The organism is Erwinia typographi (assembly GCF_000773975.1).
Taxonomy (GTDB): domain Bacteria; phylum Pseudomonadota; class Gammaproteobacteria; order Enterobacterales; family Enterobacteriaceae; genus Erwinia; species Erwinia typographi.
On the sequence record NZ_JRUQ01000019.1, the window covers coordinates 115,344 to 173,014 of the forward strand.

Consider the following 57,671-nt stretch of genomic DNA (forward strand, 5'->3'; position numbering starts at 1 on the left):
AGGTGTTTTCTGAACGTAATTATTCAAATTTAGCTCGCTTAACAGCGATGTAGCGCTATTTGAAGTCGGCATAAGGGCTAAGCGGAACGGGCGGCATGTCCAAATCGCCTTCCCAACCGGCCATGGAATAACGGGCGAAGATCAGGGCGTGGCTGGGGGTATAGTCCTTAGCCTGCTGAATATCCAGACCTGCGCCCAGCGTCCAGTGCGCCGTTAACCGACGCTCCACCACCGCCCGCAGGGTATAGCCGAATCCGCTGCTGCGGCTGTCGCTGCTTAGAGGGTTATCGCTGGTCAGCGAGCCGAAATCCAGCGGATAGCGCGGCTGCGCGCGGGTTTTCGCCCTGGACCAGGCAACGGAGGCGCCCAAATCGTAAGACCAGTTATCGCTGCGCTGGCGCCAGCTCACGGGGATCGACAGTGAGCCGTAGCTTTGCGGGCTGTAGTAGCCCCCCTGCCCAAGTGAGTAATCACTCAGGTCTTTGGCGTAGTGCCAGAGCATACCGTTCAGGCCAACTGTCGCCCGCCGGTTATCCTCATTGATTAGCTTGTAGTAATAGCCAGCCATCAGCCGTTGCCGGGAGTTATCCGCCACGTTTTCCCCGGTGATTTGATGCGCGCTGAGATCGGCCCAGACGCCGTTGGCGTTGCCCTGGTCATAGCTAATGCCTAGCGCGCCGCCGGTGGCGACTACGCCACCCCAGGTTTTGCCGCTGGCGAGGTTGGGGTCCCGCGTCCCTGCCCAGGAAAGTAGCGAACTGGAAATGGGTCGCCTTGAGGCGGTAAGCGACAGCCCCAGATCCCGCCAATCGGTATGCCAGGTGACGCCGCCAACCCAGTTGGTCACCGCAAATCCCAGCGGCGTGGTGCCGATGTCCGCTGACCACCGGTCGCTGCGGTAGCCCAGCCCAATGCTGGTGCCATTCTGGTGCTGGCGGAAATCCCGATTGCAGACGGCATCGTTATTTGCACAAGTTCCGAAGTTTTCCTCAATAGTGCCGCTGCTGCTGCGCGAGAAGCGCCCGGCTGAAACATCGACGTTATCCAGCCGCAGGAAGCCTTTACCCTGGGCGAACGGCGTCGCAGCCTCCATCATCGTGGTATGGGCGGTGAAGTCCGACACGCCGCCGGTGCCTTTATTACGGGAATAGTCCTCTTCCAGCGTCAGCGTGCTGTCCTGCTGACGGGTGAGTTCGGCGGCATCGCGATACAGCCACTTGCTGCTTTGCGACGCCCCTTCTCTGGCCGCCAGCGGTTTTAGCGCGGCGTACAGCGCGGCGGCCTTTTGCGGCTCGCCCACCGCCAGCCAGGCGTTGGCTACGCGTCGTCCGCTGTTCACGCTTTGAGTGACGGCCTCAGGAGGCAGCGAACTGAGCCGCTGCCTGGCCGCCACCAGCTGATTCAGCGCCACCAGCGCCTCAATTTCGCCCAGGCTCGCATCGGGATGTTGAGGCTCACGTTTTTTTACCTGACGGTAGCGTCGCAGCGCTTCCTCGCTGTCGCCTCTCGCCAATGCCCAGTCGGCCAGCAATAGCGTCCGGCGGGAAGAGTCAGGCAGCGTGCCCAGCAGAACGATGGCCTGCGCTTCACCTCCCTGAGCCCGCAGCGCCTCCGCCCGCTCGATTGTCCGATCGGTTTCCAGCCGGGTATTGAGATCCCTGATGCTTTGATCCCATTTTGCCGCAGGCAGCGCATACAGGCGCGCCAGCGCTTCCTCCGGCCGACCGCTGCCCGAAAGATAGAGCGCGTTAGCATAAACCTGGGACGCCACTTCCGGCTGCTGGCGAGCCATCGCCAGCATCTGATTGTCGGCCACCTGTGGCTGACCAGCCTGTCGCAGCGCCCGCGCCAGACGGTAATTCAGCCAGACGTCCTGCGGGGAAAGGTGCAGAGCCTGGCGGTATTTCTCTGCCGCCTGCTGCCCGTTTCCGGCATCGGCCAGCCTGTCGCCCTCATCACTGAGCTCGCGGCTATGCAGGCCGGAGAGCGTCTCACCCAGCGCACGTTGCTGCGCCGCCGACAAACCGTTGATAAAGGCTATCGCTTTCTGCGCCGACTGCTGCTGGTAAAGCGCCGCCAGCCGACGGGAAGCGGTGGTATTGCTGGGGTCCACCCGCAGCGCACCTCTGAACAACGCTTCCGCCGTCGCCGGTTTGTTTTGCGCCAGCGCAACGTCCCCCAGCCCAATCAGGGCATAGCCGTCACGACTGTCCAGGCGGCGCGCCAACTGATAATAACGGCTTGCCTGGACGGTATCGCCTGTGGCCAGCGCCTTATCACCCTGAGCTATCGCCAGCCAGTACTGGTTGGAATGCAAAAGGCTACGCCATTTGCCAATATCCGTCCCCTGCGCATCAGCCACGATGGCTCGCTGGAAATAGCCGTTGGCCGCTTGCCGATTGTTAGCCCTGGACAGCGCCAGCCCCATTGCGCCCAGCAGATCGGGATCGTCCGGCGTAGCCTTAAGCGCGGCGCGAAGTGACGGAATAGCCGAGGCGCTTTGCCCTCTGTCTGTCAACATCAACCCGCGAAGCCGCTGCTGATAAGCGGGTTCAGCCAGCAGCTTTTGCTGGCGCGCCAGCTCTGCCAGTCCGTCGGCCTGCGGTTTATCACTGGTAAACGTCTTCAGATAGACGTTCAGCTGGGCCACGCTTTGCGGCGTAACCGGCTGTGATTTAATGCTGCTCAACCAAAGCTCTGCGGCCTGAACCCGGCCCGCCGGATCGGCGGCCACGGCCTGAAGCTGCTTCAGCGCCGCCGCCGGGTTATTGCGGCTCATTTCCATCCGGGCAATTGCCATGCGCAGGTTGATACTGCCCGGCGCAGCGCTTTCCAGCGCGGAGAGCGCAGCCAGCGCCTGCGTCTGCTGGCCCGGCAGCCTCGCCACTAACCGCCAGTACTCCAGCGCAATCTCGCCGGAGGGAAAAACGCCGTTGAACTGTTTGTCGTACGCGGCGCGCGCCTCAGCCAGGTGGCCGGACGTGGCGAGCAGCCTGGCCTGCTGCAACTGCTGCCGTCCGGCCTCAGAGAGTAAGCGAATACTCGCTTCTGCCTGACGGGTTGCCAGCGAATCGGGCGAACGCTGTTGCAGCGTCGCCAGCAGTTGGCGGGCCTTGTCCCGATCTCCCTGATACAGCGCCAGGCGAATCTGCGCTGCCAGCACCTGCGGGTTATCCGGCGCAATTTTTTCCAGCCGATACAGCGACTGGCTGACCAGGTCATATTTATTGCTGGCTTCGCCGATCCTGACCTGCTGTAGCAGCCAGTCGACAGGCTCAACCTGCCCCGCAGCCGGAACCGTGCGGCTCAAGGGCAGCAGCAATACCGGCAGAACAAGGCTGAGCAGCGAACGTTTCACTACTCGTCATCCTCATCACCCAGACGATGGCGGCTGATGCGGCGCATCAGTCGCCAGGCCAGCAGGGCAAACAGGATCACCACCGCGGTGGCAAAGAACGCCATCAGCACAGGATGAGAAGCCAGCGCATTCCAGACGCGTTCCCACCACGGCAGATGGCCGACCCAGTAAGTGTCGCCCACCCGCAGGCTGCGCACGCCGGATTCACGGATCGCCGATGCCGAACCAAAGATAGCGGCACGCTTGTCGTTGTCGATCAGCGCGCCGTTCAACAACGCCCAGGCGCGTGGGCTGTCGGCCAGCAGGGCTACCACGCTGCGCTGGGGATCGAACGGCGACTGGAAGCCAACCAGCGCCGCCATCGGCCCCGCAGAACTGACGGTGGTCAGACTCTCCGCACGCCGATCGTCAGGGGAAGAAGTGTCGCTTGAGAACATCGTCTGCCGGTTAGGCTTGTTGATCGAGCTTTTGGCCGCCTCAACCAGCAGGTTCATTTTATCGTCGTCCCTGAGCTGCTGGGGCAATGCGCCGATCATCAGCAGGTCGGCATCGCTTTGCTTCGCCTGGTTCCAGTCATCGGCGAGGCGTATTTTCAGCGCCGGATAGCCCGTCTGGGCGGAAATATTGCCCAACACGTTGAGCAGCGCGCTGACTTTGCCCGGCTCTGGCCTGTCGCTGACCAGTACCAGGGTTTGCGCCAGATCGGCGCTGCGGCTGAACGGGAATCCCGCGTTGGCGAACGCGCCCAGCGCAGGCATTTCGATATAGTGACGATAGCCGGAGAAATCGATTGTTGAGTTGCCACCTATAACTACATGGTTGGTCACCGGCACGATGGTTTCGCAGCGGCCTTCGCTGGTGTTGTTATTAAAGGTGCCGCCGATAAAGGTGCTGGCGTAGTCAAAATCAAAGCGCAATTGATTAACGACGCCAGGGCGCAGTGCCGGAATGGTCAGCTGAGTCCCGCCGTCCAGCAGCCCCTGCACCAGCGGAATGCGCAGCAGCTGCTTGCCTTCGTCACGCTTATTGGTTAGCGGGTAGTCCTGCACGAACCGATCGTTAAGGTTCACCGCCAGCCGCGAACCGTCATCCTGCACCGGCGAGGTATAGCGATAGTTGATATCCATATCGATCCCGCGCGCGCGGACCAGGAACAGATCCGGCGGCAGCTTCAACGTCAGTGAAATCGGCCCAGGCTGCATCCCGTCAGCCTGAAGCTGCCCCTGAAACTGCTGGAGCTCAGCAAAGGTGGTAGGACGATCGGTGCGCACCCAGTTTGGCGCATCGTAAGGCTGGCGAGGCGCCAGATCTTTCACGCCGTCAATGGTTGCAGCCTGGCCCCGCAGCAGCAGCTCGCCTTGCGCAATTCCCTGGACCGCCGTCAGCAGGTCGCCGTCATCGCGGCCAAGGATCAGCAACAATTTCTGGTACGGCTCTCCCGGACGACCGATCATTTCCACCGTCGGTTTATCAACCGGCGGCAGCAGTTTCAGGAAATCGGGACGGCTGTCGTTGGTGGCGAACACCACGGCGTGCTGCTGGTCAGGCAGCTGGTTATAGAGCACCGGAAAACTCTGGCCGCGCCAGTCGGCCTGAGTGCCGAACCAGGAAGCCAGCACCGCGGCGGCACGCTGCTGGCCGAGGCCGGGTGCGCTGGCAAAAATCATCGGCAGCGTCAGCGGGCGGCTGTCGCGCGCGTCAAAGAATGGCTCCGGGAAATGGGACAGATCGTCCTTCACCAGCAGCTTTTGCAGCGATAAATCCAGCGTGCTCTCCTTGCCGATATCCAGCCAGATGGCGCTGTTGGCCGGGTTTTCGCAGATATTGCCGTAGTGTCCGACCAGCTCCAGGCGGATACGGTTGAAGTCGCCGATAAAACGCGGATCGATCGGGACCTGAACCTGATTATTTTTCCCCAGTTGTTCCGCCGTCAGAGGCACCAGCCCCACCAGCTCGTCATTCAGATACACTTTGAGATGCGACAGCGAGGGGAGCAGCGACGGCGAAGGGCGGAAATGCAGATTCAGCAGCGCTTTAGTTACCACCTCGTCGCTGCGTACGCCAAACTCGATTTGTCCCTGGTTACGGGTGCCCAGCAGGTTAAAATTACCCGGCGGCGGCGCAATCTGCGCAAATGATCGCACGGACTCGCGCACCGGCGCGGCAGGATCGATACCCGGCTGGGCCTGCGGTATTTCCGTACCGGCCATCGGCTGAGTATAAGTGTCCGGAGCCGCCTGCGCCCCAGGCAGCGCGCCCAACAGTAATGCAGTGAACCAGGCTAATTTTTTCGTCATCTTGTCTTCATCATAGGGAATCAGGGTAGCGCGGAGCCTGTTCTTCTCACGCGTTTAGGGAAGAAGGTGAACAGCCATAAAGTCGTTCGCGTCAGCCACAAAAACAGCCTGCGCAGCGGCGCGGGACCATATTCAGCCAGGCGCAAATATCCCTTAAAGCCCAGCAGCACAATATCGGCCAGGCTTTGCACCGGTTTATCTTCCGGGAAACTGTCCTGCCACAGGGCCCAGGTGTCAGCGCGGGCAAAGGTACACTGGATAAACGCCACATGCTGCTCGGTGGTCAGTTGATGCAGCCGGATACCGACCCGGCGGCCAAAAACGCGCTGTACGCGGCAGGGAAAACTGAACTCCTGCTGACCACGACGTAGCAGCAGGAAGACTTTGGCGTTCTCGCTGAGCAGATTCTCCTGGCGCAGCTCCACGCCCACGCCGCCGTCGGAGTAATCACGCAGCGTGCAGGGCAGCATATGCCCATCTCCCCGCGCCAGCGCCGCAGGCATAGCGATCTCCACCCTGTGCGCCTCGCGAATTTGCCGTGCCTCCACCGACACGGCTACCGCTCCGCCAAGAATAATCATGTTGTAGAGCACCCATACCAGACTGACGATCACCGTCAGCACCTCATGCGGCGGCCCGTAGTACAGACGCCAGAAGGCAGCGAACAGCCCCGCCAGATTGACCAGCACCAGGCACATATAGGGCCTGGTGATCACCCAGTCGAGGTGGCGCTCCTCCACCAGCCCGCCTTTGGCCGTGACGTTGAACCTGCCCTTGTGCGGACTGAACAGCGCCACGGTGGTAGGCCGGGCGATATACCAGGCAAGCACGGTTTCGTATACCTCGCTCCAGAATGAGTGCCGCCAGCGCCCCTGGATTCTGGAGTTGGTCAGGCTGGTATGCACCATATGGGGCAGGACGAAGATGGCGATAGTCAGCGCCGGGGCAAAGATAATAAAGGCGTGGAACAGCAGGAAGGCCAGCGGCGCCAGCAGGAAAATCAGCCGGGGAATACCGGCCAGGAAGTGCAGCATAGCGTTGGCATAGCAGAGGCGCTGAACCAGCTTCAGCCCCTTTCCCATCAGCGGGTTATCAAGGCGAAAAATCTGCACCATGCCCCTGGCCCAGCGAATACGCTGGCCGATATGGGCCGACAGACTTTCCGTCGCCAGCCCGGCTGCCTGCGGGATGCGGATATAGGCCGAGGTATAGCCCTTGCGATGCAGGCGCAGCGAGGTGTGGGCATCTTCGGTGACCGTTTCAACGGCAACGCCGCCAATCTCATCCAGCGCGGAGCGTCGGATAACGGCACAGGAGCCGCAGAAAAAGGCCGCATTCCAGACATCGTTCCCGTCCTGCACCAGCCCGTAAAACAGCGTGCCCTCGTTCGGCGTGCGGCGAAAACGGCCAAGGTTACGTTCAAAAGGATCGGGCGAGAAAAAATGGTGCGGCGTCTGCAGCATCGCCAGCTTAGGATCTTTCAGAAACCAGCCGAGCGAAACCTGAAGGAAAGAACGCGTTGGTACGTGGTCACAGTCAAAAATCGCCACGTATTCACCCCGGCATTCGGTACGCAGCGCATAGTTGATGTTGCCCGCCTTTGCAAAGTCATGGCTGGGGCGGGCAATGTACTTCACGCCGATTTCGGCGGCAAACTGCCGAAACTCTGTCCTGTCGCCATCATCCAGCACGTAGATAGTCAGCTTATCCTTCGGCCAGTCGATGCCCAGCGCGGCGTACAGCGTGGGTTTCACCACGCTCAGCGGCTCATTGTAAGTGGGTACTAACAAATCTATAGTGGGCCAGCTGGCGGGGTCTTCCGGCATCTGCACCGGCTGACGATGCAATGGCCACAGCGTCTGGAAGTAGCCCAGCACCAGCACTACCCATGAATAGGTTTCCGCCGCGATCAGCAGCAGGCCAAACGTCAGGCTAACCGGATCGTCCCAGTTCAGCGTCGAGGTATAGCGCCACCAGAGATAGCGACAGGAGATGGTCAGCGACAGAACAATCAGCATCATAGTCGGTAGCCGTCCAGGGATTCGCCGCACCACCATCGCCACGCACCACAGCAGCACCACAAAAATCAGCTGGGTGAAAAAGTCGAAAGGCTGTGAGATACAGAGCAGCGCCAGCGCGCTCGCCGCAACGATCACCAGGCCAAACAGTCCCTTGCGCAGCGGCGGCGGCAGGCGACTGAAACGCCTGTCCGCCCGGTGCGCCATATCCCGATCTTTTGCACGCTGCGCCAGCGCTTCCAGCCAGAGATACCGTCGCTGCCGCCAGCGCTTTCCGATAAAATCGTGTGAGCGCTCACTACCACCTTGTTCCTTTGCTGGCAGCATAAGCAGTAGCCAGACGGACTGAAAAAAGTAGCGGAGTAAATCGGCCGGACGCGGCCTTTCCGGAGAAATATGCGGATACAGTCGTCGACGCTCTGCCAGAATCTTCTGCCAGCCAGGCGCTTCAAACCGCAACAGCGACCAGCCCAGCACCAGCCAAAAACAGTGCAGTGCCGAAGTCAGCGCGGGCGTACCCTGCCGTCTGAAGCTATCGTAGCGATGATGCAGTGCCTGCCAGGCCGGGGGAATAAGCAGCCAGCGCAGAGGCGTCATTGCACGTTCTCACGCAGGTTGATCAGCGCCCAACTGGCAAAGGTCAGGATCTCTTCTGCCGCCAGGCTCTGCGGGCGATATTCAGCAAAAGGCTGCTTGCGCAGCAGCGCTTCGGCTACCGCTTCATCACGGTGAATATGGAGTGGGATCAGGTTGTTCAGGCTACTCAGCCACAGCTGATGGAGATCCTGCTGAGCGTGGCTGTTGGTAGAAAACTGATTGATTAAAAACAGGTTATCACGGGTAAAACGCTGCTGGTTCAGGCGGATATGGCAGTTAGCATCGGGCACCACCACGCTGACTGACCGATCTGCCAGCGCTACCATCGCCCGTGCCCAGGGTGTCTCGCCCGCAGGCACATCCAGTAAGACCCAGCGATAGGTCTGCTTCAGTTCCGTCAGCCGGGACGCCCAGGCATCGACATAGCCCAGCGGCTGACTGAGAAACATCATCAGTTCCCGATCGCTCAACTGCCCGAAAGGAATGAAATCGAGATCCGGCGCATAGCGTAACGCGCTGTGCTGCCAGGGTTGTTGATCCAGAGCGGTACGAAGCCAGCCACGAGGATGGTCAATCGCCGTATTGAAATGCAGGCGCAGCTGATTGTCCGGCGACAGATCGATGACGAGGACCGATTCACCCAGCACATGCAGAGCCCAGGCAAACGACGCCAGCAGCGAGGTTGCGCCCGCTCCTCCCCGCAGTCCCTGAAGTGCAACAACCGGCATTACTGCTCCTTTATTCCGGCCTGACTGACCAGCTCTTCCAGCAGCGGCCAGCGAGCGATAATCGTCGACAGTCTTTCCTGGCGGGCAATGTCAACATAGGACCAGCCCGGCAAAGAGAAAGCGTCGGCTAAAGCCAGGATGTCATCCTGTGATTCGCTGCCCACAGAAAAAACCGGATGTGGCGTCTCACTCATCGTTATAACCTTTTAGCGTATCTGCAACAGGCCAACATTGATATTGGCTTAAGATTTGTCTTAGCAAGAGTCTAAATCGGTTTGATGTAAGTTGTAATGTATATTTAGCGGATTACAATAAAGACAATCTAAATTTGTCTGGTCTACACTTCACCCTTTATAACAGGACGTGTTGCGAAAAAACGTATGGCACCTTCATTCACTTTAGGTTTTGAGCAGGTCAGGGATGAATTAATGCTTATGCAGCCGTCAGGGTGTTATTGGATCACGGCAAATCGGGAAGAAGACGCCCGGTTGCTGACACGCCAGTGCATCAGCGCGCAGCGTGCGGTCGCGTTGATTACCTGTGGCTGTCAGCCCCTGTCTCTACTGACGCCAGCCCCGCAGGGCGGCCCCGATGCCATCCCACTTTTTTCGCTGCCGGAAACCCGCCAGGCCTTACTGAGTCTGACTGACGATCTCGCCCGCGTACTGTCGGAAAAGCCGCGGCTGGTGATATTTTTTACTTCATCACTGCTCTGGGAAAAAATAGCGGCTGAAGAAGTGAGCCCGTGGCTAAAAAAATTACAAAAATGGCTCAGCGGGAAACAAATTTCCCTGGTGATCGTTACCTCTGGCTCGGGAATAAATAACCTGCGTAACCATCTGCAAACATTTTATCGCCATCTCGATGGACTTTCTCAACTCGACTGGCAGCAGGACAGCTGGAATTACCGCATTAACTGGTGGGCTCACGGCGACGGTATGCTTGCCGATCGCGCGATGCATCTCTCCGCCAGTGAGCACGGCTTTGCCCTGCTCAACCTGGAAGAACAAAACACGCCGCTCACCCTGAATGATGAGCAGCTTTATCTCGCGGAACAGTCCGTGCTGGAAGGGGCGCCCCCGCTGTCCAGGCAGTGGAGCTTGTTTGCCGATAACGCTGCCCTCTACGCCCGCGCTATCCAGGCGAATGCCGCAACGGTAGTGTTTACGCTGCAACACAGCGAAGCTATTGCCGAGCTGGCGGCGCAGATCCACAGCCTGCGCCGCACGCGCGGCAGCGGCCTTAAAATCGTGGTGCGGGAGATGCAGACAACCCTGCGCTATAGCGATGAGCGCCTGCTGCTGGCCTGCGGCGTTAGCGCTATCGTACCGCTAAACGCGCCGATGTCGCGCTTTCTCACCACCCTCGAAGGCATTCAGGGTCACTCCTACAATCGCCACGTTCCCGCCGATCTGAACGTCCTGCTGAAATCGATGCAGCCGTTGCAGGAGCGGGGCTTTTTGCCTCTTGCGTCATTCTGTCAGTCGGTAGCATTACTGGTGAACAATACGCTGCTGCCAGAAAACGGGAAAGGGCTGCTGGTTGCGCTGCGCCCGGTGCCGGAGCTGAAGCCGGAGCAGGCGCTGGCGCTTTGTAAACCTAGGCGCTACGGCGATCTGGTGACGTTGGCGGACAACCGACTCTGGCTGTTTCTCTCTTCCTGCCGCTTTACCGATCTGGATACAGCGGTGAAGTTCATTTTCCGCCTGCCCCATGACGAGATCTTCACCAACCGTCTGGTGTGGCATGAAGATTTACAGATTCTGTCAGAGGTCAGGCAGATGGCCAGCAGGGTAAAAACGTCCCGCCGTTCTGCGCCGACCGTGCAGGCTCCGGCCGCCGTCGCCGCCGATCCGGCTGTACCGCCGCCAGAGCGCCGCCAGCCGCAGGACATCACTCTCGGTAAACAGCCTCCGGAAGACGCAGAATGAACCTGACGGATAGCGTGCAAATCCTGATCCTCGTGGTTTTGTTGCTGCTACTGCTGAAGCCTTTTTATGCCCGCTGGCTACCGGAAAAGTGGCGCGGGCTGATCCTGCGCATAACTCCGCCTCGTGCATTGAAGTACGAAGGGACCTGGCGACGTAAATCTTCCACATCGGACAAGAAATGAATCAAAGCGATACCACTGTGCCGCCTGCGCACTCTCCCTGGCGCGGCCTGGGCGGCTGGAACGTCTATTTCCTGATTAAATTCGCCCTGCTGTGGGGTGGCTATCTTAACTTTCACGCCCTGGCCAATCTGGTGTTCCTTGCCTGGCTGCTGCTGCCGATCCGTTCACAGGGCCTGCATCAGCTGCGCAACTGGCTATCCATTCCGATCGGCATCGGCCTGTTCTGGCACGACACCTGGCTGCCGGGACCGGAAAGCATTATGAGCCAGGGAAGCCAGCTTACCGCCTTCTCCCGCGTCTATCTGCTGGATCTGGCTAACCGCTTTATCAACTGGCAGATGGTCGGCACCGCCTTTGTGATACTGGTGCTGTATCTGTTTATTGCCCAGTGGGTCAGGGTTACGGTGCTGGTGTCGCTGCTGCTGCTGGGGATTAACGTGGTGAATATCGCTGGCCCTTCTTTTGCCTTACTGCCCGGTAAAGAAGCCGAGCCGGTGGCCACCTTACATACCGCGCAGCAGCCCACCGCCGCCAGAAGCGGACTCGACCAGTCGGCTGCGCCAACCAGCGCCAACCTGACGGCTTATCTGAATAAATTCTACGAGAGTCAGAAGCAGCAGATCACCCATTTTCCTGACGCGCTACCGGCAGGCGCAGCGCCGTTCGATATCCTCGTGATTAACATCTGCTCGCTGGCCTGGTCCGATCTGGATGCCACCCAGCTACGCTATCACCCGCTGTGGCAGCACTTCGATATCCTGCTGACGGACTACAATTCAGCAACGGGCTACAGCGGCCCGGCAGGGATACGTCTGCTGCGAGCCAGCTGCGGCCAGAGCGCCCACAGCGATCTGTATAAGCCAGCCGACCAGCGTTGCTATCTGTTCGACAATCTGGCGAAGCTCGGCTTTAAGCAGCAGCTGATGATGGACCACACGGGCGTATTCGGTAACTACCTACAGGAGCTGCGCGAGGAGGGTAATCTGCACGTCCCGCTGATGTCGCAGGCAGGGATCAAACCGGAACTGACCTCCTTTGACAGCTCGCCGGTTTTAAACGACGGCGCAGTGATGCAGCGCTGGCTGGATGACCGGCAAAAGAGCGCCGAGCCCCGCAGCGCCACCTTCTACAATTTGATTCCCCTGCATGACGGCACCCGCGAGTTGGGCAGCAGCAGCAGCGCAGCCTGGCAACCGCGCGCGAAGCAGCTTTTCGACCAGTTGGATACTTTCCTGACAAATCTGGATGAGTCTGGCCGCAGGGTGATGGTCATTGTGGTGCCGGAGCACGGTGCAGCGCTGGAAGGCGATAAATTGCAGATGTCCGGCCTGCGCGATATTCCCAGCCCGGCCATCACTCACGTACCGGTCGGCATTAAGTTTGTGGGGATGCAGACTCCGCATGGGGGCCAGCCGCTGAACGTCACGACGCCAACCAGTCTGCAAGCCCTTTCGGAACTGGTTTCACGCGTGGTGGACGGCCAGGTCTTTACCGCCGCCAATGTGAATCTGTCCACGCTGACGGACCATCTGCCGCAAACGCCGGTAGTGTCGGAAAACGATAACGCGGTGGTGATGATGTATCAGGGGAAACCGTGGATTCGGCTGAACGGCGGGGATTGGGTAGCCTATCCTCAGTAAGAGAAAGGGCGGAAAGTGATTTCGCCCTTTCCCTGACGTTTCGCGGCCAGGCGCCTGAAAAGAGGTTAACGATCCTTCAGCGCCAGCCACGTCAGCAGATGCAGGCTTGAAGAGTAGTAATCTTCGTTGTCGTCCAGCCGATCGCTGAGATAGCCGCTCTGATTTAGCGTCAGATCCCGCACCGCCAGCAACCCTCCAGCCATATTGTAAGGCGCTTTGTTGTTGCTCATTACGTCGATCCAGGCGGGAGTTTGTAGCCGTGAAAAATTCATCCAGTAGCGTTGAAACGGCACCAGCTGGAGGCTTTGCGCGTCATACCAGTACAGGTAAAGCGGCACGCGGATGGCGTCATAGCTGAAGCGTGGCGGCCAGGCGGTGGCGGGAGCCACGCTGCCATCGGTGTTGAGAGCCACCCAGTCAACCGGCAGCCCGGCATCGCCAAAGCGCATTTTTGCCAGCAGATCCATACCGCTGTCGATCAGGTCCGTCCAGACTCGCAGATGGCTGCTTGCCGCAAAGTCGCGCCAGGCCGGAAACAGGAAATACGACGGGTTCAGCACCACGTAGCTGGTCTTGTTAAAACCCTGGCTGCCGGGGAGCATCACGGTGTGACCATTGAAGGTGATGACATCGCGATCGACAATGGCTTTCTGAATGTTTTGGGAAGCCTGCAAATATGCCGGGTTCTGCCACTTCTGCCCGGCCTTCAGCAGCGCCCAGGCAATCAGCACGTCACCGTCTGAAGCATTGTTTTTGTCGGCAACAGGATTAGCCGCCGCCGGATTGTATTTCCAGTAGAACAGGCCGTTTTGCGGATTTTTCAGATGCTGCTGGGTCCAGCCCCACAGGCTGTCAAAACTGCTGCGGTCGTTGTACCAGACCGCCATCAGCATGGCATAGCCTTGCCCTTCGGTATGACTGACGTTGTTGTTGCCGGTATCCTGAATGCGGCCGTCGCTGGTCATAAAGCGGCTTTTAAAACTGCTCCAGCCGTCCGACGAAGCCGCCTGCGCGCAGCCTACCATCATTGCAAGCACCATGACGCTCACCCTGAGCAGAGACATCTTCATCTTCCTCATGTCTGATAGCGGAAATTCAGCGTTGCTTCGCTGTCGGTCTCTTCGCACACCAGCGGCACGGACGGGTTACCGCCCTGATCGCGTAGCCAGCGGGCGTAAAGTCCCAGCAGAACCGCGCCGAGCGCCTGTCGCCACTGATGAGCATCAATCAGCCCGTCGCCCGGCGGCAGCGCCATATGGGAGATGATCATCGAGGTCTCATGGGGCTGTACGTCAACAAAGCCCCAGTTAAACTGCGCCAGCACCGCGTTGATCTGATTCTCCAGATCCGCCACGGTTTGCGACGCGCCCAGCGGATAACGGGTCGCCAGCGTGTCACCCATCTGTTGCAGGAAAGCGTGGCTCTCACGCGCCCCCGCATTACGCAGCATACCGTTAATCATCACGCTCAGCAGATCAAACCAGCCCGGCTGATACTGCTGCTGACGATAATAGCTTAGCGTACGGCTCTGAAGTTCACTCATGCTTATTTGTCCCCGAGCATATAGCGGAAATAAAGTTTCGCGGTGCTCTCGTTGTAGTCACCGAAGGTGTCGTAGCCAAGCTGGCCGCCGATGGTAACGTCTTTGTTCACCTTATAATCCGCGCCGGCATGAAGATTATAGCCAATGCCGTTTTTGCTGCCGCCTTCATAGTAAGCCTCGGTGGCGTAGCCCGCATTATAGTAGCTCTCAAGCTGCGCCTGCTTGTCCGGGTCGGTCGGGAAGTAAGCGCTGCGGTCCTGGGAGTAGGACTGATAGCCCACCGAACCGCCCACCTTTACCTTCATATCGTCGTAGTTCTTGCTCCAGTCAACCGGGAAAGAGACGGCGACAAAGTTCTGCGGGCTGAAGTAGCCGCCCTGACCATAAGTGTAGTAACTGAGGTTTTTCGAGAAGTCCATCCAGCTCATGCTGATGCCGGTTTTCAGCTCACTGCTGTCGTCGTGGAACGGACGAACATAAGCGCCAGCCTGGCCCATGATGCTCTGATTGCTTTCGACGTTCTCACCCAGATAGCTGTAGCCGCCCGCGCCAAAGTAGAACCCGGCATCGCCGTTATCGTAGCTTAACAGCGCGTCGCCGCCATTTTTGGTGACCCGGCCCCAGCGTTTCCCGCTCAGCTTGTCTTCCACGCCGACATACGAGAGCAGGCTGTCGGTGACCGAGCGGCGTTCGCCGGTCAGGATCAGCGTCAGGTAATCGGTCAGCTTAGGCGACCACTGGATACCGCCTACCAGCGTACTGAGATCCTGGCCCAGCGGCGTAGAGCCGAGATCTATTTTAAAGTTGTCGTTGGTCAGACCCAGATTCACTTCCACGCCGGAAGCGTTCTGCGAGCCTGGCGAATTCAGCTTTACCTCAGACGGCAGCACGTCGCTCGCCTGCGCGCTGCGGCCCTGCTCCAGCGCCTGCGTGCCGAAGCGCGGCGTCGCTGAGCTGGAGGCGCTGCCCGCGCTCAGGGTGACCGGCGTCAGGGTAAAGTCGAAACGCGTATCGCCATAGGGAACGGTTGACCAGGTCAGCGGCGCCTTCGCTTCCGTCAGCTTGCTAAGGCCCGACTCGCCATCGCGGCCTCTGACCTGGACGCCGCCCTGCGCCCAGGTGCCAGTGCGCTCCTGCAGATTGTCCATCATGGTGTCGATCTGATGCAGGGTCTGACTCTGCTGGGTTGGCACCTCCACCCCGGCAGTTTGCAGCGCCGAATCGCTTCCCGCCGGAGCCGTCTGCCACGGCATAACGGCACCGTATGCAGAGGGTGAGCGCCGCTGGGAAGGCGTGGAACGGTTGATAAAGGGATTGTCCGCCAGCGCCAGCCCGCCGATCGACGGGTTGCTGCCGGTGGAAGCCCCCTCCAGACCGATCATCCGGCCGCGAGCTGTGCGAAGATAAGCCAGCGCCTGCTGATGATCGCCATCCGCTTCCGCCACCCGCGCCATTAACAGCAGCCGCTCTGGCGTTTGCTCGCCGCGCAGCCCCGCCACCAGACTTTTCGCCTTCGGCAGATCGTGGTTAGCCAGCGCCACGTCGATAGCGCCCACGCGCGCATCCTGAGTTGGCGTGTCACGGGTCATCAGGTAGTCATAAACCACCCCGGCTTCTTTATTCATTTTGCCGGACTGATAGAGGCGTCCCATGGCAAACATCAGATCGGTGTTCTGCGGATCGTGTTGCAGCGCGCCGATCAGCTTGTCGTAAGCGGCAGCATATTGCCCCTGCGTGCGCAGGCGGTCAGCTTCGTTGATCGTGTAGCCATTATTGATACCAGCCAGCTGCGTTGGCGTACTGCGAGACTGTAGCTCAGGATTGCTCAGGAAGCTTTGCGCTTCACCACCCAGCCCGGCCTGGTTCAGCACGGCGATCTGTGCCGCATAGTCGCCCGCGTTGCCCTGCACGCCGCGCTGCATATTGTTCCGCACCACGGAAACGGCGGTAGTCAGGTCGCCAGCACCGGCAAGGCCTTTTGCCAGGTTGCCGGCATCGGCCGGATTCTCCGGTGGGTTCACCGCCAGCGCCTTAAAGGTATTCGCCGCAGCGGCAGTGGAGCCCTGCGCCAGATACTGCTGGGCCACGGCCATTTGCAGATTAAAGTTCGCCCTGCGCGACAGCTCGCGCATCTCGCTGTTCTGATTACGGGCAGGAATGCGCGCGATCAGCGTCTGGGCCTGCTGCCAGGCGCCGTTTTCACTGGAGAACAGCGCGGCGGCGTAGATTTCGTTGCTGCTGGCGCCGCTGCGGAACGCGGGCTGCATGACGCCCGCCGCCAGCGAGGTGTTGCCCTGCTGTTGGTAGAGGCGCGCCAGATCGAGACGCAGCCAGGGATCGGTGGGAAAGCGTTGGATACCCTGTTGGAGGATAGCAACGGCCTGCTGAGTATTGCCTGCGGCCAGCGCCTGCTTCGCCTGACGACGAACCGGATCGCTGGTGACCGCTGGGCGCGGCGTCACGCTGGCGCGCACGCTGTCCGGCAGGGAAGCCAGCAGCGTGTTGGCCTCGGCCCCGCGGTTCTGCTGACGGAGCACGTAGAACAGCCCTTCTTTCGCCGGGCGGTTGTCGGGGTCGCTTTGCAGCACCGATCGGTAAGTTTGCTCAGCCGCCTCCAGCTGATTGCTGCGGCGCTGAACGTCGGCGCGGAACAGCTTAGCCGACACGCCTTTCTCGCCATCCGCCTGAGTCAACGGCTCGCTAAGGCTGAGCGCCTGCGCGGTGTTGCCCGCCTTCATCGCCTGCTGCGCCGTGGCCAGCTGCGCGTAGAAACGCGCGTCCGCCGCCTGCTGCTGCCGCTGCTGGCTGTTATCACCACCCAGTTTCGCCGCGCGATCCAGATAATCTGCCGCTGCCGCATAGTTACCGTTGCGCTGCGCCACATACCCCAGGCCAGCTAAAGCATCGGCATCTTGCGGGTTAGCCTGCAAAACCTGGTTAAACGCGGACTGCGCGCCGCTGACGTCGCCGCTGTTCAGCGCGGTAAAGCCCTGACCTTTCTCCGCGCCGCCTGCATTCTTGCGGTAATACTCCATGACCGTGCGGTCCTGAGGATGACGCTGCTGGTAATTTTGGTACAGCGGCGCGTCGCCCGGCTGCGGGCCTAACCACATCAGCCCCTGACGCAGCGAGCTGTCGGCATCCGGGTTGCCGTCGGCCATGCTTTCCAGCATCTGCAACCCTTCACGGCGGGTTGACTCCTGATAGGTCAGCGCTCTGCCCAGCGCCAGCTTCGCGGCGGTATCCTGAGGATTCTGTGCGGAGAACTGGCGAAGGTTATCAATAGCCTGCGGCAACAGTGTACGATCGCCCGCCATCGTCAGGTAATATTCTGCCGCCACGCTGGCCGGCGGCTCGTTGCCGCTGAAGGTATTGCGCCAGGTTTGCAGCGAGGCGGAGATATTGCCGCTGCGCGCCTGCTGACGAGCCAGGTTGAGCTGCGCAGTGGGAATGGACTGTAGTTGGCGGGCCTTGTCCAGCTCCACCAGCCGCGAATCGTCCGGGGAAACCTGATTGAGCCGCGCGCGCCATTTGCCAGCCGTGGCGCTATCGCCGCTCTGCTGCGCCCACAGCGCCATCAGATACAGGGCCTGAGTGTTGTTGCCATCCACCATCAGCACTTTGTTCAGCGCATCGCGGGCCAGGTCGTCATGGGCTTTCTGATGCCAGTAGTTAGCCTGATCGAACAGCGCCTGAATCGCCGGGTTGTCGTCCGCCGCCAGCGCCGGAAAGACCAGCGCGGAGGCCGCCAGGGTCATACCGGGCACCCAATGCTGACGTAGTCTGGCGGTGAGCATTTTTATTTTCATCATGGTCATCACTTCTTCTCACCAGGGGACGAGTCATGTTGCGGGTTCAGTCGCTTCCAGGCGTGACGCTTCAGCAGCACAACGGTGCTCAGCCCCACTAATACCGAGAACAGCAGCGCCAGCAGCGCCAACACCACCGCATGCTGGTTGGCATACCACACCACCATCATGTACCAGGGCATCTGTCCGCTGGGGAACTGAGCGCCGACGCGGAAACTGCGGATGCCGTTCTCATCGGTGATGATCGCGGTATCGCCGCGTATCCCGGCATTAATGCGTTGCAGCGTCAAATCCTGATGCAGGCGGGACAGCTGATCGTCATCGGTCGCCACGGTCATCACCACCACGCGCGAATCGTTCCACGGCGAGCCGTAGCTGATAAATCCGCGCCAGTCTTCGTTGGATGAGAAGTAGCGATCGGCGTCCACCGCCTGACGATACCAGTCGCCGGTGAGCCAGCCGCGCAGGTTATCCAGCAGCGTTGGTTCCCTGACGCCCAGCGTATGTCCGCTCACATCGTACGGTGAGCCTCGTAGCATCGACTGATTAAAAGCCGTTTGCTTCAGCGTGGAAACGGCCAGAACGTCGCTGTGTTGCAGCCGTCCCAGCGCGGTCCCGCCAGCCGGGATGCCGAACATCACGCTGTTATGGCTCAGCGCCACGCCGGTAGCATTGCCTGAACGCCCGGCCATATCCAGCAGCGTGCCGATCTCTGCATTACTTGGGGAGGAAGGCAGCATCAGCACGGTCTGCGAGTAGTCAGCCAGACGGGTGAACGGGAACGAAGCGCCAACAAAATAGGCGAGGTTCGGCAGCAGCGTAAAGTGACGCGTATGGCTCAGGTCAATAAACGAATTGTCTTCAATACGGCTTTTGATGTTGTTGTTGGTCAGCACGCTGCAAGGCGCATTCTCCTTGGGCTTGATATTAAAGTAGAGCTGTAGCTGGTTATCACCGTAGATCAGGTACGGGTCAAGCTTCAGAGTGTAGCTTTCCTGACGCGCGTCGCCGCCAAGCCGGTGCCAGATACTCTCCAGCAGCCCCACTTTGTTGACCGTCAGGTTACGCAGGAAAGTGCCGTTCAGACCGACGTTGAGGTACGATTCATTCTCATCAATCCAGTTTTCCGACGGGAAGCGGTAGTCAAGCTGCACTGGCAGGGTCTCGCCATCCCACAGAAACAGATCGGGCGCCGCACGGAAGTTCACGCGCAGCGCGTCGTGCCAGATCCCGGTGGTGGTCATGCTTTGATCTTTACGCAGCAGATCGCTGAGTCGAACCGGGCGATCGGTATTAATCCAGCGCGGCGCGTCGTACGGTTTGCGCAGCGGGATGCTCTGACCGGCCACCGCCAGCGAAGAGGCATCGACGCTCAGCGGCTGAGTCAGACGCCAGGCAGCCTGCCGCAGCTCGTCGTCGTCCTTACCTATCACCAGCATCAGCTTGTAAACCGGGTTCACCGGATTATCGATAATTTGCACGGTTGGGCCATTGACCTTAGGGATCGCCACGCCAGCAACCATTTCACCAGGGTGGGCGAAGACGATGCCGTTCTTTTCAGGCAGATCGTTACGCAGCACCGGGAAACTGATCCCGCGGTAATCGGTTTGAATGCCCAGCCACGATGAGAGGATCGCCGCCGCGCTGACTTCACCAGGCGACACCGACGTACCGAAGACCATCGGCACCACGGAAGGCGTCATGCGCAGCGGATCGATAAACGGTCGCGGGAAGTTGCGCAGCATGTTGCCCATATTCAGCTGCTGCCCTTCAAGCGACAGCGTGGTTTTCGGCAGAATGGTCACCTGATACTGGCTGGCGCTATCGCGTTCGCACAGCAGCTGATCCGCATCGTTAATTTTAAAGCTCAGATTGTTGCTGGAGACCACCATCGCCGCGGGAATATCCAGCTGGTAATCTTCGCTGGCGCTGTCCGAGGCGCCAAGCGGCAGGGTTCCCAGCGGCTGGCCGTTCAGCATCAGCTGCAACGAGGTATTGCGGGCCGCCAGCGCCTGCGACACTTTAAGCGACAGATTGAGACGCGCGTTAGTGATCACTTCGTCCGTTGGTAGCGTGAAAACAATGCCTGACTGTAACTGGCCGCCGGTCAGCACAATGCCGCGGGTCTGGCCCATCTGCGCAACGGAGACGGTGCTGGTCAGCGGCTGGTTCAGCATCACGCTGCTGGTCGCTTGCGGAGAAACGGGTGCAGGCAGCGGCGGCAGCCCCTCAGGCTGGCCGGTCGGGGCCTCCGCCGCAGGCTGCGCTGGCGAGCTTTGCTCAGCCTGAACCGCCGGATCGCCGTTTTGCCCGCTCGTCGCCGCCGAAGCAGCGGAGGCGTTGCTGGTCGCCTGATTCATGGATGCTGAATAGTCCTGCGGCGCTTCCCCGCCGGTTGACGCCGCCGCCGGCTGGCCTACGTCCGCCGGAGGAGGAATTTGTGACAGCGCGCGGCTGTCCTGAGTCACGCTTTCAGGCGCGGCCCAGACGCTGCTTAAGGTCAGTACGCCGGTAAAACAGAGTGCAGATAATATCAGTCGCTTCATGCCACGCTATCCTCTTCAGCCTTCGCGGCCTGATGCTTAGCGCGACGATCTTTCCAGGTCAGCCAGAACAATTCAAAGACGGTACGGATGATGGTGATCAGGGAGCGGAAAGGCTTGTCTTTCGGCCCTTCGGGTTTAATCCACGCATCGGCGCGCGACAGGACCACACGCACCAGTTCTCGACGGCGAGACAGCGGCATTTCGTCAAATTTCAGGCGGATAACGCCATCCTCAAAACCAATCGTACTGACCGGAATAGAGATAGTGCCGGACTGAAGCATCAAATCGATGGCCTCAATTTCGTCAGTTTCATGACGGTTGTCCGGCGCGGTGACCTGGGCGCCGCCCATCGACAGATCCACGGTTGTGGTCCGCGAGGAGATGCCGCTGGCGTAATGCAACACCATCGGAATACTGACCTCAATACGGATGGTTTTACGCGTCTGTTTGGTTTCCCGCGCAACGGCAATCGCCGCCATCAGAATGATCAGGCTGAACAGTGCCCAGCCGACGTTCAGCGCAATAACGTAAGGGTCCACGCCGAAATAGTCGTGTGCCACGGCGCGAATCACCCCGCTTACCACGCCAATCAGCAGCAGCGCGGCACAGATGACGTGAGGACGCACGATGTTGAAGTCGAAGAAGCCTACGTCCAGCAGGCCGCCTTTATCCGTCACGTTAAACTTGCCGTGCTTTGGCGAAAGCATCGTCAGAATGGTCGGGATGACGAGGTGGAAAGCCATCACCGTTTCGTAAATCTCCCCCCAGAAGGTGGCGCGGAAGCGGCCGTTCATGCGGGAGTTCACATACAGCGACATCACCAGGTGCGGCAGCACATAGGCGAAGATCAGGCTGGCCGACGAGTGGATAATATTCAGATTAAACAGCAGGTAAGCCAGCGGCGCGGTCAGGAACACCACCCTTGGCAGGCCAAACTGGAAATGCAGCATGGCATTCAGATAGCACAGGCGCTGCTGCCATTTCAGGCCGCGGCCCAGCAGCGGGTTGTCCACGCGGAATATCTGCGTCATACCGCGCGCCCAGCGGGTGCGCTGAACGACGTGCAGACCAAGACGTTCGGTTGCCAGGCCAGCCGCCAGCGGCAGGGACAGGAACGCGGACTTCCAGCCGCGACGCTGCATTTTCAGTGCGGTATGCGCATCTTCGGTGACGGTTTCGGTGGCAAAGCCGCCGATCTCTTCCAGCGCTGAACGGCGAATAACCGCACAGGAGCCGCAGAAGAAGGTAGCGTTCCAGTTGTCATTACCCTGCTGAACCGGGCCGTAAAACAGCGCGCCTTCGTTGGGGATTTCACGCGCGGCTTTCAGGTTGCGTTCGAACGGATCGGGCGAATAGAAGTAGTGCGGCGTCTGTAGCAGAGCCAGCTTTGGATCGTTCAGAAAGGGGGCTACCGTCGCCTGGAGGAAGGCGCGAGTGGCTACGTGGTCGCAGTCAAAAACGGTAATCAGCTCACCCTTAGTGATGCGCATCGCGTGGTTCAGGTTACCGGCTTTCGCATGACGGTTGTCGTCGCGGGTGATGTAGCCGACGCCAGCATCGGCGGCAAACACCGCAAACTCGCTGCGCTTACCGTCGTCCAGCAGATAGATTTTGATTTTGTCGCGCGGATAGTCGATACACTGCGCGGCCAGCACGGTATCACGGACCACATCGAGACTTTCGTTATAGCTCGGCACGTAGATATCTACGGTCGGCCATAAGTTGATGTCTTCCGGCATCGGCTCGATGGTTCTCTTAAGCGGCCATGATGTTTGCAGGTAACCGAGGATCAGGATCAGCCAGACATACACCTCAGCAATAAATAATCCAATGCCGAGGATTGCCTCAACCTCCGAATTAAATGAGAGCGTTTCGGTGGCGCGCCAGAAAATATAGCGCGTAGACATTAATGCCGAGAGGAACACCATTACCATAGAGGTTTTGCGGCTTTTACTGAAGCCCATAACGAAAAGGATGGCAATGGAGATCAGCCCAAAAATATACTGCTTTTGGCTGTCCATAGGGGTGATCACAATCACTGCGGCGAGCGGGAATAATACCAGCAGCAGCAGGTAATACAGGACTTTTTTCATAAGTCATCCTGAAAACGAGACTATTATTTTTACCGCAAGCAAGGTATTGCGGTGTTTCAGGCATCCATACCCGACGGCTCCGCCGTCGATTAACGCGATCTCAGCGGAGCCTGCATCTCACCATCGCCCACTTTAATATCGAGCAGGGCGGCAATACGCTTGCCGACGATCTCGATATCAAAGGCGGCGGCCGAGACCGGGCTGAAATCAAAGATAGACTGCTGCGAGGCGTTGGCCTCCGCGACGCTCTCATCGCGATTCACCACGCCCAGCAGCCGATCGCCCAGCCTCTGCTGCATAAATGCCGTGACATCACGGCTGATGTTGCGGCGGCTGTCGCTCTGGTTCAGCACGAAGTAGTGGCCGGAACGGTGATTTAGCGCGCCGCCAATCATTTTTTCGTTTTCGATTTGCGGCAGCAGCGACAGCGAAGCGGTATCCGCCAGCATCACCACAAGATGTAAATCGGCAAGTTCGGTCATGGCCTTGAGCGCTGGCCCCGGTCCCGGAGGAAAATCGGCCACAATCACCAGGCCTGGGTAGTTAAGAACGGTGTGCAGACCTCGCGCCAGAAAGTTAGGGTCGCGGGTCAGATTGGCTTCAAACTCAACGCGCTGCTCTTCGGTAACGTCGCCATAGGGCATCACAAAGATGTTACCGCCGGTGGTCAGAATCGACTGGCTCCAGTCGGGGGAGTCGGCAGACTTAGCCACGTATCCCCGACCATCCGACAGCGGAACGCCAAAATGCAGGCGCAAGGCGTTTTGCACATCAAAATCGATGGCCAGCACTTTGCTCCCGCCGCGCGCAAGGGTATAAGCCAGGTTGGCAGCTAAAGTGGTTTTACCCACGCCGCCTTTAGGAGAGCAAACACAAACTAACGGCATGAGGCGATTCTCTCCAGCAGAGGTTGCAGCAACGTCTCTTTAGATAAGACGGTCAGTGACGACTCGGGGGTGGAACTGAACAGCTGCTTGAAACGAGGTAACTCTGCCGCTGGCTGGGGCGCCGCGGCAGGCGCGAAGCCGCCGGGAGCCGTCCGGGCCGCTGCCGGAGGCGCGGTCGGGAGGGAAGCCAGCAGCGAAGTGGCCGCAGGGCGGGCGGTCGTCAGCGGGTTCGCCGCCTGTGCAGGCTGAGCGGCTGTCAGCGGGTCCGCCGCCGGAGCAGGCTGAGCGGCTGTCAGCGGGTTCGCCGCCGGAGCAGGCTGAGCAGTTGTCAGCGGGTTCGCCGCCGGAGCAGGCTGAGCAGTTGTCAGCGGGTCCGCCGCCGGAGTAGGTTTTAGCGAGGCAGAAATGCTGTCCAGCAGCGAGGCACCGATCTGCGTTGCCGCCGGTTTCGCCACGAAGGCCGCCACGCTGTGGGACTGAACCGCTGGCTGTGGACGCGCAACGGGTGCGGCCGGGGCAATAAAGGTATCTTCAGCAATGGGTTGCGGCGCAGGAACGTCAATACTCTGTCCGTTGCCTAACCCCGTCTCCGCCCCTTCGTTCATCAGCTGTTTGATGATCGCCCAGTTGGCACTGTCTGAATTCTTAGTCTGTTCAGACATGTCCTTGAAGTCGATATGGTTTGTCTGCGTTTTTTCTTTAAAACGCTGCAGGTCATCATAACTTTTCATGGGAACGATCGCGGAGAGTGAGGGATTTTTCGGCAATATAACATACAATTTTTATTTGCATCAGATGATTCTTATCTTCAGTTAAGAATGAATGGAGTGAATAATTGACTCTTGAGGATAGATGAAATAAATAATTACGCAGGCTATCAATCAACTTTGTTATTAGTTTTCTTATTTAAATAATTTCGCCTGGCTAATTAAATTAGCCTTATAGAAATGATAGCGTTGATCGGAGGAAATACCTAACTTCTCAGATCTTAGCAATACTTTAGAACAAGTTATAAAAGTTTATGCTGGAAATGGAAAAAATTTGATATATATCACCTTCTACTGACCAAAAATTACGATGTTGTTCGGCGACGGGCTGATTCGCCCTGAGTGCAACTCGCGCCCGGTAGGGAGGTGACTCTTTTTTCGCTTACCAACCCGATACTGGCGTAAAAAAAGGGCGAATCGGAGATTCGCCCTGATGCATTACAGCCTTGCCGCTAGCTACTGGCTACCGGCTGGCCTTCATCCTGATCGACCGCGAAACAGGCAATCTGCTGGTCGCCATACTGCTTCAGCTGAGGCTGCAGCTGCGTGCAGGGGCCAAAGCGACGACGACAGCGGGCGTTAAACGCGCAGCCAGGCGGCGGGCTAAGCGGGCTTGGCAGCTCGCCGGTCAGCTTAATGCGCTCGCGTCGCTCGTCCGGGTTCAGACGCGGCGTAGCGGAGAGCAGCGCCTGGGTATAAGGATGACGCGGATTGGCAAAGATGGCTTCTTTGCTGCCCCGCTCCACGCAGCGCCCCAGGTACATGACCATCACTTCGTCGGCAATATGCTCCACCACCGAGAGATCGTGAGAGATAAACACATACGACAGGCCCAGCTCCTGCTGGAGATCCATCATCAGGTTTAGCACCTGGGCCCGCACCGACACGTCGAGTGCCGAAACCGGCTCATCAGCTATCAGCACGTCCGGGTCAAGCATCAGACCACGCGCAATCGCGATACGCTGGCGCTGACCACCGGAGAACATGTGCGGATAGCGATCGTAATGCTCGGTTTTCAGGCCGACTTTCGCCATCATCGACAGCACTTTTTCACGGCGTTCCGCCTTGCTCAGATCGGTGTTGATCAGCAGCGGCTCTTCGAGGATCTGGCTGACCTTTTTACGGGGGTTCAGCGAGCCGTACGGGTTCTGGAACACGATCTGGATTTTCTGGCGACGCAGCTTTTGCGCCGCCGGGTCATGCTTAAGCAGATCCTGTCCCTGATAGAACAGCTGCCCTTCGGTCGGCGTTTCAATCATGGTCAGCAGCCGACCCAGCGTCGACTTCCCACAGCCGGACTCGCCGACAACCGCCAGCGTTTTGCCGCGTTCCAGGTTAAAGGAGACGCCGTCCAGCGCCTTCACCAGGCGCTCCTGACCAAACAGCCCTTTCTTCACCGGGTAGTGTTTTTTAAGTTCGATCGCCTGCATCAGCAGCGCGGCGTTTTGTTCAGGCTTCATAAGTTGGTCTCCCGGCATCATCCAGAGGGTAATGGCATTTGGACTGACGCCCCGGAATATCACGGAGTTCAGGCTCTTCCGACCGGCAGCGGTCGTTGGCATACGGGCAACGCGGGTTCAGCAGACAGCCGTTCGGGCGATCATATTTACCCGGCACCACGCCTGGCAGCGAAGCCAGCCGCGCTTTATCAGCGGAAAACTCAGGCAGCGCTCGGAGCAGCGCCTGAGTGTAGGGGTGGCGCGGCGCCTTGAAGATGTCTTCCGCCTTGCCCGTCTCCACCACCTGCCCGGCATACATCACGATAATGTGCTGAGCGGCCTCGGCCACCAGCGCCAGGTCGTGAGTAATCAGGATCAGCGCCATGTTCTCCTGCTGTTGCAGATCGAGCAGCAGTTCGATGATCTGCGCCTGAATAGTCACGTCGAGCGCGGTAGTTGGCTCATCGGCAATCAGCAGCTTTGGCCGACAGGCAATCGCCATGGCGATCATCACGCGCTGGCTCATACCACCGGAGAGCTGATGCGGATAAACATCAAGGCGCGAAGCCGGATCGGGAATGCCAACCTGGGTCAGCAAATCAACGGCGCGCTGACGGCGAGTTTTCTTGTTGCCGCCCTGGTGCACCTTGATCGCTTCCATAATCTGGAAGCCAACGGTGTAGCAGGGGTTCAGGCTGGTCATCGGGTCCTGAAAAATCATCGCCACTTCGGAGCCAACCAGCTGACGGCGCTCTTTTTCCGAGAGGCGTTGCAGGTCGCGCTGGTCAAATTCCAGCTTTTCGGCCATCACTTTGCCGGGGAAATCAATCAGCCCCATTATCGCCAGCGAACTGACCGATTTACCGGAGCCCGACTCGCCAACGATGCCCACCACCTGGCCCTGTTCAACCCGGTAGCTGATGCGGTCAACCGCACGGAACGGCGCCTTATCGTCGCCGAAGTGCACCGACAGTTTGTCTACATTTAATAGTGCCATCTGGTGCCTCTTTACTGCTTGAGTTTCGGGTCGAGGGCGTCGCGTAAACCATCGCCCATCAGGTTAAATGCCAGTACGGTCAGCAGGATTGCGACACCAGGGAAGGTGACCACCCACCAGGCACTTTGCGCATACTGCAACACATCGGAGAGCATGGTGCCCCACTCCGGCGTTGGCGGTTGCGCCCCCATACCCAGGAAGCCCAGCGCGGCCATATCGAGGATCGCGTTGGAGAAGCCCAGAGAAGCCTGCACGATCAGCGGTGCCAGGCAGTTTGGTAAAATATTGACGAACATCTGACGCAGAGCGCCCGCTCCGGCAACGTTGGAAGCCGTAACGTAGTCCCTGTTCACCTCCACCAGCACCGCCGCGCGGGTCAGACGGATATAGTGCGGCAGCGCGACGAAGGTCAGCGCTATCGAGGCGTTAACGATGGAAGGACCGAAGATAGCCACCAGCACCAGCGCCAGCAGCAGGCTTGGCAGCGCCAGCATGATATCCACCAGACGCATGATCACCGCATCCGTCGCGCCGCCAACGTAACCAGCGATCAGGCCAAATATCACGCCCAGGATCAGCGACAGTACCACAACCAGACAGCCAACCAGCAGCGACAGGCGTGCGCCGTACATCAGGCGGGAAAGAATATCCCTGCCCACGTCATCAGTACCGAAAATAAACTTCCAGCTACCGCCATCCTGCCAGACCGGCGGATGCAACAGCGCATCGCGGAACTGATCGGAAGGCGCATGTGGCGCAATGAAGTTAGCGAAGGCGGCGATGATGAACATCACCAGCACGTAAACCAGGCCAATAACCGCGCCTTTGTTACGCTTAAAATAGTGCCAGAACTCCTGCAAAGGGGTCATGGGCTTAGGTGCAGCGCTCACGCTGCCTGGATCGATTGTAGACATCCTGGCCCCCTTATTTCTTGTGGCGAATGCGCGGGTTAACCACGCCGTAGAGCACGTCAACCAGCAAGTTGACCGCGATAATCAGAATGGCCACCATCAGCACCCCGCCCTGCACTACCGGATAGTCGCGGCGCTGAAGCGCATCGATCAGCCAGCGGCCGAGACCAGGCCAGGAGAAGATCGTTTCGGTCAGGATGGCTCCCGCCAGCATCGTTCCCACCTGTAAACCAATGACGGTTACTACCGGCAGCATCGCGTTGCGCAGCGCGTGAACCACAATGACGCGCATCCGCGTCAGGCCCTTGGCGCGCGCGGTACGGATATAATCTTCCCCTAACACTTCCAGCATCGCTGAACGGGTCATACGCACGATAACCGCCAGCGGAATAGTGCCCAGCACCACCGCCGGTAGGATCATGTGCATCAGGGCATCTTTAAAGTCGCCCGGTTCCCCCCAGATTAGGGTGTCGATCAGCATAAAGCCGGTCAGCGGTTGGCTGTCGTCGAGGAACACCGTATCGCCTATTCGCCCGGACACCGGGGTCAGGTTTAACTGCACGGACACCAGCATGATCAGCATCATTCCCCACCAGAAAATCGGCATGGAGTAGCCGGTCAGCGAGATGCCGACCACGGTGTGATCGAAGATAGAGCCGCGTTTAACCGCTGCAAGAACCCCCGCAGGGATACCCACGGCAACGGCAAAAATCATCGCGCAGATGCCCAGCTCCAGCGTCGCCTTAAAGCGCGGAACGAATTCCTGCCAGACCGGGATGCGGCTTTTTAGTGAAATACCCAGATCGCCATGGAGCACGCCATAGACGTAGGAGACATATTGTTGCCACAGCGGCTTATCCAGACCCATCTGGGCCAGCAGCTGCGCGTGACGTTCAGGAGACATTCCGCGTTCGCCGGCCATAATCAGCACCGGGTCACCGGGGATCATATGGACAAACGCGAAAGTTAACAGGGTGATGCCAATAAACGTTGGGATGACAAGTCCCAGACGTCGGAGTATGAACTGCAGCATATTCCGGATTCTCTTTTGGTTCCCGCAGGCTCATAGCCTGAGAGATTATATTTGCTCACATCTTGCGACGGATGTTCTCCATCGCGACGCCCTGAGGCGCCTTGACCATTTTTTTGCTTCCGAGCGATACAACCTTGAGAGGGGCCGAAAATGTTCGGCCCAACAGGGAGTGAGAAGGGGCCAGCTGACTGGCCCCGACTATTATTCCTGAATATCAACGTTCTCGAAGTGATGTTTACCTAATGGATCAACCACATAGCCAGTGACCTTTTTGCTGACCGGCTCGTACACGGTAGAGTGCGCGATAATCAGCGCAGGCGCCTGGCCATGCATCACAACCTGAGCCTGCTTATAGTACTCAATACGCTTGTTGTGATCGGCTTCAGCACGGGCTGGCTGAATCTGATCTTCAAACGGCTTGTAGCACCAGCGAGAGTAGTTAGAACCGTCTTTGGCCGCCGCGCAGCTGAACAGGGTAGCGAAGAAGTTATCCGGGTCCCCATTGTCACCGGTCCAGCCCATCATCACGGTCTGGTGCTCACCGGCTTTCGCGCGCTTCAGGTACTCGCCCCACTCGTAGGTCACGATCTTGGCCTTCACGCCAATTTTCGCCCAGTCACTTTGGATCATTTCAGCCATACGGCGGGCGTTCGGGTTATACGGACGCTGAACCGGCATCGCCCACAGGTCGATAGAGAAACCGTCCGCCATCCCCGCTTCCTTCAGCAGCTCTTTCGCTTTTGCCGGGTCGTAGGCGTAATCCTGTACCGAATCGTTGTAGCTCCACATGGTTGGTGGGATCAGGTTCTTAGCCGCCTGACCAGCGCCCTGGTACACCGCATCAATGATCGCTTTTTTGTTCACCGCCATGGTCAGCGCCTGGCGAACCTTCAGGTTATCCAGCGGCTTTTTCTCGGTGTTGAACGACAGGTAGCCGACGTTCAGGCCAGGCATCTGCATCAGGTTGATATTTTTATCTTCCTTCATGCGGGCGATGTCAGCCGGGTTAGGGAAAGGCATCACCTGACATTCGCCCTTCTGCATCTTGGCGTAGCGCACGGAGGCATCAGGCGTGATGGAGAAGACCAGACGGTCGATTTTTGGCTTGGTGCCCCAATACTGGTCAAAGGCTTTGTACAGGATGCGGGAGTCTTTCTGGTACTGCAACAGCTGGAACGGACCGGTGCCAACCGGGTTCAGGTCGATTTTTTCCGGGGTGCCGGCTTTCAGCATGTTGTCGGCATATTCCGCAGACATGATAGAAGCGAAGTCCATGCCCAGGTCGGCAATGAACGGCGACTCAGGACGGCTCAGCACGAAGCGTACGGTGTTATCGTCCACCTTCTCGATTTTGGCGATCAGTTTAGGCATATCCATGCCTTCGAAGTACTCGTAGCTGCCGCCGGAGACGCCATGATATTTGTTGTTCTTATCCAGCTGACGCTCGAAGGAGAACACCACGTCGTCGGCATTAAAGTCGCGAGTCGGCTTGAAATCTTTGGTGGTTTGCCACTTCACGCCTTTGCGCAGGTGGAAGGTATAGATTTTACCGTCCGCGCTGACGTCCCACTTTTCGGCCAGACCGGGCACGAGTTCAGTGGTGCCGGTTTTAAATTCTACCAGGCGGTTATAGATCGGCACAGAACTGGCGTCATAGGTGGTGCCAGAGGTAAACAGCTGCGGGTTAAAGCCTTCAGGCGAACCTTCTGAACAATAAACGAGGGTTTTAGCCTGGACGCCAGCGGCAACGGTAAGAGCGATCAGGCTCAGACCTACCTTTAGCATCCCTGTTTTAGAAATACTCATGCTTCTGCTCCAATGTGATGTGGTGTTGTGTGTAACTTCGCAAGACCCTGTATTTTTTTAGTGCGGTCTTTGCTGGTGCCTGACGGCAGTGGGAAAGGAGCGGCCAGCCGCGATCAAACTATCAGACTATTCCGTTTCCTTTTCCCGTTGACGCATCAATTTGTCAACTGTTGCAAGCAACGTCAATACAACTGTCAGGTATTTACACAGACTGTGAGAAACAGCAAGCAAACATAAAAAAAACCAATTCGTAACATTTTCAGAGGAAACCGTTATTCAGTCCGCTATAAACCGGACAAATGTAATGCCATTACCTTTAATTGTGGCAATTTGCTCTGAAAAAAAACTATTAAATTAGTCCGCTAAGTGGCTTTTTTATGAACGATACGCTTTGCTTATGTCACCTTAGGCAGCTAAATATGCTGCAACAGTGGCATAAGAAATCATCAACAACCCGATAACGGACATAAGCCAAACGCGACGCAAAATAAGCGGACGAAGCCAGACGGGAGAAGGGTTTTTCCGCCTGTTTCATGATTTAAATGAACATTTTTTTGTAACAGCGATTTTACTGCCGCAGCAGAATATAGTGTGATTAGCCGCTGAGGCGTTTCAGGCATAAAAAAAGCCCGGAACGATCCGGGCTTCTGTCTGGCACTGGCAGACGATCAGGCTTTGCTGTCCGCAGGCGCCGCTGCTTTTTTCGGGTCAGCGCACCAGTTATTGCTGTCTTTGATGCCGCCGTCCGGCGAGGTATAGCCCAGGCAGCCGAGGAGGGTATCAAACAGCTCAACGTGGCGATGGGTTTTGCCCACCCGCTGCTCGGCTTTCAGTCGTTCAAAGGCCCTCTGATTGGTCGGATCAGCCAGATACTTGTCCGATGCCCAGACAATCATCGGCACGCGGAACTGCTCAGGCGGCGCCATATTGCGCGGCGTACCGTGCAGGTGCATGTTGTCACTGATCGATTCGCCGTGGTCCGACGCATAGAAGACGATAGCTTTCTTGTCCCGTAGCTGGTCAAACACGTTGTCCAGCACAGTATCCGTATACAGCACTGAGTTATCAAAGGCGTTAATCAGCATCGCTTTGCTACAGGTGTCATCAACGCCCATACATTCCGGCTGATAGCGGGCAAACTCACGCGGATAGCGCTGGGAATAGAGATAGTGCGAACCTTTGGTGTGCAGCACGACCAGATGCTTACCCTGAGGGTGGCGATCCAGCGACTTTTTCAGCTCCGTCACCAGCAGCATATCGTCTACCGATTTACCCTGGTTCTCTTTTTCAGAGCCGATCTGCTCACGGAAAGCGTAGTTGTCCGCTTCGGTGTTGTTGTAGAACCACACTTCACTCTGCATCGCGAACAGCTCGGAGCTGAAGCCCAACGTTTTCAGCACGGAAAACACGTTCTTCTCTTTCAGCGTGCGGCCTGGGCCTTCGTCCGCTCCGCCCTCCCGGACAAACATACAGCGCAGAGAGAGCTTGGTAGCGGTATCGCAAGACTCACCGCGGAAGGCCACCAGATTCTTCTCTTTTGAAAGTTTAGGCGTAGTGTCCCGCTCGTAGCCCAGCATTCCCATGTGATCCCAGCGGGTCGTTTCGCCAATCACGAACACCACGTAAGTATCGTCCAGTCCGGCTGGCGCGCTGTAGGTGAACTTCTTCGCCGGGTCCAGCAGGTCTTTGCTGTCCATCTTCTCATCATAGCTGGTATAGGCAAACAGCCCCAGCGCAGAGAGCCAGTTAGAAGGGAGATAGGAGTGCGCCACCACGCCGCCATAGCTGGGCAGGTCAACATTGGTCAGCTTCTCATTAATGTTCTGCTGCTTATCAAAGTAGCGGATTGGCAACCAGACCAGCGCCACCGCAAGCAGCAGCGTCAGCAGGGGTTTAAAGCGATGCCCGGGGGTTTTTAGCTGTTCGATTAGCGTCAGGCGCAGCGAGTTGCGCCAGATCAGCAGCATAGGCAGCGCGCTGACCAGCACCATCCACAGCACAAAGTGATAGCCAACCACCTCTTTCGACAGATCCGTGTCGGTGGTCATCACCGAGGCGACGATGCCATAGCCAATCACCACGTTGAAGAAGCTCATATAGTAGCTTGCAGCGACGGAGATCAGCACCAGCGCCGTGGCGGTAATCCGCCAGAATAGTTTGCCGCCCAGCGACAGCAGCCGCATCAGGAAGAACGTCAGCAGGACGATCGCCACCACTTCAGCCACGGCGGAAACCCACTGTAAGACCTGAAAATGCGCCAGAAAGGGATCAAAACGGCGATAAAACACCGGAATATTCAGGAAGATTCCGATGTAAAATGCCAGCATTAGCGACAGCTTCTGCTGAGTTAGTGATTTTATATAGTTCATTAAACCTTTTTCCTGGCGTAACTTAAACGGATCTTAAACGTTAATCAGACCGTACCGTTGCGTCAGAGTTCGGAAAGCGGGTCGATTATCCTCTGACGCAAGCCTGATCAGAAGAGACTAAAGCGAAGGGGGGCTTGCGCAAGAGCGGCGTAGTTAACCATATAACGCGCACTTTTTCAGATCAATCTGTGCACGTCGCTTAGGAAATAGACAAGATTTGCGGCAGCAAAAAAGGGCAGACGACGCTGCCCTGGTGATGACTCACGCTCAGTTAATAATATTCAGAGTCACATCAATGTTGTTGCGGGTGGCATTGGAGTAAGGGCAAACGATGTGCGCCGCGTCGACCAACTTTTTCGCCTCGGCGGGGTCCATGCCTTGCAGGTGGATGTTCAGTTTGGCCTCGATGCCAAAACCGTTCGGAATTGGGCCTATGCCAACTTCACCTTCAATAAAGGCGTCTTTCGGCAACGCGATTTTGTCGCGGCCGGCGACGAATTTCATCGCGCCCAGGAAGCAAGCCGAGTAGCCAGCAGCGAACAGCTGCTCAGGGTTAGTCACTTCGCCGCCTGCGCCGCCCATCTCTTTTGGCACGCCCAGTTTTACGTCCAGCACGCCGTCGGAAGAGGTCGCACGGCCGTCACGGCCGCCGGTGGCTTTGGCTTTTGCGGTATAAACAACTTTTTCTAAAGACATGGTGAGACTCCTGCATAGTGAATGTTTACGCGATTTAATCGCGAGCGATATATAGCCATAAAACGGGTACTGTCCATCCGGGCAACCTGCGCCCGGTCGTTAAGCGTTAAGGTTATCGCGCAGCGTTTCCAGCCCGGTTTTCAGCGAGGTCAGCGTGTCGATATCGCAGGCTGAAGCGCAGAAGACGGCTTCCGGGATATTCACCGCTTTTGCTCGCAGTTCCCTGCCTTGTTCCGTCAACGTCACCACCACCTGACGCTCATCTTTACGGGAGCGCTGTCGCTGGAGCAACCCGGCGACTTCAAGCCTTTTCAGCAGCGGCGTCAGCGTGGCGGAATCCAGAAACAGGCGTTCGCCGATCTCCGAAACCGTTACGTCATCCCGTTCCCACAGCACCAGCATCACCAGATATTGCGGGTAGGTGATATCCAGCTGGGCTAACAGCTGCCGGTAGAGCTTGTGCAGCGCCAGATTGGCGGAATAGAGCGCAAAGCACAGCTGTTGATCAAGCAACAGTGGCGCGTCCTGGGCTTTTTTGTCATCTTTGATGATAGTCATGACTAAAATATAGATAGCGCACTATATAATTGCAAGCGATTATTTTTTTCACCTGCGGGAGAAACGGATGAACTCACTGGAAGAACAGGCACGTCGTTATGCCACCAGGGCCCACGCCGAAGCGGGCCAGCGGCGTAAATACACCGATGAACCCTATATCGTTCATCCGGCTGCGGTAGTCGAATTGGTCAGAAGCGTTACCAATAGCGAGATCATGCTGGCCGCCGCATGGCTGCACGACACGGTCGAGGATACGCCGTCGACGCTGAACGACATCAGCCGCCACTTCGGCCCGGCCGTAGCGGAACTGGTAGAGATGCTGACCGACAGCCACCCTGCAGAGGCGAAGAACCGCGCCGCACGTAAGGTCGCGCACTTTCGTCATACCGCCAGGGCTTCTGCTGACGCTCAGACCATCAAGCTGGCGGATATTATTGATAACACCCGATCGATCATCCACTTCGATGCGCATTTTGCCCGCGTCTACCTGGTTGAAAAGCGCGTGCAGATTGCCTTACTCACCGACGGCAATGCCGAACTGTGGCAGCAGGCCTCAATCATTATTGAACGCGGCATTGAGCAGCTAACTCAGGCCCCTCACCACATTCCTGCCGACTGGTTTACTCGCCAGCAATCGAAATATTCCGTCGCCAACTGAGGATGGAAAACGAACGATTTCGTAGCTAGCTTGATTGCTAGCAATTTTAATCCTATCATTGATCCTGTTTTAAACAGAGTAACGAGGTCATGATGGATTTTGTAAAAAGAACCATTGCGCTGGCAATGCAGAACGTTGAGGAAGGCGGCAGACCCTTTGCCACGGTGATTGTACGCAACGGTGAGATTGTTGCCGAAAGCGCTAATCAGGCCGCTCAGAGCCACGACCCGACCGCGCACGCCGAGATCCTGGCCATCCGCGAGGCCTGTAAAAAGCTGCAAACGGAGAATCTGTCAGACTGTGAGATCTATATTCTCGCCAGCCCGTGCCCGATGTGCCTGGGTTCGCTCTACTATTGCAGCCCTAAGCAGGTGATTTATATCACCACTCGCGAAGAGTACGTGCCGTATTACCGCGACGACCGTCAGTACTTTGAGCTGGAGAACTTCTATCAGGAGTTTGCTAAGCCGATTGCACAGCGCCGCCTGCCAATGAAGCAGCAGGCTGATGCGGAAGCGCTCGAAGTCTACAAGCGCTGGAAAGCGCTGAATCAGCCTGCGGGCTAAACGTTCAGCAGGCCGACTTCCGCTGCCGGGATTTCGGCAAACGAGAAAGATGCGGCAGTCACTATGAGGGAAACCCCTGCGGGTTTCCCTTTTTTCGTTCTACTGGTGGTAGAAGATGTCGCCGGATTCGGCCTGGATGATTTTGCCATCGGCTTTAGAGAACAGCACGTAGTTGCCGCCCATGTAAGTCCAGCTGGTGCCCTCATCAGGCTTAGGCAGGTGGCGGGTTTTCCAGTCGATAATCTCATATTTTTTAGTGCGGTAGCGGTCTGGCACCACGCTGCCAATGTTGAAGCGCTGGAAGTCCGCGAAAAAGGTTTTAACCGCATACGGATGAGCGGGGTCCGGCTGCTCTGGCGCATCCTGCTTGTGCTCAGCAGGCGTTTGCACGTCCGGCGTCTGGCCTGGCGTGGTCACGCCCTGATTGTCCGATGCGGACGGTGTTTGTGCGTCAGGCGCTGACGGGTCGGTTGTTGTCTGGTCCTGCGCCGCCGGATCCTGAGTTGTCTGAACGGGTTGAGCCTGTTCGCCTTCCGCGAACGCAGAGGAGATCGCCGGCAGGGCTCCTAATAATACTGCTGATAACAATACGATCTTGGTCTTACTCATGATTTCTCCAGATTGAACACCGCCAGCCCTGAGGCGTACTGATTAAATTCTACAAAATTAATCGGTTCGGTTTTGACTTTTTTACCCGTCAGGGTGATGGGAACGCGCACGTTCGCTAATTTGCTGTAGAAGATAAAGGGTTCGCGGCCGGAAGGCACAGAAATTTTGTAAAGAAGGGTTGTTTTAGCAGTGTTCACAAGAGAGCAAGGGGGTGAGGATAACGAAAGTGCTAAGGTGACGTCTGCAACTTAACAGGAAGAAAATGTACGCTAAGCTTATTTTTTAATTTCAGTACGTAATTACTATGGGTTAGTATTGGCGATACATTCAGGATGATGAAACATTCTGTCTGCTGGATGCTCAGATGGCTACAACCATCAGAAGTTGTGCATTTAACTTAATCATTGACCTTTAGTCTGAGGACTCACGACTCATAATTCATCGGTTTTTTATAAGGATATTGAAAATGGCAATTCCTGCTTACCTGTGGCTAAGAGATGATGGCGGCGCGCTTATCAAAGGATCTGTTGATGTCCAGTACCGAGAGTACTCAATAGAAATAACTTCATTCAGCCATAACCTCTATATCCCAACTGACGGCAATACCGGAAAACTAACGGGCACACGAGTGCACGGTGCGCTAATTTTTGAGAAGGATTTTGATAGCTCATCGCCTTACTTGTTCAAGGCTGTGGCAACCGGTCAGAATTTACAATCTGCTGAGTTCAAGTGGTACGCCATCAACAATGCCGGACAGGAGGTAGAATATTACAACATGCTGTTGGAAGGCGTGAAAATTGTATCAGTAACCCCGATGATGCATGACACCAAAACCGTGATTAACGTAGGGCATAAAGAGCAGGTGCAGCTTCGCTATAACAAAATAACCTGGCATTACCTTGATGGAAATATTCAGTACAGTGATGCATGGAATGAGCGCGTAACCAGATAGGTGCAACATGGATACGGTTGAAGAGCTTAACGGGACATATTTCTACAAAGGCTATTCTAATTTGTCAGCCGGTGAGCTGCTTTTTTGGATTTTCCTTGATGAAACCAGTGAGCAGTTTGACGTGACGGATTTCCTTACCGTAGGCCTTATCCTCCTTGGCCAGCCGACGATAGACACCAGGGGGAAACCCAATAAAGCAACGTTAGGAACCTCACCGCTTAGCTCAGAGTTGCGGCATTATCTGAACGTTGAAACCAGACGCTTGCCTACCCTTACCACCGGAAGTCTCAAACGCCTCAAATTCTCATATGTAACAAATCTTGGTGCGTTCGTTGGTCGGTGGATTCCAATTCTGGGGATTTTCGTTATTGCTGCGGATGTTTCTACCATCGCATATAAAGCAACCAACCGGTACAACACCATAGCGCGGGGTAATGACAAACTATGGTAAGTGATGACGATGTCATAGCCTGGTATAATTTAAGATTCAACAAGCCCGGCCTGTTTTCAAAAAAACGGTGGCCTGTAACTATTGATACAAGTCTTTCAACAGGTAAGTATGTTTGGGCGAGTGAAACAGGAGCAGATATTATGAATGAATATTTCGACACGTTCAGAGTTGAGCGTGCTAATTTTGATTTCTCTAAATACTGGCCGCCTGAGACATTCATACTGTATGCGCTGTTAACCTGCGGAGGGAATGACGATGAACCATTGCCGCTGACCCTCCGCATGTTGGCAAAATCAGCCCGAGAGGGTAAATGGCTCTATGACTGAACCCTATAATATTAATCATATTTAGGGGTATCCCGTTCGTTTGTACAACCCTCCAGATAGCGCTTAATGTCTAAACATTTATGAATACTACTCATAGTGCCTATCCTTCTGCCTGGCATTATCTGCCAGCAGAAAGTCGCTAACATCCGTTTATCTCTTAATGCCCCGATGGATGACTATGATTGACTCAGAGGCACGATCGCTAACCGCAACCCACAAATCGACCGGCCTTACATTTGTTCTGATCCTCAGCGCATTAATGGCCGTAACGTCCTTATCGACCGATATCTATCTCCCTGCCATGCCGGTCATGGCAAAAGATTTACAGGGCGATGCTGAATTAACGATAACCGGTTTTTTAATCGGCTTTTGCATTGCACAACTTATTTGGGGGCCGGTCAGCGATCATTTGGGCCGACGCCTGCCACTCTTCATTGGCATGGGCCTGTTCGTTACGGGTTCAGTTGGATGCGCATTATCGACCCATATCGTGCAAATCGTTTTCTGGCGCGTGTTTCAGGCTTTGGGAGCATGTACTGGACCGATGCTGGCCAGAGCGATGATTCGCGATCTGTTTAGTCGTACTCGTGCAGCACAAATGCTTTCAACACTGATGATCATTATGGCGATTGCGCCAATTGCCGGGCCGCTGCTCGGCGGACAAATGATTAAAATCACTTCATGGCATACTATTTTCTGGCTACTGGCGATTATCGGCGCAGTAATGCTGGCTTCGTTATTCTGGCTACCGGAGACATTAGCGGAAGAACAACGGGTTAAGGCCTCGGTATCCAGCGCCTTTCGTCATTATTACTCGTTACTGTCCAACGCTACATTCATGCGTTTCACGCTGTGTCTGACGTTCTACTATGTCGCCGCCTACGCTTTTATTACTGGTTCCCCCTTTGTTTACATCACTTACTTCGGCGTTGACCCACAGCACTACGGCTGGCTTTTTGCGGTAAATATTATTGGCTTGATGGCGGTAAGCATGGTGAACCGACGCCTGGTACAGCGTTATCCGCTTGAAGCCTTGCTTAAACTCGCCGTATTTGTCGCCAGCCTCTCCGCCGTCGTACTTGCCATTGCGACCGGACTGAGATTTGGCGGAATTAGCCTTATGGTGGGCGCAATATTTGTTTTCTTTTCCATGAACGGAATTATTGCCGCGACCTCTACAGCTTGCGCACTGGATGCCGTGCCAAACGTCGCCGGTTCAGCGTCGGCACTGATGGGCGCACTGCAATACGGCAGCGGCATAGTCTCTTCGCTGTTACTTGCTCTACTCAATGATGGCACGCCGTGGACAATGAGCTGGATAATCGCGCTATTTACGCTAGCCAGCGCCCTGATGGCACTGACCATTTCGGTAAAAAAGTAAAAGATTCATAGAAGAACGACGGAGAGGATGACCAGTTGGTTAGCAGTGATATGCATCTCAGGATTAATGAATCCAGCTAATTAACCCTAGCGAATGACCCCCTCTAATTAAGTAAATAAGGCTGCGTTATGCTTTTCATTCACTAAATCATTCAGATTGCAGCAAGGCGAAAAGTGAATGAGTCCCTGGCAGCGTAATAAGTACCGGACTGGGATGAATGCGCTTAGCCAACGCAGAGGTAGCCTGAAGAATGATGTGTATATACAACAGCCGAAGGTTAACGTCATGCACACAGTAACACTGAACAACGGGATTGAAATGCCCCGGTTAGGCTTTGGTGTATTTCAGATGACGGATGCCATCGAATGCGAGCGTGCCGTTATTGACGCCATCGAAACCGGTTATCGCCTGATTGATACTGCCGCTTCCTATCAGAATGAAATCCAGGTCGGGAATGCGCTGAAACAAAGCGGCATTGCACGCAACGAGCTTTTTATCACCACCAAACTGTGGCTGGGGGACACCCATTATGAAGGAGCTAAAGCACAGTTCGAACGCTCATTAAACCGCCTGCAGCTGGATTATGTTGACCTCTATCTGATCCACCAGCCTTACGGTGATGTTCATGGCGCATGGCGAGCCATGGAAGAGCTGCAGCAGGCCGGGAAAATCCGCGCGATTGGCGTTAGCAACTTCCATCCGGACAGGCTTGCCGACCTTATCGCGTTCAACAAAGTGACGCCGGCGGTAAACCAGATTGAAGTAAACCCCTTCAACCAACAGCTGCATACGGTGCCCTGGATGCTGAGCCGTGGAATTCAGCCTGAAGCATGGGCACCCTTTGCAGAAGGAAAAAACGGCCTGTTCCAGCATCCCGTATTAGCCGCGATGGCTAAGAAATATGGCAAAAGTGTAGGCCAGGTCATTTTGCGTTGGATTTTTCAGCGCGGCATTGTCTCACTGGCGAAGACCGTACGGAAAGCGCGAATGGAGGAAAATATCACCCTCCTCGACTTTGAGCTTAGCCAGGAAGACATGCTGCACATTGCCGCTCTCGATACCGCAACGAGCGCTTTCTTCTCACACCGGGATCCGGCCATGGTGGAATGGCTTACCGGTCGTGAACTTGATGTTTAACACCGCGCAAGAAGAGGTACTTCTTAATGCAAAAACGTTATCTCGGTAAATCCGGCCTTGAAGTGTCGGCATTGGGTCTGGGCTGTATGGGGCTAAGCTTCGGTTATGGTCCGGCCACGGATACCCGCCAGGCTGTCGAACTGATTCGCGCCGCTATTGAGCAAGGCGTCACTTTCTTTGATACCGCCGAAGTGTATGGCCCGTATCTGAATGAAGAGGTGGTCGGCGAGGCTCTGAAACCGTTTCGCGACCGGGTCGTTATTGCCACTAAGTTTGGCTTTACCTTTGGTGATGACAACAAGCAGCAGATTTTAAACAGCCGCCCGGAGCATATCCGCAAAGCCGTGGAAGGCTCCCTGCGTCGCCTCAAAACAGACGTCATCGATCTGTTATATCAACACCGTGTCGACCCTGATGTTCCCATTGAAGATGTTGCGGGCACGGTGAAGGATCTGATTGCTGAAGGCAAGGTCAAACATTTCGGTCTTTCAGAAGCCGGCGCACAGACTATTCGTCGTGCACATGCTGTACAGCCGGTTGCCGCTCTGCAAAGTGAATATTCCATGTGGTGGCGTGAACCCGAGCAGGAAATCCTGCCGCTGCTGGAGGAGCTGGGTATTGGGTTTGTCCCCTTCAGCCCGTTAGGGAAAGGCTTCCTGACCGGCGCCATCAAGGCCGGGGCAACGTTCGGTGAGGACGATTTCCGCAGCAAAGTGCCGCGTTTTGCTGCCGAAGCGCTTGCAGCGAATGAAAAATTGATCGCGCTGCTGGGCGAGCTTGCCGCAGAAAAAGGCGTGACCTCAGCGCAAATTGCGCTGGCTTGGCTGCTGGCGCAAAAACCGTGGATAGTGCCGATCCCAGGCACCACAAAGCGGCATCGGCTTGCGGAAAATCTGGGGGCCGCAGAGATCATTCTGTCTCAGAACGATCTGCGTAAAATCACGCAGGCGCTTGAGACGGTGTCAATCGTGGGCGAGCGTTATCCGGCCGCGCTACAGGCTCGGGTAGGGCGCTAACAGCGTAAACTGGCTTACGTATTTCGTAAGCCAGTGATTCAGGGCTGACGCAGAGCCTCTATCATCAGCGCAAACGCGGGGGGATGCTGTTTGCGACTGGGGTAGTAAAGGTAGTAACCGGGGAAAGACGGACAGTATTCCTGCAAAACCTGAATAAGTTCTCCGGACTCTACAAATTCCTGAACCATGTCCTCAGGCACACAGGCGATGCCAAATCCAGACAGCACCGCATCCATTCTTTCCGACAACGAATTAAACGTCAGCTGTCCTTCAACCCTGACGCGCAGCGGTTTCTTTTCCTTCTCGAACTCCCAGTGGTACAGCCCCCCGGCGGTTGGCAGACGCAAATTGATGCACCGATGGTGCTGAAGCTCATGCGGCGTTTCCGGAACAGGATTTTCAGCAAAATATTCAGGGGCGCCGACCACCACCATACGCATATCCGGCCCAATCCTTACGGCGATCATGTCCTTATCAACGCTTTCGCCCAGGCGAACTCCGGCATCGAAACGCCCTTCCACAATATTGACAAAGCCGTTATCTACAACCAGTTCGACCTTAATTTCTGGATATTCCTTTAGAAACGGCTTCAGTTTTGGCCACAGCAGGTTGCGTGCGGCATGCTCTCCCGCAGAGAGTCGGATATAGCCTGAGGCAGTGCCATTTAGTTGAATAAGAGCCTCCAGCTCCTGTTCAAGATCGGCAAAACGCGGGTCCAGACAGGCAATGATTCTCTCGCCCATTTCCGTTGGCGCAACGCTGCGGGTGGTTCGGGTCAGCAGCCGTATATTTAAGCGCTCTTCCAGCGCTTTCATCGCATGGCTAAGTGCCGACTGTGAAACGCCAAGCTTAGCGGCTGCTTTGGTAAAACTTCGCTCTCTGGCAACAACCAGAAAGATTTGCAGTTCGTGGAAATTTTCTTTCAGCATGGGCTAGTTCCCTGTTTATCCCACCCGCACGCAGAACTCATGAAGGCTGTTCATAGATATAGCCATTTTAGCGCTGTTAACAGCAATAATGACAATGGATACGATCACGGAAGCCAAACTCTCCAAAATCACTGACAACCCCAGCCGAATTTAAAATCCTCCCTACACCGAAAACGACAGTCTTCCTCTTTTAAAGATCCGCAGAATGTAGCTCGGGTATTCCACGAGTCCTACCCTGACAGGATCATGTCCGTTTTTGGCCTTCACTGCCTGGCCGATTCCCGCGATCATTGGGCTACCCCCTTGCTCTCTGGAGTCCAGAAATGACCAAATCCGTACTTTTAGTGATTGACGCGCAGCAGTCCTTCTATCATCGTGGCTATCAGGAGACCGCTGAAACGCCGGCTTTCGAGCGCAGCATTAGCGCCCTGATTGAAGGCTGCCGCCTTCGCGGCATTCCGGTTGTTGATGTATTCCATGTTGAGGAGGACGGTCCTTTCTCGCTGGCTTCAGGTCTGGTAGAACGTCTGCCTTTCCTCAAGCATGAGGTGGTGAAAACGGTGCGGAAACGGGTGCATAACGCGCTAACCGAATCCGGGCTGGAGGCGTGGCTGCGTGAGCAGAACATCGAACATGTGATTATCTGCGGCCTGCGCACCGAGCAGTGCTGCGAAACCACCGCCCGCGTGGCCTCTGATATGGGCTATCGGGTAACGTTCGTCACCGAAGCAACGCTAACCTTCCCAATTAGCCATAACGGCATCACGCTGAGCGTCGCTGACCTGCGTCATCGCACCGAAAGCGTCTTAATCAACCGTTTCGCCGCCATCCGTTCGGTGGAGGAGTGCCTGCAGGAGTTGCCATAGCATGACGATCCCGGTGTGGTTTTTGATGGTGCCCGGCATCATGTCGCTGGATGTGACCGGTCCGGCGGAAACGCTGAAGCTGGCAGGCGGCGCGTTTGAGCTGCGCTATATCGGCCCGGAGGAGAGTATTATGACCTCCACCGATATGACCGTCAGCCGCATCGAACCGCTGCCCGATCGGCTACCGGCCGGTAGCCTGTTAGTCGTACCGGGCGTGCATGATTCAGCGACCTGCTTCGATATGCCGCAGGGCGTAGCCGCGCGTAACTGGCTGATGCGCCAGCAGCCGGATATTCATGCCCGACAGATTTCCCTGGTCTGCATCTGCTCAGGCACGATTCTGGCGGCAAAAGCCGGATTGCTGAACGGCGTGCAGTGCACCAGCCACCACGAAGTCATTTCCCGGCTGAAAAAGGCCGCGCCTGCCGCTCTCGTGAAGGAAAATCGCATCTTTGTGGAAGATCGTGGCATCTGGACCAGCGCCGGCATTACCGCTGGTATCGACCTGTCCCTCCATCTGATTAATCAGCTTTGCGGCGCGCAAACTGCGCTCAGCGTGGCGCGGGAAATGCTGATCTATTTTCGCCGCTCGGGAGACGATCCGCAGCTCTCACCGTGGCTGCGCTATCGCAACCATATGCACCCGGCCATTCATCGCACCCAGGATTTACTGCTGGTGCACCCGGAGCAGAATTGGCAGTTGGAAGAGATTGCCGAAAAGGTGCATGTCAGCCCGCGCCATCTGACGCGACTGTTCAGGCAGCATCTGGGGATCAGCGTGCGGGATTACCATCAGCAGCTGCGGGTGGCGATAGCGCAGCAGCGGTTGCAGCAGGGAGAAGGGGCAGAGAAAGCGGCGCTGTCGGCCGGTTTCTCTTCCTCACGCCAGCTTCGCCGCGCGCTGCAAAGATGGCAGGTGTAGCGCCAGGTATTTCCCTAACTCACTAAGTGCGTCTTATCGATCCGACGTAATCCCAGCGCCAGCAGCAGGCTGCCCAGCAGCGTGATGGTGAACACCAGCGGAATATCAATCAAAGGGCGATCGGTATGGTCAAGGTGATGGGTGCGCATAAAGTGGATAAACAGCGCATGGAAGCCGTAAATCGGCAGAGAATAGCGGGAAATAAGCGCTAAAATCGGCAAAGGTCGCTGATTGAGGCAATTTTTGAACAGCACCAGCAGGCTGACCGCCGCGATAAAAACCACCGGCCCACAGTATAAATACCAGGTATCGGCAAAGGCGCCGTTAATCGCCATCTGCTTTTTGGTGCCCATCGCAATGCCCGCCACGCAGGCGATAAACACCCCTCCCGCCAGCCAGCTAACGCCCCGTTTGTTGGTCTCCATCGTGCCGATCGCCCGCCCAAACAGCGCATAAAGCAGGTAGTAGAAGCTGTCGCCACTCAGATACAGATTCAGCGGCAGCCAGTGGAATGGCCCGACGGACCGATCGACAGTATTCGGGTTTGCCAGCACCGCCAGCACCAGCGTCACTGCCGCCAGATATCCGGCGCGCACCGCCTTGACCTGAATCAGCGGCGAGAGCAGATAAATGGGAATAATGGCGAAGAAAAACCACAGGTGATAGAACACCGGTTTTTGCAGCAGATGCTTAACCGAAAGCCCTTCGCTGATCGGCGTCAGCCAGGTGATATAGGCCAGCGCCACGGCGCTGTAAAAGACCAGGCACAGCACGATGCGCAGGAAATGGCGGCCCTGCGCGCTGCGCTCGCCAAAGAACAGATAGCCCGAAATCATAAAGAAAAGCGGCACGCAGACGCGTGAGAGGGAATTCAGCAGGTTGGAGATATCCCAGGTGTGTTCTTCAACCGCCGTGCTGTTAGTCACATACCAGGTGGTGGTGTGGATCATGATCACCATCAGGCAGGCCACCGCGCGCAAATTATCAATCCAGACAATCTTTTCCTTCATCTTTTCCTCATTCATCGTGCATCAATGCGTATCAGAGGGTAGCCGGGCTACGAGTGTTGAACAACCTTTACGGTGAGAAATCGGAGAGCGGATTAGGGGTCAGGGTCATACACATCCTTTGTTGTAAATGGTAATGATTATCATTATATTTATTGTTTTTATTTACAATAAAAGGCATTTCCTTACACCAAGGTGATAATGACATTATGAAATTTATGAATCGGTACTCTTTATTGGTTCCAATTATTTCGTATGGCCTGAGCATCTCGCTGGTTATGGCAGACGATACCGGAACTGGGGTAAAACAGAACAACGGCCAGAGTGAAAAACTGACTATCTCGGAGAAAAATGTTCCCGCAGAAAATACGATGGTCGTGACCGCCAGAGAACAGACGCTACAGGCGCCAGGCGTCTCAACGATTGATAGCGAAGCGATTAAAAAGCACCCCGTACAGCGCGACGTTGCCGAAATTATTCGCACCATGCCCGGCGTCAATCTTACGGGGAACTCAAACAGTGGCCAGCGTGGCAACAACCGCCAGATTGATATTCGCGGAATGGGTCCGGAAAATACCCTGATCCTTATTGATGGTATGCCGGTGAGCAGCCGTAATTCTGTACGGTATGGCTGGAGTGATGAGCGTGATACCCGCGGCGACACCAACTGGGTTCCGCCGGAAATGATCGATCATATTGATGTTTTACGGGGCCCGGCCGCAGCAATTTACGGTAATGGCGCAATGGGCGGAGTGGTGAATATTATTACCAAACCGACCACCGACGAATGGCATGGTAGCTTTAACAGCTATTTTAATGTCCCTCAGCACAAATCGGAAGGCGCCACAAAACGCTATAACGCCAGCCTTAGCGGCGCGCTGACTGACAACCTCACCCTTCGGCTGTATGGCAACTGGAATAAAACGCAGGCTGATGCCCAGGATATTAACGAAAGCCACACCACTCCGCGCATCGGTTCTTATGCAGACACCTATCCATCCGGTCGGGAAGGCTTTATCAATAAAGACATTCATTCCGCTTTGCGCTGGGAATTTTTACCGAGGCAATCGCTGGAACTCGATACCGGCTTTAGTCGTCAGGGTAACCTGTACGCGGGTGACACGCAGAACACCAACAGCAACGCGCTGGTAAAAAAATATTACGGTAAAGAAACCAACATCTTATATCGTCAGACGCTTAGCCTGAAATACACTGGCGCATGGGATAACGGCATTACCACTAATAACTACGTTCAGTTTGAGAAAACCCGTAATACTCGTCTCAACGAAGGGTTATCTGGCGGCATCGCCGGGATATTCAGCCCCTCAAATGAGGGATTTTCTACCATAAACCTGACTGACACCAATCTGCATTCAGAGGTCAATGTTCCGCTTGACCTGTGGGTTAATCAGACCCTGACCTTTGGCGCCGAGTTTAATCACCAGGCGATGAAAGATCCCGCTTCTAATACCGAATCCACCTCTGCGGGTGGCGAAGTAAACGGGATCTCCGCTGAAGGGCGCGATCTGTATAGCTCTGCCGATATTTACGGCATCTACACCGAAGACAATATTGAGCTTACGGATACAACCCTGCTGACGCCGGCTGTCCGCTTTAACCATCAAAGCATTTCCGGCAGTAACTGGAGTCCTGCCGTGAATCTCTCCCAGGAACTGGGAAGTGATTTCACGCTGAAACTGGGTATCGCCCGGGCGTGGAAAGCGCCGAACCTCTACCAGACCAATCCCAACTACCTGTTATTCAGTAAAGGTCAGGGCTGCTATGCCAGTTCGGGATCCTGTTACCTACAGGGAAATAGCGATCTGAAAGCCGAGACCAGCGTGAATAAAGAGATCGGTATTGAATATAACCACGATGAGATACAGGCCGGGCTGACCTGGTATCGCAACGACTACCACGACAAAATTGAAGGAGGCTATGCGGCACAATACTCCAACGGTACGTCAGATATTTACAAGTGGGAAAACGTGCCTAAAGCCGTGGTTCAGGGTCTGGAAGGAACATTTAACTTCCCGATCTCCGATACGCTGAAGATGAAAAACAACTTCACCTATATTATCGAAAACAAAAATAAAACCACCGGCGATTACCTGTCGATTATCCCGAAATATACCATTAACTCGACGCTGAGCTGGCAAGCGACTAACGATTTGTCCTTACAGAGTACGCTGACATGGTATGGCACTCAGAAACCGAAAAAATATAACTATAAAGGCGAAGCGACTTCAGGCAGTGAAACTCGTCAGGTTAAACCTTATGCGCTGGTTGGCATGAGTGCGACTTATAACGTGACTAAATATATGGATGTCACTGCCGGTATCGATAATCTGTTCGATAAACGCCATTTCCGCGAGGGGAATGCCCAGAGTACTGGCAACGCCACAACAGGTGCCTACCTGTGGGGAGCCGGGGCAAATACCTATAACGAACCGGGCCGCATCTACTATGTGGATCTGGGGCTGCACTTCTGACGGTTAACCTTACCCGGCATAGCGTAATTCCCCGTCGTTAGGGACGGGGAATGTCAAAGAGGAATTATTATGTCTCATTGGTTATACCGCATTGAAAACAGGCGAATAGTGACAGGGCTGGCGATATGTCTGACCGCCTTATATGCAGGCAGCAGCTATTCCCGCCCGGATATGCGTCCGCTCGGGCCGAATATCGCGGATGAAGGCTCCTCGTTCTATCATTTTACAATAAGCAAATTTGATTCTGTTGACGGGAAAAGACACTACAAAGTGTGGACCGCCGTGCCTGATAAAGCGCCGCCAAAAGCAGGATTTCCGGTGCTTTATCTGCTGGATGGCAACTCCGCTATGGCTCGGTTATCAGAGCCTTTGTTAAAAAAACTCTCAGAACATAGCCCACCCGTTCTGGTTGCCATCGGTTATCAGACAGCGCTGCCTTTTGATCAGCTAGCCAGAACCCTGGATTATACCCCGGCCAGCAATAAACGGGGGAATGACATCCCTGAAGTGGATAGCAACGGCAGAATGCGTGGGGGAAGTAACCAGTTCCGTAATCTGCTGGAAAAGACCATCGCGCCTCAGGTTGAGAAAGGGCTTAAAATCAATGCCGCTAACCGGGGACTCTGGGGTCACTCTTACGGCGGATTATTTGTGCTGGAGGCCTACCTGTCCTCTGATTTTTTCACCCGCTACTATTCCACCAGTCCATCCCTTGGGCAGGGCTATTTTTTTCTGCTGGATGAGATCGAGTCCACTGCAAAGAACCGGGACGGTAGTAAACAATTAACGCTGTTGGAAGGCGATGGCGACCCGATTAATAAGCGACAGGCGTTTAATCCTGATGTACTGACGGCGGTCAGGAACAGCGTTAACCGACTTAGCGCAGAGGGCGTAGCGGCAAACTATCAGCTGTTTCCCGGCCTTTCTCATGGACCGATGTTCAAAGCCTCTCTTGAATACGTATTAGAGAAAGTGTCGGAAGAGGGAGAGAAGTAATCCGCTCAGCGCAGGTGGATAGTGTCATTCCATCGTGGAAAGGATTTAGGGTCGATACAACAAAAAACAGGCAACGGAGCACGTACCCACTGCGAAGGGATAATTATCAACCGGCAGAAATATAAAAAGGTGTCCGAACAGAACAGACGGTCACCTTTCAAAAGAAACAAAAAATAAAACGCAGCGAAATGATATCGCTTACGCTTTTTAAACTTCGGCTTTGCTCACAAAACAGGAATTCGCTGCTCAGTCACTTTTAGATTTAGTGATTTTCCCCTCTTTGGTGAGGAGGTAAGAAGAATATTTGAAGCTGAATTTAGTATCACCATTTCGGGTTACGTGAACGGCCATCAGAATGTCTTTATCAATACAATTTTTAGGTGGCGTAACGTCCTCGAAACATAATCTGTCTTCCTGGCTCGGTTCCTGATACCCCTTGCCAAATGCAAAAATCGTTATAAATTTCGGCCCACCATCTTCGTCAGGGACAATATGATATTTAGACAATATTTCAGACTTGTTCTCTATCCACCATGCGATGCTATCCGATTTTGATAGCGGCAGACGATCAACAAGAATTTGCGCCGTATATTCTCCATGATGCGCAGCTATCACTCTGACATCCCTACGATTCAGGTATAAATATGAACCAGTCACGATGATGACTAACGCAGCGAAAACGATCGGTAATTTCTTCATATCTCATCAACGCTGACCGGGCCATTGTCATCAGCGTTACTCCTTGTAACGGGAAATCCATGTAATCAGACTGGCGTTTTTTTGTACCAGGAGAGGCTAGCTCAAATTTAAACCAAATTAAATGCGCAGGATTAACCAGCCGGTCGCCCACAGATCAGAAGATTATTCTGACGACGGGGTTTTCAACGCCATTCGCCGCTGGAAAAGAGGTTTTCCATCGCCGCCGACGCCGCTGCACGTTGCCGTCTGTCCTTTGTCAGCGACTGCGGGCTGACTAACGGGCGGTCAAAGGGTATACTGACGCCCACTTTTTATAACCTCTCGTATCGCGTGCGGATCCAACATGCAAAAGTTTGATACTAAAACCTTTCAGGGACTGATCCTGACCTTACAGGATTACTGGGCTCGTCAGGGCTGTACCATCGTTCAACCACTGGACATGGAAGTCGGCGCTGGCACCTCTCATCCTATGACCTGCCTGCGCGCGTTGGGCCCGGAGCCGATTGCGGCCGCCTACGTTCAGCCGTCACGCCGTCCTACCGATGGCCGCTACGGCGAAAACCCAAACCGCCTGCAGCACTACTATCAGTTTCAGGTGATCATTAAGCCATCGCCGGACAACATTCAGGAGCTGTACCTTGGCTCGCTGAAAGAGCTGGGTATGGACCCCACCATCCACGATATCCGCTTCGTGGAAGATAACTGGGAAAACCCTACGCTGGGCGCCTGGGGCCTCGGCTGGGAAGTCTGGCTGAACGGTATGGAAGTGACGCAGTTCACCTACTTCCAGCAGGTTGGCGGCCTGGAGTGCAAGCCGGTAACCGGTGAAATCACCTACGGCCTGGAACGCCTGGCGATGTATATTCAGGGCGTGGACAGCGTATACGATCTGGTCTGGAGCGACGGCCCGCTGGGGAAAACCACCTATGGCGACGTGTTCCACCAGAACGAAGTAGAGCAGTCCACCTATAACTTTGAGTACGCGGACGTCGACTTCCTGTTTACCTGCTTCGAGCAGTATGAGAAAGAGGCGCAAAGCCTGCTGGCGCTGGAGAAACCGCTGCCGCTGCCAGCCTACGAACGCATTCTGAAGGCGGGTCATACCTTTAACCTGCTGGATGCGCGTAAGGCGATCTCCGTGACCGAGCGTCAGCGCTATATTCTGCGCATTCGCACCCTGACTAAAACCGTGGCGGAAGCCTACTACGCCTCTCGCGAAGCGCTCGGCTTCCCGATGTGCAATAACAAGAAATAAGAGACCGCCATGACTGAGAAAACTTTTCTGGTGGAGATCGGCACTGAAGAGCTGCCACCAAAGGCACTGCGCAATCTTGCCGAATCGTTTGCCGCAAACTTTACCGCCGAGCTGGATGCCGCAGGCCTGACCCACGGCGACGTTAGCTGGTATGCCGCGCCGCGCCGCCTGGCGCTGAAAGTGGCTAACCTGAGCGCCGCGCAGCCGGACCGTGAAGTAGAAAAACGTGGCCCGGCGATTGCCGCCGCGTTTGATGCCAGCGGCGTGGCGACCAAAGCCGCCGAAGGCTGGGCTCGCGGCTGCGGCATCACCGTAGACCAGGCCGAACGCCTGAGCACCGATAAAGGCGAATGGCTGCTGTACCGCGCCCATGTAAAAGGCGAGAGCGCGCAGTCGCTGCTGCCAGCCATGGTAAGCACCTCGCTGGCGAAGCTGCCAATCCCGAAACTGATGCGCTGGGGTGACTCCGAGGTGCAGTTCGTGCGTCCGGTGCACACCGTAACGCTGCTGCTGGGTGAAGAGAGCCTGCCAGCGACCATTCTGGGCGTGGCTTCCGCCCGCATCCTGCGCGGTCACCGCTTTATGGGCGAAGCCGAGTTCACTATCGACCACGCCGACCAGTATCCGCATATCCTGCTGGAGCGCGGCAAGGTGCAGGCCGACTATGAAGCGCGTAAGGCGCAGATCAAAGCCGATGCCGAAGCCGCCGCGCGCGAAATCGGCGGCGTTGCCGATCTGAGCGACAGCCTGCTGGAGGAGGTGACTTCCCTGGTGGAGTGGCCGGTAGTGCTGACGGCAAAATTTGAAGAGAAGTTCCTTGCAGTGCCGGCTGAAGCGCTGGTTTACACCATGAAAGGTGACCAGAAGTACTTCCCGGTCTACGACCAGGCAGGCAAGCTGCTGCCCAACTTCATTTTTGTCAGCAATATCGTGTCGAAAGATCCGCAGCAGATTATTTCCGGCAATGAGAAGGTCGTTCGCCCGCGCCTGGCCGATGCCGAGTTCTTCTTCAACTCGGACCGCAAAAAGCGCCTGGAAGACAACCTGCCTCGTCTGGAAACCGTGCTGTTCCAGAAAGAGCTGGGCACGCTGCGTGACAAAACCGACCGCATTCAGGCGCTGGCTGGCTGGATTGCCGCGCAGATCGGCGCCGACGTTAATCACGCCACCCGCGCGGGCCTGCTGTCTAAATGCGACCTGATGACCAACATGGTGTTCGAATTTACCGACACCCAGGGCGTGATGGGAATGCACTATGCCCGTCACGACGGCGAAGCGGAAGACGTTGCCGTGGCGCTTAACGAGCAGTATCAGCCGCGCTTTGCCGGTGACGATCTGCCATCTAACCCGGTTGCCTGCGCGCTGGCCATCGCCGACAAGATGGACACGCTGGCCGGCATTTTCGGTATTGGCCAGCATCCAAAAGGCGATAAAGACCCGTTCGCACTGCGTCGTGCGGCGCTCGGCGTGCTGCGCATTATCGTCGAAAAAAATCTGCCGCTCGATCTGCAAACGCTGACCGGGGAAGCGGTTCGTCTCTATGGCAGCAAGCTGAGCAACGGCAAGGTGGTTGATGAGGTGATCGACTTCATGCTGGGCCGCTTCCGCAGCTGGTATCAGGAAGAAGGCCACAGCGTGGATACTATCCAGGCCGTGCTGGCCCGTCGCCCAACGCGTCCGGCCGACTTCAACGCCCGCATGAAGGCCGTCTCGCACTTCCGCTCGCTGGAAGAGGCCGCGGCGCTGGCCGCCGCCAACAAACGTGTCTCTAACATTCTGGCTAAGGCGACCGAGCCGCTGAACGACAGCGTATCGGCTTCCTTGCTGAAGGAGAACGAAGAGATCCAGCTGGCGACCTACGTCTCGGCGCTGACCAGCAAGCTGGCGCCTTACTTTGCTGAAGGCCGCTATCAGGACGCCCTGATCGAGCTGGCCCAGCTGCGTACCGCCGTGGATAACTTCTTTGAGAAAGTGATGGTTAACGCCGAAGAGCGCGAAGTGCGGATCAACCGCCTGACGCTGCTGGCTAAGCTGCGCGACCTGTTCCTTCAGGTAGCGGATATTTCGCTGCTACAGTAGGCGCTAAGTAGCGCGCTATAAACACAAAACCCGCCAAACGGCGGGTTTCTTTTTTTATCCCAGCAGCTGCCTGCTGAGACAGGGATTGAATTGTATCAACTGCATCAACTTCTGTGCACTGCGCGAAGGCTTGGTGCGCTTTGCTTCCCAACTCTTCACTGACGACACGCTAACGCCCAATGCCAGGGCAAACTCATCAATCTCCATGCCGGTAATTTCCCTGATGCGTTTTGGTTCGGGTATCGACACTTCACCCTTTAATGCGGGAGCGGCCTGGATAACTTCGCGTGTTAATACAATATGTTCAAGACTGGACAACAATTCCCCCATGGGGTCTTTCATTTCCATAGAGCTCTCCTCATAAAACTCACTAATGTGAACGGCCAGAGGGTAAGAACCTGAGACTCAGGTTCAGAATGCTGGCGACAACAGCCGCTGGGTGGCTCAGAGAGGGGGCTCAGAGAGACAGCGCAGGGAAACGCCAGGATTCTAAGTATTAGATCAAATCTTGCGATTTGCGTCATATTTTTTGACTATTTTTCAACCTTGCAGTTCAGTCGGGATCGGCCTCCATCAGCAATAATAGCTGCCCGGCATGAACCTGCTGACCGGCCGATCGTTGCAGGGCGCGGATGATACCGTTTACATTCGCCACGATCGGGATCTCCATTTTCATCGATTCGAGAATACCCAGCGTTTCGCCAGCGCACACGCGGTCTCCCGGCTTCACCAGCCATTGCCAGATGCTGCCCGCCAGTTGGCTTTCCACTGCGGAATACCCGGCCGGGATCGACTCATCCTGCCCGCTCTCTTCCTGCAAGCTGCTGTCGAAAGTGAACTGTCCGTCCGCTCGCCAGCGGGCAAGCTCTTGATCAAAAGCCAGCTGACGCTGCTGCTGAAACGCCGCAATTTGCTGACTATTGTCAGACAGATTTTGCTGGTAAGCGGCCAGGCTGAATTCCCCTTCCTCGCTGCGCAACGGATAGCGCCCCCAGGGGAAGCGTTCACGGATGTCCAGCAGCGCTTCTCCGCTGACCGGATAGAAGCGGATCTGGTCGAAAAAGCGCAGCAGCCAGGGCTGGCTGAACGCCTCGGTCTGCCGGTCGCGGTTCCACATCTGCATTGTGCGGCCGACAAACTGATAGCCTCCAGGCCCCTCCATACCGTACACGCACAGATAAGCGCCGCCGATCCCTACCGAGTTCTCCGCCGTCCAGGTACGCGCGGGGTTGTACTTGGTGGTCACCAGACGATGACGCGGGTCGAGCGGCGTGGCGACCGGCGCGCCCAGATAAACATCTCCCAGCCCCATCACCAGGTAGCTGGCGTTAAACACAATCTCCTTCACCTCTTCAACAGAGGCAAGGCCGTTGATGCGCCGGATAAACTCAATGTTGCCGGGGCACCAGGGCGCATTGGGACGCACCGACTGGGTATAGCGGGTAACGGCTTCGCGACAGGCGTCATCGTCCCAGCTCAGCGGAAGCCAGACGGTACGCGAAGGCACGGTGGCATTTTCCAGCGTTCCCAGCTCGCGATCGGCCTGCTTCAGCGTCGCCAGCAGCCGCTCACGCGGCAGGATCAGGCTGTCGAAATGCACCTGTAGCGAGCGGATGCCGGGCGTCAGCTCCAGCCTGCCGCGCTGCGGATGCGCCTCCAGCCACTGCATCAGCGCATGGACGCGAAAGCGCAGAGCAATATCCAGCTGCGCTTCGCCGTATTCCAGCAGCAGGAACCGATCGCCCGCCGCACGGATAGTCATGGCCGGCTGGCCTTCGCTGGCCGGATGGTCGATCAAAATGGGATCTGCACGGCAAAGATCGCAGGGGATTTCCGCCACGGGCTGAAGATCTTCAGCGATCTGATCTTCCTGCCGGGCCAGACGATCCGCGTCGCTCAGTGAAACCGGCATAAACTGCACGCTATCGCCCGCCTTCAGCTGACCCAGCTTCCACAAGTCGGCCGCTATCACCGTGGCAGGGCAAACAAAGCCGCCGAGCGAAGGGCCATCCGGGCCGAGGATCACCGGCATGTCGCCGGTAAAATCCACGGTGCCAAAGGCATAGGCGTTATCGTGGATATTAGAGGGATGCATCCCCGCTTCACCGCCGTCGCTGCGCGCCCACTCGGGCTTGGGACCAATCAGCCGGATACCGGTGCGGCTGGAGTTGTAGTGCACCTGCCAGCGTGCCTCAAAGAAAGTCCTGATATCCTGCTGAGTAAAAAACGTTGGCGCGCCGTGTGGTCCGTAGATCACCCGAAGCTGCCACTCGCTGCGCCAGTCAGGTAGCAAGGCGACAGGCAAAGCCGCTTCAGGACGAGATACAGGCTGCGCCAGATGCAGCACGTCGCCGGTCCGCAACTGCCTGCCCGCGTGACCGCCAAATTTGCCTAACGTAAAGGTGCTGCGGCTGCCTAAATACAGCGGGCAGTCGATGCCGCCCGCCAGTAACAGATAGCTACGGCAGCCCGCACCGGTAATGTCGGCCAGCGTCAGCGTTTGCCCCGCGCGGGCGTTCACCACCCGCCCCATGCTGACGGTTTCCTCGTCCAGCCGGGCAGCTATGGCCGCGCCAGTCAGCACAAAGGCACAGTCCTGATTAAAACGCAGCGTTGGCCCGCGCAGGGTAATTTCCAACCCGGCGGCATCCTCCGGGTTAGTCAGCAGGCGGTTGCCGTGTCGGAACGAGCGGCCGTCGAACGGGCCGGAAGGCGGCACGCCAACGTGCCAGTATCCGGCTCGTGCCGGTGCATCCTGAACAGTGGTCAGCGTGCCGCCGCTCAGCACGTCCAGCGTGGCGGGCGACCAGCTTACCGCTCCCAGCGTGGCGGTGATCACCCGTCCCTGCTGCACTTCTGCTAGGGTCAGCAAATGGCGCAGCCAGCGCAGGTTGGTTTCAATGCCGTACAGCCCGGTGGCGGCCAGCGCTTCCGCCAGCGACGCCAGCGCCTGCTGACGATGGTCAGCCTTGACTATCACTTTCGCCAGCATCGGATCGTAAAAAGGCGAGACCTCAATGCCGCTTTCCAGCCAGCTGTCGATGCGCAGTTCACCCTGGCTGACGCCGTCAGGAAACTGCACCTGGCTTAGCAAGCCTGCGCTCGGCTGAAACTGTTTGGCGGGGTCTTCAGCGTACAGGCGCACCTGGATGGCATGACCGGAAGGCGTGGTTTGCAGCGAGGCGATCGGCGGCAGCTCGCCCGCGCCCAGCAGCAGCATCCAGCGGACAATATCGACGCCGTAGATCATCTCGGTGACGCCGTGCTCAACCTGGAGCCGGGTGTTCACCTCCAGGAAGTAGAACTGCTGCGTTTCATCGTCCAGAACGTATTCCACTGTGCCCGCGCTGCGGTACTTCACCGCCTGGCAAAGCCGGATGGCCGTCGCCTGAAGCGCCTCGCGCACGCTTTCGCTAAGGCCTGGCGCGGGCGTCTCTTCAATCACCTTCTGATTACGTCGCTGCGCCGAGCAGTCGCGTTCGCCCAGCGCGATAACGCCGCCTTCGCCGTCGCCAAACACCTGGACCTCAATATGGCGAGCGCGGGCGATGAATTTCTCCAGAAAGACGCCATCATCGGCGAAGTTGTGGCCTGCAAGGCGCTTTACCCGCGTGAAGGCCTCGTCGAGCTGCGAGCGATCGTTACAGCGCTGCATGCCGATTCCGCCGCCGCCGGCGGTACTTTTCAGCATCAGCGGATAGCCGATCTGCTCTGCTGCCGCTTGCGCCTCGTGCAGTGAGGTTAACAAACCGCTGCCGGCAAGCAGCGGCACGGCATTCTGCCCGGCCAGCTCGCGGGCGCGGTGTTTCAGGCCGAACGCCGCCATCTGCTCCACGGTAGGCCCAAGAAATATCACCCCGGCCTGGTCACAGCGGGTGACGAAAGCGGCGTTTTCACTGAGGAAACCGTAGCCGGGGTGGATGGCCTGGGTGCGCGATTGTGCGGCGATTTGCAGCAATTTATCCTGATTCAGGTAGGTATCGCGCACGTTGCCGTCGCCCAGCGACCAGGCTTCATCGGCCAGCCGGACGTGCTGTGAATGGCGGTCGGCCTCGGCATAGACCGTAATCGCTTTGATGCCCATCGCCTTCAGGGTACGGATAATGCGCACGGCGATCGCGCCACGGTTGGCTATTAATACACGCTCCAGCATGATTTCACTCTCTTTCCAGCAGGTCGTCCTGCATCTTCAGGGCGCGCAGTCTGCGGGTCGTCCCGCCGCGCCAGAGGGCTACCAGATAGCGACTTCTACCGGCGTCGGGTTATAGCCATTGCAGGGGTTGTTTAGCTGCGGACAGTTGGAGATCAGTACCAGAACGTTCATGTTCGCCACCATTTCCACGTATTTCCCCGGCGCGGAGATGCCGTCCGCAAACGTCAGGCCGCCTTCGCTGGTGACCGGGACGTTCATAAAGAAATTGATGTTGTGGGTAATGTCGCGGCGAGTGAGGCCGAACTCCGGGTGCTCCGCCACGGCCAGCATCCAGCTGTCGCGACAGGCGTGCATATGCCGCTTTTCGAGGTCATAGCGTACGGTATTGCTTTCAGTGGCGCAGGCTCCGCCAAGCGTATCGTGGCGGCCACAGGTGTCTGCGGTCAGGGTCAGCATCGGGTTATCATCATTGGATCGCAGCACGCTGCCAGCGGTAAGAAACACGTTTTTCTGCCCGCGCAGCGTGTCGCTGACGCTGTAGCGCTCCGCCGTATCATCCGCGTTGAAAAATAGCGTGTCCGCCGCCTGATTGCCCTCAAGATCGGTGATACGTAAGGTTTGTCCGGCTTCCAGGCGATGCAGCCAGTAAGCGCCCGCATCAATGGTTTCACGGTGCGTAGCCAGCGCCACGTCATTGGGACTGAGTTTAATCATCGCTGGCTCCTTACGGCTGCCCGGTTAAGTGGTAGAGGTCGTTATTGCGCAGGCCGCGCTGATTTTCTGCGCGCGTCAGGCAGTGGGCAGGCAGCGGCGCAACATGGCCGTCCAGCACAATGCCCAGCCGCTGTTGCGGGTAGTCTTTGCCCTCCGCCAGCGGATGAGGGCAGGTGTGCAGAATCACCAGCGTGTCCATGGCAAAGCGCAGCGTCACCTCCGCCTCTTTCTGGCCCTGCTGCTGAAGCCGCAATTCGC

46 protein-coding genes (1 of these 46 only partly in view) are annotated in these 57,671 nt (G+C 56.6%); 17 read left to right on the plus strand and 29 right to left on the minus strand.

The window, feature by feature from the left end; all coding sequences use genetic code 11:
- Positions 1-55 precede the first annotated feature (55 nt).
- Genes NG99_RS05360 through bcsR form a run of 5 tightly spaced genes read right to left on the minus strand, consistent with a single transcriptional unit; the run spans position 56 to position 9,192 of the window.
- On the minus strand, positions 56-3,358 hold the full coding sequence (locus NG99_RS05360) for a cellulose synthase subunit BcsC-related outer membrane protein (protein ID WP_034889150.1): 3,303 nt from the start codon (positions 3,356-3,358) through the stop codon (positions 56-58).
- Positions 3,358-5,655 (minus strand): cellulose biosynthesis cyclic di-GMP-binding regulatory protein BcsB, encoded by a 2,298-nt coding sequence (gene bcsB / locus NG99_RS05365; protein WP_034889152.1) that lies wholly within the window; start codon positions 5,653-5,655, stop codon positions 3,358-3,360. The genes NG99_RS05360 and bcsB (NG99_RS05365) overlap by 1 nt, the downstream gene beginning before the upstream one ends.
- A gap of 20 nt (positions 5,656-5,675) precedes the next feature.
- Positions 5,676-8,270, minus strand: coding sequence for a UDP-forming cellulose synthase catalytic subunit (gene bcsA / locus NG99_RS05370; RefSeq protein WP_034889154.1), 2,595 nt, complete (start codon positions 8,268-8,270; stop codon positions 5,676-5,678).
- A complete protein-coding gene (gene bcsQ, locus NG99_RS05375) occupies positions 8,267-8,998 on the minus strand; it encodes a cellulose biosynthesis protein BcsQ (protein WP_034889156.1) in 732 nt (243 codons plus the stop codon). The genes bcsA (NG99_RS05370) and bcsQ (NG99_RS05375) overlap by 4 nt, the downstream gene beginning before the upstream one ends.
- The gene (gene bcsR / locus NG99_RS05380) at positions 8,998-9,192 is read right to left on the minus strand and encodes a cellulose biosynthesis protein BcsR (RefSeq protein ID WP_034889158.1); all 195 of its coding nucleotides are present in this window, start codon (positions 9,190-9,192) and stop codon (positions 8,998-9,000) included. Before bcsR ends, bcsQ (NG99_RS05375) begins: the two co-directional genes overlap by 1 nt.
- Before the next feature lie 186 nt (positions 9,193-9,378).
- Here bcsR and bcsE point away from each other — a divergent pair, with 186 nt between their 5' ends.
- The 3 genes from bcsE to bcsG are packed head-to-tail and all read left to right on the plus strand — an operon-like array spanning position 9,379 to position 12,751.
- Entirely contained in the window at positions 9,379-10,929 is a 1,551-nt protein-coding gene (bcsE, locus tag NG99_RS05385) for a cellulose biosynthesis protein BcsE (protein ID WP_034889160.1), read from the plus strand.
- Positions 10,926-11,111, plus strand: a complete 186-nt coding sequence (gene bcsF / locus NG99_RS05390; RefSeq protein WP_034889162.1) for a cellulose biosynthesis protein BcsF — start codon at positions 10,926-10,928, stop codon at positions 11,109-11,111. The genes bcsE and bcsF overlap by 4 nt, the downstream gene beginning before the upstream one ends.
- Entirely contained in the window at positions 11,108-12,751 is a 1,644-nt protein-coding gene (gene bcsG, locus NG99_RS05395; RefSeq protein WP_052130562.1) for a cellulose biosynthesis protein BcsG, read from the plus strand. The genes bcsF and bcsG overlap by 4 nt, the downstream gene beginning before the upstream one ends.
- Before the next feature lie 65 nt (positions 12,752-12,816).
- Here bcsG and NG99_RS05400 read toward each other — a convergent pair whose 3' ends face one another.
- The 15 genes from NG99_RS05400 to NG99_RS05470 all read right to left on the minus strand — a co-directional run bounded on the left by NG99_RS05400 (position 12,817) and on the right by NG99_RS05470 (position 34,205).
- The gene (locus NG99_RS05400; RefSeq protein ID WP_034889437.1) at positions 12,817-13,791 is read right to left on the minus strand and encodes a glycosyl hydrolase family 8; all 975 of its coding nucleotides are present in this window, start codon (positions 13,789-13,791) and stop codon (positions 12,817-12,819) included.
- A 35-nt stretch (positions 13,792-13,826) separates the two neighbouring features.
- Positions 13,827-14,294: a cellulose biosynthesis protein BcsD gene (gene bcsD, locus NG99_RS05405; protein WP_034889164.1), complete on the minus strand. Its 468-nt coding sequence runs from the start codon at positions 14,292-14,294 to the stop codon at positions 13,827-13,829.
- A gap of 2 nt (positions 14,295-14,296) precedes the next feature.
- Positions 14,297-18,103 carry a cellulose biosynthesis protein BcsC gene (locus NG99_RS05410; RefSeq protein ID WP_034889440.1) on the minus strand — a complete coding sequence of 1,269 codons (3,807 nt, stop codon included), beginning with the start codon at positions 18,101-18,103 and terminating at the stop codon, positions 14,297-14,299.
- A gap of 8 nt (positions 18,104-18,111) precedes the next feature.
- Positions 18,112-20,649, minus strand: a complete 2,538-nt coding sequence (gene bcsB / locus NG99_RS05415; RefSeq protein WP_034889166.1) for a cellulose biosynthesis cyclic di-GMP-binding regulatory protein BcsB — start codon at positions 20,647-20,649, stop codon at positions 18,112-18,114.
- Positions 20,646-22,742 carry a UDP-forming cellulose synthase catalytic subunit gene (gene bcsA / locus NG99_RS05420; protein WP_052130563.1) on the minus strand — a complete coding sequence of 699 codons (2,097 nt, stop codon included), beginning with the start codon at positions 22,740-22,742 and terminating at the stop codon, positions 20,646-20,648. The genes bcsB (NG99_RS05415) and bcsA (NG99_RS05420) overlap by 4 nt, the downstream gene beginning before the upstream one ends.
- Positions 22,743-22,831: 89 nt before the next feature.
- Positions 22,832-23,629, minus strand: coding sequence for a cellulose biosynthesis protein BcsQ (gene bcsQ / locus NG99_RS05425; protein WP_034889168.1), 798 nt, complete (start codon positions 23,627-23,629; stop codon positions 22,832-22,834).
- Positions 23,620-24,360: a cellulose biosynthesis protein BcsO gene (gene bcsO, locus NG99_RS05430; protein WP_034889170.1), complete on the minus strand. Its 741-nt coding sequence runs from the start codon at positions 24,358-24,360 to the stop codon at positions 23,620-23,622. The genes bcsQ (NG99_RS05425) and bcsO overlap by 10 nt, the downstream gene beginning before the upstream one ends.
- A 488-nt stretch (positions 24,361-24,848) precedes the next feature.
- On the minus strand, positions 24,849-25,856 hold the full coding sequence (gene dppF, locus NG99_RS05435) for a dipeptide ABC transporter ATP-binding subunit DppF (RefSeq protein WP_034889172.1): 1,008 nt from the start codon (positions 25,854-25,856) through the stop codon (positions 24,849-24,851).
- The gene (gene dppD, locus NG99_RS05440) at positions 25,846-26,832 is read right to left on the minus strand and encodes a dipeptide ABC transporter ATP-binding protein (protein ID WP_034889174.1); all 987 of its coding nucleotides are present in this window, start codon (positions 26,830-26,832) and stop codon (positions 25,846-25,848) included. The genes dppF and dppD overlap by 11 nt, the downstream gene beginning before the upstream one ends.
- An 11-nt stretch (positions 26,833-26,843) precedes the next feature.
- Positions 26,844-27,746, minus strand: coding sequence for a dipeptide ABC transporter permease DppC (gene dppC, locus NG99_RS05445; RefSeq protein WP_034889176.1), 903 nt, complete (start codon positions 27,744-27,746; stop codon positions 26,844-26,846).
- Between the two features lie 10 nt (positions 27,747-27,756).
- Positions 27,757-28,776: a dipeptide ABC transporter permease DppB gene (gene dppB / locus NG99_RS05450; RefSeq protein ID WP_034889178.1), complete on the minus strand. Its 1,020-nt coding sequence runs from the start codon at positions 28,774-28,776 to the stop codon at positions 27,757-27,759.
- A gap of 201 nt (positions 28,777-28,977) precedes the next feature.
- Complete coding sequence (gene dppA / locus NG99_RS05455) at positions 28,978-30,582, minus strand: dipeptide ABC transporter periplasmic-binding protein DppA (protein WP_034889180.1); 1,605 nt, start codon at positions 30,580-30,582, stop codon at positions 28,978-28,980.
- A 668-nt stretch (positions 30,583-31,250) separates the two neighbouring features.
- Positions 31,251-32,951 (minus strand): kdo(2)-lipid A phosphoethanolamine 7''-transferase, encoded by a 1,701-nt coding sequence (gene eptB / locus NG99_RS05460; protein WP_034889183.1) that lies wholly within the window; start codon positions 32,949-32,951, stop codon positions 31,251-31,253.
- 267 nt (positions 32,952-33,218) lie between these two features.
- Positions 33,219-33,647 (minus strand): organic hydroperoxide resistance protein, encoded by a 429-nt coding sequence (locus NG99_RS05465; protein ID WP_034889185.1) that lies wholly within the window; start codon positions 33,645-33,647, stop codon positions 33,219-33,221.
- A gap of 99 nt (positions 33,648-33,746) precedes the next feature.
- Entirely contained in the window at positions 33,747-34,205 is a 459-nt protein-coding gene (locus tag NG99_RS05470) for a MarR family winged helix-turn-helix transcriptional regulator (RefSeq protein WP_034889187.1), read from the minus strand.
- Positions 34,206-34,272: 67 nt separating this feature from the next.
- Here NG99_RS05470 and NG99_RS05475 point away from each other — a divergent pair, with 67 nt between their 5' ends.
- Together NG99_RS05475 and NG99_RS05480 are read left to right on the plus strand one after the other, a co-directional pair.
- Positions 34,273-34,863 (plus strand): HD domain-containing protein, encoded by a 591-nt coding sequence (locus NG99_RS05475; RefSeq protein ID WP_034889189.1) that lies wholly within the window; start codon positions 34,273-34,275, stop codon positions 34,861-34,863.
- A gap of 89 nt (positions 34,864-34,952) precedes the next feature.
- Positions 34,953-35,429, plus strand: coding sequence for a nucleoside deaminase (locus NG99_RS05480; RefSeq protein WP_232298175.1), 477 nt, complete (start codon positions 34,953-34,955; stop codon positions 35,427-35,429).
- Positions 35,430-35,528: 99 nt separating this feature from the next.
- Here NG99_RS05480 and NG99_RS05485 read toward each other — a convergent pair whose 3' ends face one another.
- Entirely contained in the window at positions 35,529-36,038 is a 510-nt protein-coding gene (locus NG99_RS05485; RefSeq protein WP_034889191.1) for an RcnB family protein, read from the minus strand.
- Positions 36,035-36,235, minus strand: a complete 201-nt coding sequence (locus NG99_RS29115; protein ID WP_157032561.1) for a hypothetical protein — start codon at positions 36,233-36,235, stop codon at positions 36,035-36,037. The genes NG99_RS05485 and NG99_RS29115 overlap by 4 nt, the downstream gene beginning before the upstream one ends.
- Positions 36,236-36,504: 269 nt before the next feature.
- Between NG99_RS29115 and NG99_RS05490 the strand changes: the two genes are divergently transcribed.
- From NG99_RS05490 to NG99_RS05515, 6 genes are all read left to right on the plus strand, one after another.
- Positions 36,505-36,990 carry an Hcp family type VI secretion system effector gene (locus NG99_RS05490; protein ID WP_034889193.1) on the plus strand — a complete coding sequence of 162 codons (486 nt, stop codon included), beginning with the start codon at positions 36,505-36,507 and terminating at the stop codon, positions 36,988-36,990.
- A gap of 7 nt (positions 36,991-36,997) precedes the next feature.
- The gene (locus tag NG99_RS05495; protein ID WP_034889195.1) at positions 36,998-37,441 is read left to right on the plus strand and encodes an STM2901 family protein; all 444 of its coding nucleotides are present in this window, start codon (positions 36,998-37,000) and stop codon (positions 37,439-37,441) included.
- Entirely contained in the window at positions 37,435-37,767 is a 333-nt protein-coding gene (locus NG99_RS05500; protein WP_034889197.1) for a DUF1493 family protein, read from the plus strand. The genes NG99_RS05495 and NG99_RS05500 overlap by 7 nt, the downstream gene beginning before the upstream one ends.
- 178 nt (positions 37,768-37,945) lie before the next feature.
- Positions 37,946-39,148, plus strand: a complete 1,203-nt coding sequence (locus NG99_RS05505) for a multidrug effflux MFS transporter (RefSeq protein WP_034889199.1) — start codon at positions 37,946-37,948, stop codon at positions 39,146-39,148.
- 285 nt (positions 39,149-39,433) lie between these two features.
- Positions 39,434-40,285, plus strand: coding sequence for an aldo/keto reductase (locus NG99_RS05510; protein ID WP_034889201.1), 852 nt, complete (start codon positions 39,434-39,436; stop codon positions 40,283-40,285).
- Between the two features lie 26 nt (positions 40,286-40,311).
- Positions 40,312-41,301 (plus strand): aldo/keto reductase, encoded by a 990-nt coding sequence (locus NG99_RS05515; protein WP_034889203.1) that lies wholly within the window; start codon positions 40,312-40,314, stop codon positions 41,299-41,301.
- 38 nt (positions 41,302-41,339) lie between these two features.
- On the opposite strand, the gene NG99_RS05520 is transcribed toward NG99_RS05515, so the two are convergent.
- A complete protein-coding gene (locus tag NG99_RS05520; protein WP_034889205.1) occupies positions 41,340-42,230 on the minus strand; it encodes a LysR family transcriptional regulator in 891 nt (296 codons plus the stop codon).
- A 323-nt stretch (positions 42,231-42,553) separates the two neighbouring features.
- On the opposite strand from NG99_RS05520, the gene NG99_RS05525 reads away from it, so the two are divergent.
- Complete coding sequence (locus tag NG99_RS05525) at positions 42,554-43,096, plus strand: isochorismatase family protein (protein WP_034889207.1); 543 nt, start codon at positions 42,554-42,556, stop codon at positions 43,094-43,096.
- A gap of 1 nt (position 43,097) precedes the next feature.
- On the plus strand, positions 43,098-44,018 hold the full coding sequence (locus tag NG99_RS05530; protein WP_034889209.1) for a GlxA family transcriptional regulator: 921 nt from the start codon (positions 43,098-43,100) through the stop codon (positions 44,016-44,018).
- Positions 44,019-44,032: 14 nt separating this feature from the next.
- Here NG99_RS05530 and NG99_RS05535 read toward each other — a convergent pair whose 3' ends face one another.
- Positions 44,033-45,028, minus strand: coding sequence for an acyltransferase (locus NG99_RS05535; RefSeq protein ID WP_034889211.1), 996 nt, complete (start codon positions 45,026-45,028; stop codon positions 44,033-44,035).
- 206 nt (positions 45,029-45,234) lie between these two features.
- Between NG99_RS05535 and NG99_RS05540 the strand changes: the two genes are divergently transcribed.
- Together NG99_RS05540 and NG99_RS05545 are read left to right on the plus strand one after the other, a co-directional pair.
- Complete coding sequence (locus NG99_RS05540; protein WP_034889213.1) at positions 45,235-47,517, plus strand: TonB-dependent siderophore receptor; 2,283 nt, start codon at positions 45,235-45,237, stop codon at positions 47,515-47,517.
- Between the two features lie 69 nt (positions 47,518-47,586).
- Positions 47,587-48,513 (plus strand): alpha/beta hydrolase, encoded by a 927-nt coding sequence (locus tag NG99_RS05545; protein WP_034889215.1) that lies wholly within the window; start codon positions 47,587-47,589, stop codon positions 48,511-48,513.
- A gap of 246 nt (positions 48,514-48,759) precedes the next feature.
- On the opposite strand, the gene NG99_RS05550 is transcribed toward NG99_RS05545, so the two are convergent.
- The gene (locus tag NG99_RS05550; protein ID WP_034889217.1) at positions 48,760-49,212 is read right to left on the minus strand and encodes a DUF943 family protein; all 453 of its coding nucleotides are present in this window, start codon (positions 49,210-49,212) and stop codon (positions 48,760-48,762) included.
- A gap of 343 nt (positions 49,213-49,555) precedes the next feature.
- On the opposite strand from NG99_RS05550, the gene glyQ reads away from it, so the two are divergent.
- Entirely contained in the window at positions 49,556-50,467 is a 912-nt protein-coding gene (gene glyQ, locus NG99_RS05555) for a glycine--tRNA ligase subunit alpha (RefSeq protein ID WP_034889219.1), read from the plus strand.
- A 9-nt stretch (positions 50,468-50,476) separates the two neighbouring features.
- On the plus strand, positions 50,477-52,546 hold the full coding sequence (glyS, locus tag NG99_RS05560; protein WP_034889221.1) for a glycine--tRNA ligase subunit beta: 2,070 nt from the start codon (positions 50,477-50,479) through the stop codon (positions 52,544-52,546).
- Positions 52,547-52,600: 54 nt separating this feature from the next.
- On the opposite strand, the gene NG99_RS05565 is transcribed toward glyS, so the two are convergent.
- The 4 genes from NG99_RS05565 to NG99_RS05580 all read right to left on the minus strand — a co-directional run.
- Positions 52,601-52,894 (minus strand): HTH-type transcriptional regulator, encoded by a 294-nt coding sequence (locus NG99_RS05565; RefSeq protein WP_034889223.1) that lies wholly within the window; start codon positions 52,892-52,894, stop codon positions 52,601-52,603.
- A 205-nt stretch (positions 52,895-53,099) separates the two neighbouring features.
- Positions 53,100-56,699, minus strand: coding sequence for an urea carboxylase (uca, locus tag NG99_RS05570; protein ID WP_034889225.1), 3,600 nt, complete (start codon positions 56,697-56,699; stop codon positions 53,100-53,102).
- A gap of 78 nt (positions 56,700-56,777) precedes the next feature.
- The gene (locus NG99_RS05575; protein WP_034889226.1) at positions 56,778-57,413 is read right to left on the minus strand and encodes an urea amidolyase associated protein UAAP2; all 636 of its coding nucleotides are present in this window, start codon (positions 57,411-57,413) and stop codon (positions 56,778-56,780) included.
- Positions 57,414-57,423: 10 nt separating this feature from the next.
- On the minus strand, positions 57,424-57,671 hold the 3' portion of the coding sequence (locus NG99_RS05580; protein ID WP_157032562.1) for an urea amidolyase associated protein UAAP1. Its footprint extends 460 nt past the window's final position; 248 of the gene's 708 nt are visible here — the last part of the coding sequence; the start codon falls outside the window, past its right edge — the gene reads right to left on this strand; the stop codon is at positions 57,424-57,426.

What these genes read in the sequence shown, in the direction of transcription:
- NG99_RS05485 (WP_034889191.1), bottom strand. Translation starts at nt 36,038, where the DNA reads ATGAGTAAGACCAAGATCGTATTGTTATCAGCAGTATTATTAGGAGCC.
- glyS (WP_034889221.1), top strand. Translation starts at nt 50,477, where the DNA reads ATGACTGAGAAAACTTTTCTGGTGGAGATCGGCACTGAAGAGCTGCCA.
- NG99_RS05470 (WP_034889187.1), bottom strand. Translation starts at nt 34,205, where the DNA reads ATGACTATCATCAAAGATGACAAAAAAGCCCAGGACGCGCCACTGTTG.
- NG99_RS05545 (WP_034889215.1), top strand. Translation starts at nt 47,587, where the DNA reads ATGTCTCATTGGTTATACCGCATTGAAAACAGGCGAATAGTGACAGGG.
- NG99_RS05495 (WP_034889195.1), top strand. Translation starts at nt 36,998, where the DNA reads ATGGATACGGTTGAAGAGCTTAACGGGACATATTTCTACAAAGGCTAT.
- glyQ (WP_034889219.1), top strand. Translation starts at nt 49,556, where the DNA reads ATGCAAAAGTTTGATACTAAAACCTTTCAGGGACTGATCCTGACCTTA.
- bcsG (WP_052130562.1), top strand. Translation starts at nt 11,108, where the DNA reads ATGAATCAAAGCGATACCACTGTGCCGCCTGCGCACTCTCCCTGGCGC.
- NG99_RS05550 (WP_034889217.1), bottom strand. Translation starts at nt 49,212, where the DNA reads ATGAAGAAATTACCGATCGTTTTCGCTGCGTTAGTCATCATCGTGACT.
- dppA (WP_034889180.1), bottom strand. Translation starts at nt 30,582, where the DNA reads ATGAGTATTTCTAAAACAGGGATGCTAAAGGTAGGTCTGAGCCTGATC.
- NG99_RS05500 (WP_034889197.1), top strand. Translation starts at nt 37,435, where the DNA reads ATGGTAAGTGATGACGATGTCATAGCCTGGTATAATTTAAGATTCAAC.
- NG99_RS05490 (WP_034889193.1), top strand. Translation starts at nt 36,505, where the DNA reads ATGGCAATTCCTGCTTACCTGTGGCTAAGAGATGATGGCGGCGCGCTT.
- NG99_RS05565 (WP_034889223.1), bottom strand. Translation starts at nt 52,894, where the DNA reads ATGGAAATGAAAGACCCCATGGGGGAATTGTTGTCCAGTCTTGAACAT.
- uca (WP_034889225.1), bottom strand. Translation starts at nt 56,699, where the DNA reads ATGCTGGAGCGTGTATTAATAGCCAACCGTGGCGCGATCGCCGTGCGC.
- NG99_RS05410 (WP_034889440.1), bottom strand. Translation starts at nt 18,103, where the DNA reads ATGAAAATAAAAATGCTCACCGCCAGACTACGTCAGCATTGGGTGCCC.
- dppB (WP_034889178.1), bottom strand. Translation starts at nt 28,776, where the DNA reads ATGCTGCAGTTCATACTCCGACGTCTGGGACTTGTCATCCCAACGTTT.
- NG99_RS05530 (WP_034889209.1), top strand. Translation starts at nt 43,098, where the DNA reads ATGACGATCCCGGTGTGGTTTTTGATGGTGCCCGGCATCATGTCGCTG.
- bcsO (WP_034889170.1), bottom strand. Translation starts at nt 24,360, where the DNA reads ATGAAAAGTTATGATGACCTGCAGCGTTTTAAAGAAAAAACGCAGACA.
- NG99_RS05510 (WP_034889201.1), top strand. Translation starts at nt 39,434, where the DNA reads ATGCACACAGTAACACTGAACAACGGGATTGAAATGCCCCGGTTAGGC.
- NG99_RS05480 (WP_232298175.1), top strand. Translation starts at nt 34,953, where the DNA reads ATGATGGATTTTGTAAAAAGAACCATTGCGCTGGCAATGCAGAACGTT.
- bcsA (WP_034889154.1), bottom strand. Translation starts at nt 8,270, where the DNA reads ATGACGCCTCTGCGCTGGCTGCTTATTCCCCCGGCCTGGCAGGCACTG.
- bcsA (WP_052130563.1), bottom strand. Translation starts at nt 22,742, where the DNA reads ATGAAAAAAGTCCTGTATTACCTGCTGCTGCTGGTATTATTCCCGCTC.
- bcsD (WP_034889164.1), bottom strand. Translation starts at nt 14,294, where the DNA reads ATGAGTGAACTTCAGAGCCGTACGCTAAGCTATTATCGTCAGCAGCAG.
- NG99_RS05540 (WP_034889213.1), top strand. Translation starts at nt 45,235, where the DNA reads ATGAAATTTATGAATCGGTACTCTTTATTGGTTCCAATTATTTCGTAT.
- bcsE (WP_034889160.1), top strand. Translation starts at nt 9,379, where the DNA reads ATGGCACCTTCATTCACTTTAGGTTTTGAGCAGGTCAGGGATGAATTA.
- dppC (WP_034889176.1), bottom strand. Translation starts at nt 27,746, where the DNA reads ATGTCTACAATCGATCCAGGCAGCGTGAGCGCTGCACCTAAGCCCATG.
- dppD (WP_034889174.1), bottom strand. Translation starts at nt 26,832, where the DNA reads ATGGCACTATTAAATGTAGACAAACTGTCGGTGCACTTCGGCGACGAT.
- bcsB (WP_034889166.1), bottom strand. Translation starts at nt 20,649, where the DNA reads ATGAAGCGACTGATATTATCTGCACTCTGTTTTACCGGCGTACTGACC.
- NG99_RS05475 (WP_034889189.1), top strand. Translation starts at nt 34,273, where the DNA reads ATGAACTCACTGGAAGAACAGGCACGTCGTTATGCCACCAGGGCCCAC.
- bcsR (WP_034889158.1), bottom strand. Translation starts at nt 9,192, where the DNA reads ATGAGTGAGACGCCACATCCGGTTTTTTCTGTGGGCAGCGAATCACAG.
- NG99_RS05575 (WP_034889226.1), bottom strand. Translation starts at nt 57,413, where the DNA reads ATGATTAAACTCAGTCCCAATGACGTGGCGCTGGCTACGCACCGTGAA.
- dppF (WP_034889172.1), bottom strand. Translation starts at nt 25,856, where the DNA reads ATGAAGCCTGAACAAAACGCCGCGCTGCTGATGCAGGCGATCGAACTT.
- NG99_RS05520 (WP_034889205.1), bottom strand. Translation starts at nt 42,230, where the DNA reads ATGCTGAAAGAAAATTTCCACGAACTGCAAATCTTTCTGGTTGTTGCC.
- NG99_RS05515 (WP_034889203.1), top strand. Translation starts at nt 40,312, where the DNA reads ATGCAAAAACGTTATCTCGGTAAATCCGGCCTTGAAGTGTCGGCATTG.
- NG99_RS05465 (WP_034889185.1), bottom strand. Translation starts at nt 33,647, where the DNA reads ATGTCTTTAGAAAAAGTTGTTTATACCGCAAAAGCCAAAGCCACCGGC.
- bcsQ (WP_034889168.1), bottom strand. Translation starts at nt 23,629, where the DNA reads ATGCCGTTAGTTTGTGTTTGCTCTCCTAAAGGCGGCGTGGGTAAAACC.
- bcsB (WP_034889152.1), bottom strand. Translation starts at nt 5,655, where the DNA reads ATGACGAAAAAATTAGCCTGGTTCACTGCATTACTGTTGGGCGCGCTG.
- NG99_RS05535 (WP_034889211.1), bottom strand. Translation starts at nt 45,028, where the DNA reads ATGAAGGAAAAGATTGTCTGGATTGATAATTTGCGCGCGGTGGCCTGC.
- NG99_RS05525 (WP_034889207.1), top strand. Translation starts at nt 42,554, where the DNA reads ATGACCAAATCCGTACTTTTAGTGATTGACGCGCAGCAGTCCTTCTAT.
- bcsQ (WP_034889156.1), bottom strand. Translation starts at nt 8,998, where the DNA reads ATGCCGGTTGTTGCACTTCAGGGACTGCGGGGAGGAGCGGGCGCAACC.
- bcsF (WP_034889162.1), top strand. Translation starts at nt 10,926, where the DNA reads ATGAACCTGACGGATAGCGTGCAAATCCTGATCCTCGTGGTTTTGTTG.
- NG99_RS05505 (WP_034889199.1), top strand. Translation starts at nt 37,946, where the DNA reads ATGATTGACTCAGAGGCACGATCGCTAACCGCAACCCACAAATCGACC.
- eptB (WP_034889183.1), bottom strand. Translation starts at nt 32,951, where the DNA reads ATGAACTATATAAAATCACTAACTCAGCAGAAGCTGTCGCTAATGCTG.
- NG99_RS05400 (WP_034889437.1), bottom strand. Translation starts at nt 13,791, where the DNA reads ATGGTGCTTGCAATGATGGTAGGCTGCGCGCAGGCGGCTTCGTCGGAC.